This window comes from Streptomyces lincolnensis, assembly GCF_021173675.1.
In the GTDB taxonomy this organism is placed as follows: domain Bacteria; phylum Actinomycetota; class Actinomycetes; order Streptomycetales; family Streptomycetaceae; genus Streptomyces; species Streptomyces lincolnensis_B.
Map to the genome: position 1 here is coordinate 1 of NZ_JAIHON010000028.1, position 55,568 is coordinate 55,568.

The following is a 55,568-nucleotide window of genomic DNA, read 5'->3' on the forward strand; positions in this document are numbered from 1 at the left end:
CCGAACCGAGCATGGAGAGCGTCCAGACCGGCCGCCCACCGGTGCACCTCGTCAACCGTGACGTCCCCACCCATGCCCGGCTCAACGAACAGCCCAACCACCAGTCACACCAACTGCGGCTGCAGTACTAAGAGTTGTCCCGCAACACTGGGCTCACCCGTAGCGCCTGATGTGCTGCCGACCCTGCAATTTCCCGCTGGCGCCTACAGGGAAGGTGCATGGCGCGGCGGCGTGGGAGGCGCTCAGTCCAGCGCAGTGATCACTGCCTCTGACACCATCAACCCGGCCTCCTGGATCCGCTGACGCATGTCCCCCTCGTACAGCCGGGCGCAGGCCTCGATCGCCGGGGAGAGTTCGGCGAGGATCAACGCGGCACGCTTCGGTACATGGGTTGCCCCCGTCCACGCCGTCCCGCACCGATCGATCTCCTCCTGCAGCTGAAGGAGCGCCTGCTCATCGAACCCCTCGTTCATGCGCCGGGGGATCACGAAACGATCCGCCGCCTGCTCCAGACGACTGACCAGGTCGGTCTCCATGTGTGCCTCCGTCTCGCGCAGTTCGCAGCGTGGTGGGACGATCTTCTCGTAGCTGCGTGGTAGTGCCGACGGCGGCCTTCGCTCTGGACAGCTCCCACGCCTTGCGGTCGTTGCGGTTGCCGGGCAGAGGCTGGCCGACTGCGTTATCAGGGGCGCATGCGCGTGGGGTCCCCGTAGTCGTCTCGAAGTCAGACGACGGCAGGCGCGACACCTACGGTGCGCGCCTGCCGCATGGTGGTGGCCTTTCAGTCCCGCGGTGCGACGCGGATGCGGTTGCCGTCAGGGTCGGCTGCGAGGAAGGTCAGCCCGAACCCCTCGTCATGAGGCTCGTGGAGGATCGTGACGCCCTTGGACTGCCACTGCTTGAAGATCGCGTTGATCGCGTCGGGTCCGGCGTGGATGGCCAGGCAGATCTCGCTGGTGCGCGGGACGTCGGGTGACAGGTCCTCGAACTGGCCAGACCACAGAGCGAGGGCAGCGCCCGGCCCGAGGTCGAAGGTGATGTATCCAGGAGTCTCGAACGAGGGGCTCATGTCGAGGAGGTCGCCGTAGAAACGAGCGGCGGCGGGAGCGTCGTTCACATAGACGATGGACATGACGGATGTGGTCATGGTTGTTCCCTTTCGCAGGTCGTAGGTACGCGTCCATCAGCCTGACCGGGATATGCGCCGCATCGTGTCGCAATTCCTGGAAAACTTGGTGGGTGACCCCAGACCGCTTCTTCTCCCTGATGTTGCTCCTCGCATCGAGGGATGCCGTGACCACCCAGGAACTTGCCTCGGCGCTCGGGGTGTCCCTTCGCACCATCACCCGGGACCTGAACTGGCTCCGCGACGCCGGACTGCCGGTGACCGCGCAACGGGGCCGCCTGGGAGGCGTGACCATGCCGCCCGGGTCCGGGCTCGACCTCACGCGACTCACGCCGGGCGAGCGTGATCATCTGTCGCTCACTGGGCTGGACGAGAAGCAACGTGCGGAGCTCGACGCATCGGTCGAAAGTCGACGCGCGCTCTCCAAGATCATGGCCGCCCAGTCACGTCGAGTTCATGAGCTCCTGCCGCTCAGCGACGTAGTGCACGTGGACAGCCGTCCCTGGCTCCAAGTACGAGCTTCCGGCACAGCTCCGGCTTCGCTGATCGGCCCGGTGCGGCGTGGTCGCCGGCTACGGATCAAGTACGACAGCCCACGCGAATCTTGCCCGCACGACCTGGTCGTGGATCCCTATGGGCTGTTGGCCAAGGCCGGCATCTGGTATCTCGTCGCGGACTGCGCCCGAGTGCCGCGGATGTACCGACTTGAACGCATCACGACGTGGGAAGAAGTCGACCAGCCACGACAGATCCGCGAGAACCAGACCCTGGCCACCGTCGCTGCAGCGCTCGTTGATCAGTGGGAGCACCAGCACGCGATAGAGGTCAGCGCCACCATCGACCAGACCCAGATCGAGCGGGCGCACCGGATCTTTGGCCGGCGACTCGTCCGGGACGACGACCACCACGAATCCCCCACCGGCCACAAGGTGACGATCCGCTTCCTGCACCTGGAGGACGTGCGCGCACTCCTGCCGTTCGGGAGCGCCGTCACTGTGCACGGCCCCGCCGAAGCCAGGGCTCACCTCCGCGACCTCGCCACCAACCTTGCCCGCCACTATGCGCCGTCACCAACGTCCTGACCCGCGGCGCCTAGTCGGACGCCATCGGGGTGGGGGCCATGGACCTCGGCAGCACAGTGCCGTCGACGTACAGATCGACGTGCTCGTTGTAGAACGCGGTGAGTCCGGCGATGCGGTTGGCGTGGATGGTGGGGAAGTCGTAGGTCCAGGCGATGTCCTCGTGGGAGGCGGTGTCGCTGTCGAAGGACCAGTAGCTGCTCGTCGTCCCCTTGTAGGGGCATCGGGTCACCGTGTCCGAGTGCCGTAGCCGTGTCCAGTCGATGGTCGTGCGATCGAGGTATTGACATGCTCCTCGCCCTGAAGGGCGAGGATTCTGGCCTTCTCTACCGGTTGCCGTGCCGCTACGCGGCGCGGTTTCCGGTGGGGAATCCGTGGCTTCCTGTTTCTTCGCGCTGTGCCAGAACGGGTTCTGGTCTTACCGGCGCTCCGCAGGCTGTTACCGCCAGTCCGGCGGCCTGTTGGACATTGAGTGCGGCGTTGTGGTCCCGATCGTGGAGGGTGCCGCAAGCGGTGCAGGTCCATTCGCGGACGTGCAGGGGTTTGGGACCGTCCACGGTGCCGCAGGTGGAGCAGGTCTGGGAGGTCGGCTCGAACCGGCCGATCTTCACCAGAGTGCGCCCATGGCGCTGGGCTTTGTATTCCAGCATGTTCACGAATGCCGTCCAGCCCGCGTCGTGGACGGACTTGGCCAGCCTGGTACGCGCCAGTCCCGACACCGACAGACTCTCCACGGCGATTCCTTGGTTCTCGGAGATCAGCCGGGTGGAAAGCTGGTGGTGGAACTCTTTGCGGGCGTCGGTGACCTCGGCGTGGGCGCGGGCAACCTTCAAGCGTGCCTTCTCGCGGTTCTTCGACCCCTTCTGCTTGCGGGACAGCTCGCGCTGGGCGCGCTTGAGTTTCTTCTCCGCGCGGCGCAGGAACCGAGGTGAGTCGATCTTCTCGCCGGTGGACAGCACCGCGAAGTGGGTGAGGCCGAGGTCGATGCCGATGCTCTGGCCGATGGCGGGCATCCGGGCGGCGTCTTCGGCGGGGTCGGTGTCGATGACGAACGAGGCGAAGAACCGCCCGGCCGCGTCCTTGATCACGGTGACGGAGGTGGGGGTAGTGGGCAGGGTGCGGGACCACTTCACCTTCACGGCCCCGATCTTCGGCAGGTTCAGCCGGCCGGTGTCCGTGATGCTCCAGCGGGCGTTGGCGGTGAACCGGACCGACTGCCGGGCATCCTTGCGGGACTTGAACCGGGGCGCACCCGGCTTCGGGCCCTTGCGGGCGCCCTTGAGGGAGGCAAAGAAGTTCTTGTAGGCGGCCTCGGCATCCCGCAGCGACTGCTGCAGAACGACCGCGGAGACCTCGCTCAGCCAGGACCGCGAGGCGGACCGTTTCGCCTCGGTGATCAGACGGGTGGGCAGCTCCCCCGCCTTCGGGAAGGGCCTGCCCGCCCTACGGGCGTCCTCGCGGGCGCGTACCGCGTCGTTGAATACGACGCGGGCACACCCGAACGCCCGCGCCCACGCCCTCTGCTGACCGGCATCCGGGTACAGACGGAAGGCGTACCGAAGCTGCATACCGATCACACTAGACAGGTCGAACAAGCACCGTCACCGGGAACATGTGAGCGAACTTTCACCGTCACCGCGCACGTTCCGGCTCCGCCGGAACAACACCGCGACGCTCCGCACCGCAGGCACCAGATTCGCTTCCCCCCGAGGTGAACCCCGGAGCACTGCGAATGAATCCCGGTAGCGGGTCGGCCGTCCGGTCTCGAACAGCTTCACGCAGTCGGCGGCGTCCGCCAGCACGACGCCGTCCAGCTCCACTCGGACCGAGCTGCTGGAACGCAGAGCGTCCACACGGGAGTACGGGCTGCGCGGATGGACGAAGACCGGCTCGTCCTCCTCGAACCAGGAGTCCAGCGCCTCCCACTCGAAACGCACGGTGTCGTGCAGGGCTCGTGGGGCGCCTTCCCCCCAGACCCACGCCGCCCCCGCACGGACGTCCGGGCCGACGCGCAGGGTGTGACGGTGCGCGGGTCCGGCACCGAGCTGCTCGGTGTGCTTGTCGTCGTGGAGCACACCCTCCACCAGGTCCTCGATCGGGATGCTGAACTGCGGATATGCCTGCCATTCTCAGACGTACAGCGCGCGGCGGGTTTCGAAGGCGACCCGGCCGCCGATCATCCCGCGGATCCGGCGCGGAACGGGCTCCACGTGACCGATCGGGACGATGAGACTCGGGTGCAGGACACTTTCGGATGCCATGGTGTTCACCTTGTGTTCGGAGGTGCGGCGCTCTCCGCGCCCGGTGTCCGTGGGCGCGGGAGGACGGCACCGACTCGGGCCGACGGGCCCTGATCTACTCGTTCGATGGTAGCGGCGCCGGACGGCGTCCCCGGAAGTGGGCTACACACAGTGTGCACTCGAACGGTGTGATCAGCGAGGCGTTGTCACACAACGCGAGGGCTCACGGTCAATGAGCTGTCAGTGTTCCCACTTGAGGAGATACATCGTGGACGCGCGCATCGACTACTTCGGCAACGCCCTCGCCGGAAAGGTCATGAAGCACCTCAACTCGGCCGGCGCGGCCGTGCATGCCGCCATCCCGGTCACCACCCAGGAGCTGGTCAAGATCCGTGCCAGCCAGATCAACGGCTGCGGCTTCTGCACCGACATGCACACCAAGGACGCCAGCGCGGCGGGTGAGGACCAGCAGCGTCTGAACCTGGTGGCCGTGTGGCGCGAGGCCACGGTCTTCTCGGACGCCGAGCGCGCCGCGCTGGAGCTGACCGAGCAGGGCACGCGCATCGCGGACGCCTCGGGCGGTGTGTCGGACGAGGCGTGGGCGAACGCCGCGAAGCACTACGACGAGGACCAGCTCGCCACGCTGATCTCGCTCATCGCCGTCATCAACGCCTACAACCGCATCAACGTCATCAACCGGCAGCCGGCCGGCGGCTACAAGCCCGGCATGTTCGGCTGAGTCAGTCGCTCCGGCCCGGCCGGACACGAATCGTCCGTCGCCTGGTCGCCCCGACCACCGACCAGGCGACGGGCCGAGCCCGCCTCAGCCGGTCGACGGATGCCCACCCGGCGGGCCGTGGCATCCGTCGCGGGCCACGCATCCCAAGGACCCTCATGTCACAACACCACGCACTCGCCCCTCTGCGACGGGTCAGCACAGACGTGCTGGAAGTCGCCTACTACGAGACTGGTTCCGCGGACGGGGACACCGTGGTCCTCCTGCACGGTTTCCCCTACGACATCCACAGCTACGTAGACGTGGCCCCCCTGCTCGCGGACAGCGGGTTCCGGGTCGTCGTTCCGTATCTGCGGGGGCACGGCCCCACCAGATTCCTCCGCGGATCGGCTCCGCGCTCCGGTCAGCAGGCCGCCCTCGGCGCCGACGTCGTCGCTTTCATGGACGCCCTGGGCGTGGAGCGCGCCTACCTCGCCGGGTACGACTGGGGCGGGCGCGCGGCCAATGTCGCCGCCGCCCTGTGGCCCGAGCGCGTCCTCGCCCTGGTCTCGGTCAACGGCTACCTCATCCAGGACATCGGCGCGGCGGCGATCCCTCTCGCACCCGAACGGGAGGCGGGCCTCTGGTACTTCTACTACTTCCTCACCGAGCGGGGACGGGCCGGGCTGGCGAACGACCCCCGGGAGATCGCTCGGGTCATCTGGAAGCGGAACTCCCCGAAGTGGCCGTTCCGCGAGAGTGATCTGGATCGGGCGGCGGAGGCATTCACCAACCCCGACTACACCGACGTAGTGCTCCATTCGTACCGGCACCGGCTCGGTTTCGCGCCGGGCGCCGAGCAGTACGCGGAGTTGGAAGCGCGTCTGGCCGGGCTGCCGGCGATCACGGTGCCCGCCGTCACCCTGGACGGCACGGCCGACGGCAACTTCCCGGCCACGGACGGCTCTTCGTCCGCCCGTCACTTCACCGGGCCCCGGCTCCACCGCAAGGTGGCGCACGCCGGCCACAACCTTCCGCAGGAGTGCCCCGAGGCGTTCGCGGCGGCCGTACGCGATGTGCGCGACCTGTGGCAAGAGCAGCAGGCCGGCCGCGAACCCTTCGTCCGGGGACGCCAGGACGCGCCATGAACCAGGCCCCCACGCCGGAGGGCACCGCCGTCCTCCGCGTCGCCAGTGCCCGGGGCCGGTGGACCCTGCTGGCCACCGTCCTGGGATCCGGCGTCGTGCTGCTCGGCTCGACGGTCACCAATGTCGCGCTCCCCCACATCGGCGAGGACTTCGACGCCGACCTCGCCGTGCTCCAGTGGACGGTCAACGCGTACATGCTGACCCTGGCGGGGCTCATCCTGCTGGGCGGATCCCTGGGAGACCGTTTCGGGCGGCGCCGCGTCTTCGTCCTGGGCACCGTGTGGTTCGCGGTGGCCTCGTTGCTGTGCGGCCTGGCCCCGGACACCACCACACTGATCGCCGCCCGGGCACTCCAGGGCGTCGGCGGAGCGCTGCTCGCCCCCGGCTCACTGGCGATCATCGAGGCCTCGTTCCACCCGGACGACCGGCCGCGCGCGATCGGCCTGTGGTCGGGGTTCGGCGGCATCGGCGCCGCCCTCGGACCGTTCCTGGGCGGGTGGCTGGTCGACGGCCCCGGTTGGCGCTGGACCTTCCTGCTGAGCATCGTCCCGGCGCTGGTGTGCGTGCCCGTGGCGCTGCGTCATGTCCCGGAGTCCGTCGGCGCACCGCACAAGGAGGCGGCCCGCGCGGGAGGGTGGTGGCGGGCCGGTTTCGACATACCCGGTGCGGCTCTGGGCGCCCTGGCGCTCGCCCTGGTCACCTACGCGCTCACCGAGGCGCGTGACGGAGGTCCGGTCGCCGTCGCCGCGGCCGTCGGCGGCGTGCTGGCGGGGGCCACGTTCCTCCGCGTGGAGCGACACAGCGATGACCCGATGATGCCGCCGACGATCTTCGCCTCCCGGCAGTTCACCGCCGTCAATGTGATCACCTTGTGCGTGTACGCCGGTACCGGGGGCTTCTTCTTCCTGACGGCCCTGCACCTGCAGATCGTCGTCGGCTACTCGGCGCTGGCCGCCGGCGCGGCCATGCTGCCCAACACCGTGCTCATGCTGCTGTTCTCGTCCCACTCCGGGATGCTCGCCCAGCGGCTGGGGCCGCGGATGCCGCTCACCGTCGGCCCGTTGGTGTGCGGAGCGGGGATGGTGATGATGCTGCGGGTCGGGGCGGGCGCGTCCTACGTCTACGACATCCTCCCCGCCCTGCTGGTGATGGGCAGCGGCATGGTCGTCATGGTCGCTCCGCTGACGGTGACCCTGCTGGCCTCGGTGGACGCCTCGAACGCCGGTTTGGCCAGCGGCATCAACAACGCCGCCGCACGGGCGGCCGGTCTGGTGGCCGTGGCGGCGCTGCCGCTGCTGGTCGGGATGGGACCCGAGGCATACCGGTCGGACACGGCCTTCGACGCGGCGTTCGCCCGGGCCATGCCCCTGTGCGCGGCCCTGCTGGCCGTCGGCGCGGCGGTCTCCTTCGGCACGCTGCGGCAGACCGCCACCGCCCCGCGTCCGCCGCACGGGCGGACGCACGGGTGGCTGATGGAACCGCCGTTGGTGCCTCGCTTCATCCGTCACCAAGCCGTCGAATGAGTCGAATGCGTCGAATGACACGACCGGCGCGTCACTGCGCGCCGGCCCCACGAAAGGAACCAGACATGTCGTACCCGTACCCGGAACAGAAGTACTGGGGAGAGGACGGTGAGGTCAGCGCCGTCTTCCGGCCGGCCACCGCACCTCCGGACATCGGTGAGAGCGGTACCGGGAAGGACGCCCTCCACTATCTGGCCACCACCGGCACCACACGGGGTGAGTTCGGGCTGTACCACGTGGAGATGCGGCCCAGGGCAGGCGGCCCCAAGACCCACTACCACAAGCGGATCTCGGAGTCGTTCTACATCCTCGACGGCACGGTGCGTGTCTTCGACGGTGTGCGGTGGGTCGACGCCCGCAAGGGGGACTTCCTGCACGTTCCCCAGGGCGGGCTGCACGCCTTCCGCAACGACTCCGACGCCCCGGCCGACATGCTGCTGCTGTTCACCCCGGGCGCCCCGCGTGAGGAGTACTTCGAGCAGGCCTCCCAACTGGCGCACGCCTCCGAGGAGGAGCGTGCCGCGTTCTTCGACAGGCACGACTCGTACTTCGTGGAGTAGTGGAGTAGCTGAGTAGGAGCAGCGGTCAGCAGCGGAAGGGCCCCGTATCCGTGACCTCCCGGCGACGACCGGTGTCACGGGTACGGGGCCCCGCTGTGAGCGTCCGACCCCCAGGTCAGGCGGTGGGCCTCGGGGCGCGCAGGTGGGCGCGCTCCTTCAGCTCTGCCTCGTCGACCAATTCCAGCATGGGCTTGCCGGGAGCGCACATCATCGTGACGACGAACTCCGTGGTCTCATCGGCGAGGGCGTTGCCGTCCTGGTAGTGGATGACGTCGCCGCCCGGCTCCCAGAAGGTCCCGCCGGCCTCGACGATGCGCTCGGGCTCACCCTCCAGTTCGAAGCGAACGGCACCCTTGATGACGTATCCGAAGGCCGGGCCGGAGTGACGGTGCGGCGGGGTGCCGGGGTCACCGGGCTCCCACTGGACGTGGATGGTCATCGCCGAGGCACCCTCGGGAACCGTGATCGGCGAGGCATCCTGGAGCATCTTCGCCGCGCGGGTCCAGCCGGGGCCGTCCGCGCCGCCGTCTCCGTGACCGTGGCCGTGGCCGTGGCCGTGGTGATCGTGCTGTGAGTTCTCCGACACTGGGTCGCACCTTCCGTGGGTCCACCGTGCATGGGTAACACATCGTCCGATGACACGGTTCATGTCCGGTCGTAAGACCGCTCGATCCTTCTGACCGGGTGTCGGCCGGATCTGTGACAAGGGACGACAGTCGATTCGCGGCCCGCACCCCGGGAGGCTGAGCGCGGTGTCACAAGAAGCGAATGCGCACTGTCTAGGTCTGATGAGCACGGTGGCACGCACCAATGTCCGCCACTGTCTGCCACCGACATCCAGCGGGTTCACACATCCCCTGACGGAAGAGGCTCAGATGAAAGTCGTCGTCGCAGGTGCCACCGGCCTGATCGGTTTCCGGACCGTCGCCAGGCTCCGGGACCACGGGGTGGAGGTCGTGCCGATCTCACGCGGCGAAGGAGTCGACGTCAGCACCGGGGAAGGTCTCGCCCGGGCCCTGCGCACCGCCGAGGTGCTCGTGGACGTCACCGACGCGCCCTCCCGGGACCAACAGGTCAGCACGGACTTCTTCACCACCTCGACGAGCAACCTCCTCAAGGCGGCCGCCGCGGCGGGCGTGGAGCACTACGTGGCGCTGTCGGTGGTGGGCGCCGACCGGGTCGGCTCGGGCTGGTTCCGGGCGAAGGCCGCGCAGGAGGACCTGGTCAGGAACACCACCATCCCGTTTTCTGTGGTCCGTGCCACGCCGTTCCACGAGTCGGTGGCGGCCGCCGCCGTGGCCGGTACCCGGTCCGACGGTGTGCACGTGCCGCCCCTGCTGCTGCGGCCGCTCGCGGCGGACGACGTCGCCACGACGGTCGCCCATGTCGCGGTGGGGCTGCCGGAGTTCGGCGTGGTCGAGGCGGCCGGTCCCGAGGAGGTGCGCCTCGACGACGCCACGGCCGCGCTGCTGAGCACCCTGGGCCGGACCGACCCGGTCGTCGCCGACACGCGTGCTCCGTTCTTCGGCGCCATGGTCGAGGAGCGGGCGCTCCTCCCCGGGCCGGACGCCCACCTGGGCCACCACACCTTCGCCCAGTGGCTCAAGAGCCGCTGAGGTGAGGGCGGGCGGCATCGCCTCGTCGCCCGCGCAACCCACCAGATCGGCGCCCCCGACACCCACCGTGTCCGCGTCCGACATCGCCGGAGCTCACGCCGTGCAGAAAGGCTGCCCTGAATGAACCGTCCCGGCCGCGGCGCAGCCGGAGTTCGACGGTGACCTGGAGTTGGAGTCCAGGATCACCGCGCTCAACCGGTGGAACGCCGCGGCGATGGTCACCCGCGGTTCCCGGCTGGGACTGGGCGGCCACATCTCCACGTACGCCTCGCTCTACAAGATCGGGTTCAACCACTTCTTCCAGGGCAAGGACGGGGACGGCTCGGGGGACCAGCTCTTCCTGCAAGGGCACGCCTCCCCCGGCATCTACGCCCGGGTCTTCCTCGAAGGACGCCTGGGAGAGGCCCAATTGGACGCCTTTCGGCGGGAGACGGGCGGTCTGGGCCTGCCGTCCTACCCGCACCCCCGACGGCTTCCGTGGCTGTGGGAGTTCCCGACGGTGTCCATGGGGCTCGGCCCGCTCGGCGCCATCTACCAGGCCCGCTTCAACCGCTATCTGCACGCCCGCGGCATCAAGGACTCCTCGGCCTCACGAGTGTGGGCGTTCCTGGGCGACGGGGAGATGGACGAGCCGGAGTCGATGGCAGCCCTGACGCTGGCCTCCCGCTTGGGCCTGGACAGCCGGGCCGGTATGTGTCCGCGCGGGCGGACCTGCGGTCGATTGGGCGGGGTCGATTGGGCGGGGTCGATTGGGCGGGGTCGGTTCCGTTGGCCGGCCGGGCCGGTCGGGTGTGCCCTGCCGGATGGCGGTCGAGGGCCGGCGGTGTACCGCCGGCCCTCGATCTCCGGGTGCGGGGTCAGCGCACCGAGCGAGCGGCTTCCTCGATGACCTCGGTCACCGTGCCGGGCCGCGAGACGCTCACCGCGTGGGAGGCGCGGACCTCCGTGGTGTGGGCGCCGGCTCGCTCCGCCATGAACTCCTGGGCGGCGGGCGGGATGTTGAGGTCACCCGTGGCCACAAGCACCCAGGACGGGATGGTCTTCCAGGCCGGTTCGGCCGCGCCCTCGGCGAGCGCCGCCTCGGTGACCGGTCGCTGCGTGACGGCCATCAGCTCGGTCTTGTTGCGCGGCACATCGGCCGCGAACTGTTGGCGGAACTTGTCGTTCTGGATGTACAGATCGGTGCCTTGCGAACCGTCGGCGTTCGTGATCGGCACAGGGCGCAGCGCGGCCCCCAGGGTGCTGCCGGGGAACTTTCCCGACAGGTCGACGGCGCTCTCACCCTTCTCCGGGAGGAAGGCCGCGAGGTAGACCAGCGCCTTGACGTTGTCGTTGCCGGTGGCGGCATTGCTGATCACCGAACCGCCGTAGGAGTGACCCGCCAGCACGATGGGCCCGTCGATGTCGGCCAGGGTGTCCTTGAGGTAGGCCGAGTCGCCGCTCAGGGAGCGCAGCGGGTTGGCGACGGCGACGACCGGATAGCCGTCGTGCCGGAGCCTGCTGATGACACCGTTCCAGCTCGTGGAGTCGGCGAACGCGCCGTGGACCAGGACGACGGTGGGCTTGGGCTCCTGGTCGGAAGTGCCCTTGTCGGCGGAGGCCGGGGCGACCGTGACGGCGAGCAGACCGGCGGCGATGCCGGCGCCGGCCAGCGCGGTGAGCGCACTGCGGGCCCTGCTGGTGCGGGGGTTACGGATCATGTCGAGTGCCTTTCGGGCGGTGAAGGTGCGCTGAAAGCGGCGAACCGCGGGTGCACGGGGTGAGGCGGTGTGGGCGGTGCCGGTCTTGAGGAACGAAAGGGCCACACGTTGTGCCGCCTTTCGTTCCTCAAGACCGGGGAACGACGGAAGGTGTGACATGTCGCGATGTCGGATTCCGCCAGGCCGACACCGGTCAGGACCGGCGCCGACCGGTGACCTCCTTGTCCTCGGCCCCCGTGGGCTTGGAGACCTGTGTGCCGGTGCCGTAGAGGGCACGGCTGAGCCCGGCGCGCAGCCGCCGGGTACGGGTCGGCACAGCACCGTCCGTGTCCCGCACGGCTACGGCCGTCAGGGGCCGGTACTGCTCATGAGCGGTCAGCATGTGTAGTCGAGCCGGGGCGAGGGGCTCATGGATCTCCACGTACCCGCCGTCCGGAAGGCGTTTGATGACACCGCTCTCACGGCCGTGCAACACCTCCTCGCGGTCCCGGCGTTGCAGGCCCAGTGCCAGCCGTTTGGTGACGCCGAAGGCCAGGACCGGGACGACGAACAGGCCGACGCGCACGGTCCAGGTCACCGCGTTGACGGACAGGTTCAGCCGAGTGGCGATGATGTCGTTCGCCGCTCCTACGAGAGCCACGGCGTACACGCTGAGCCAGGCCACGCCCAGGGCGGTCCGTGCCCCGCAGCGAGGCGAGGATCAGGGTCAGGGCGAGTTCCGCCGTGCTCGGGGCGGGGACTCCGCGCGCGTTGCAGAGCGTCACCGGGCGAGGGAACCGGTCCAGAGCCGCCCGCAGTTCGTCGGTCCCCGCGCTGAGTGCCTGGACCATGCGCAGACGTGTCATCCGGTGCAGCGGCCGGCTGATGATGTATGTCCTGGGTCAGCGGCGGGGCGTAGAACTCGACCTTCGCGGGGTCCGAGGGGAAGTCCGAACGGCCGTCCCAGCGGTCGCTTCCACGAGACACCGGCCGGTCGTCGCAGGCGATCCGCCTGTCACCCGCCCGGCCCACACGCTGTCTTGCTGACATGCACCCTGTTGTCAGCCCACAAGCACCGCCCACCCGGCCGTACCCGGACTCCTATGCCGTCACCGCCGAGTTCTACGACATCTTGCAGGCCGCTCAGGACGAGGCCCGCGTCCGTCACCTCTACGGCAGTGAGGTCGCGAAGGCCCGTCGCGGTGTGCTGGACATCGGTGCCGGGACCGGGCGGGTCACCCTGATGAGCCTGGCCGAGTCCCGGGTCGAGGTGCACGCCGTCGAGCCCGCACGGGCCATGCGCACCTCGCTGCTGACCCGCCTCGCCGCCCTGCCCGCGCCCCAGCGGGAACGGGTGACCGTGCACCCGTGCACGCTGGACCGGGCGGGTCTGTACGCGGTCGCGGACGTGGCCGTGTGCCACAACACGGTCGCCTGTCTCCCCCCGGCCGCGCGGGATGTGCTCTGGCCCGCGGTCCGGGCGGCCCTGGTCCCCGGGGGGTCGCTGTTCCTGCAGCTCCCGCCCGCCGTGCTGCCCGCCCGTGACGTCGTACGCCTCCTGCCGGAGAAGCGGGTGGGCGGGCATGTGTACGGGGGACGCATGACGATGTCGACCGCCGGATACCGCATCCGCAACCGCGTCGAATACCGGGTGCGCGGGCCACAAGGTGTGCTGCGGGAGCACACGGAGACGTTCTGGATGTGGCCCGCCTCGCGCGCTCGCCTCATAGCCGACCTCGAACGGCACGGGTTCGTCCCGCTGCCGGGCCACGACGATCCCCGCGTCCTGGCCGTCACGCGGCCGAACCACACCTGAACCGGCCGCCGGAGCGGGCCCGAAACGCCCACGGTGGCCGCCCCGGCCCGCCCGCACAGCGCTGTCACAAACGGTGTCGCCGACCGGTCTGATGGATGACCGGACCACACGACTCCACACGACTCGCTCGGTGCGCCTCGCCAACGGGGACGGGGATCTCAGGTCAGCACCCGCCCCCACAACGCACAGTTCACCGGCGGCCCCGTCATCCGCACAGGACCGCACAGGACCGCACCAAGAAAGGCAGGACCCCAGATGACGTATGAGTCCCCCTCCGTTCTGGACGCCGGGCCCTCCGACGGCGTCGATCCGGACGAGTTCTTACGAGCGGCCATGCGCTGGCACTTCGACCCGGCGACCGGCTCCCGCTACTGGCTCGACCGGGCCGAGCGGCTCGCCTTCGATCCGCGACAGGACGTCAAGGGCGTGGCCGACCTGTCGCTCTTCCCCGACCTCACCGACGAGCTGCGGCACGTACCGGTGGCGGACCTGATCCCCCGAGGCTACGGCGGCGACGCCCGGCTGATCAACGTCTTCGACAGCGGCGGGACGACCGGGGCGCCCAAGCGGGTCGTCCAGCTCGACGACTGGATGCGGCACAGCACCGAGCAGGTCGACCGGCGTCTGCGCGAGCACGGCCTCCCGCTCGGCGCCCAGTGGCTGACCGTGGCGCCGACCGGTCCGCACCTGGTGGGGGACGTGCTGCAGCGGGCGGCGGCGGCGCTCGGCGGCCCGGCCCTGAGTATCGACATGGATCCCCGCTGGGTGAAGAAGCTGATCGCCGCGGGCCGCGGCGACGAGGTCGAGTCCTACACCGACCATCTCGTCGAACAGTGCCGCCGGATCCTGCTGACCCAGGACGTTGGTGTACTGGCCGCCACCACCGCGCTGCTGGAACGCTTCGCCCGCGAGGACGACCTCCTGGAGCGGATCAACGGTTCCGTCCGGGCGATCCTCTGGGGCGGCACCCACATGGACCCCGACACCCGGCACCTGCTGGCCACGGAGGTCTTTCCCGATGTGCCGCTCATCGGCATGTACGGCAACACCATGATGCTCACCGCACTGCTCGAACGCCCCGGACTCGACGCCTCCCAGCCCTGCGTCTTCGACCCGGTGTCGCCGTACGTGTTCCTGTCGGTCGTCGACCCCGCCACCGGGGAACGCGTCGAGGTGGGTGAGCGCGGCCAGGTGATCGTCAGTCACGTCAGCAAGTCCATGCTCATCCCCAACAACGCGGAACGCGACACTGCGGTCCGTGTGCGACCGGCCGGCGACCACGCGGGCGACGCCGTCGCGGACGTGGCACCCGTGGCCACGGTGAAGGGCGAGACCGTGATCGAGGGCGTGTACTGATGACGGTCGTGACGGCCGGGACGGTCGTGAAGGCCGACGGGCCGGTGTACCTGGACGCGCTGGGCCCGGGCGGCCCTTACCGGACGCGCGTACCGAGCGGCGTGACGGACGTGTCCGGTACCGATGTGGCGCGACTGAGCCTGGTACCGCCGGTCTACGTCCACCGCGCCCTGGCCGCGCTGCGCAAGGCCGAGGCCGTACCGACGGCCGGCCTGGACACGCTCCTGGAAACGGCCGCCGAGGAGTTCGCCACCGGCACCGTCGGCGGGCTGGGCGTCCGCGAGTACGAGCACCTGGTGAGCCGCACCTCCGGCAGCCCGCTGACGGTGGTGCGCACCGCGACACGGGACACCGCGAGATTCGTCGGCCTGGCCCGTTCGTCGGCCGACCGGGGCAGGCCGCGCGGGGCGGCCCGGCACAGTGGGGATCCGACCCTCGGATCCAGGCACGCCGTGTGGGCCCGCAGAGGCGAGGTGTTCGCCGTCAACGCTTCCGGCAACCACCCCGGTGTCCACCGGTTGTGGCTGGAGGCGCTGACGCTGGGCTACCGCGTCGCCGTACGTCCGTCCCGGCGGGAGCCGTTCACTCCGCACCGCCTGGTCGGAGCCCTGCACAGGGCGGGCGTCCGGGAGGACCAGCTCGTGCTGCTGCCCACGGACCACCAGGCCGCCGGGGCGTTGATCCGCGGTGCGGACCGCGCGGTGGTGTACGGCGGTGACGACGTGGTCGCCCGGTACGCGCACGATGCCCGCGTGCTGCCGCAGGGGCCCGGCCGGACCAAGATCCTCGTCACCGCGGACACGGACTGGCGGGGGTACCTCGACACCATCGTCGCTTCCGTCGCCGACGAGGGCGGCACCGCGTGCGTCAACGCGACCGCCGTCCTCGTCGAGGGCGATCCGGCGCCGCTCGCCGAGGCCGTCGCGGACCGCCTGTCCCGGCTGCCCGGTCTGCCGCCCCAGGACGCCCGGGCGGTCCTCCCGGTGTACCCGCTGGACCGGGCCCGCGCCCTCGACTCCTATCTGCGGAAGGTGGCGGCGGGAACCCGCGCCTGGCTCGGCGGTGACGGCATCGTCGACGACCTCGGAGACGGAAGTGCCGTACTGCGTCCGGCGGTCCACCAGGTCGACCACGCGGGAGCCCCGCAACCGCGGGCCGAACTCCCCTTTCCCTGCGTGTGGATCGCGCCGTGGACCCGCTCGGACGGAATCGCTCCGCTGCGCGACACCCTCGTCCTCTCGCTCCTCTCGCGCGACCACGCCCTGCTGGCCACCCTGCTGGCGGAGCCCACCATCGCCAATGTGTACGCCGGTGACCGGCCGACCTACTGGATGGCTCCGGGCGTGCCGCACGACAGTTACCTGTCGGACTTCCTGATGCGCAGCAAGGCCGTCGTCGGCTTCGAGTGAACGGCGGTCAGTGGGGCAGGACCAGCATCACGGCCGTCCCCAACGCCATCGCCCCGTCGCGGACGTGCCCGTACGGGTCCGCCGCGGCGGCGCGGTGCGCGGTGCCCGCGGCGGTCCGCAGCGTGGGCATGGAGCGCAGCAACGACCGTACGGCGTAGCCGAGGAGACAGAGCGTCAGCGCGGCGGTGACCAGGTCCGCCGTCATCGAGCCGCTCGCCGCGGCGCCTTGGGCCGCGGTGTGGTGGGCGACCGGAACACCTCCGGCCAGGGTCTCGTGGGCGGGGGCGGCCCCACCGTGGGGCATCCGCGACATCCAGGCCATCGCCGCCATGCCCGCGGCCGACGGCAGCCGCCCGGCGATCGCCGCCACCCTGCCGGTCGTACGGCGGTACAGCGCGGTCAGCGGGAACCACAGCGTGGCCGCCGCGCAGAGCAGCATCGTGGTCCGCCCGGTCAGTGACCGGCCGAGGCTCCAGGGCATGATCGCCATGGCCGCCGCCATGGCGAAGTGCAGCAGGTGGTCCACCCGGTCACGGCCGTCCGCTCCCGGTGACCGGACCCCGCGCCGCAGTACATGCAGGGCCACGATGACGAAGAGTAGCGTCAGCATGCAGTGCACGATGAGGGCTGCTGGCGTCTTGTCCGACACTGGGTGCGCCTCCTGGTCCATGACGGTTCTCAGTCCTGACCAGGTGTGCGATCGATCCGTGACAGCGACGACAGCTGTCCGGAGTGCGCGAGTGACACGGTGTGCCAAGGTGATGACGCCGGGACGGCGGAACACCGGCTCGGGCCTTCGCGGGCATTGAGGGGCCGGGCGTCACAGTTCCGGCCGCGTGTCGGTCATTCAGTAGTCCCGGATCTTTGCCGGACCTCTGCCGGACCGGACCTCTGCTGGGACTGCGCCCTTCGACGACAACGGAGTCATGTCGTGACCGACCCAATCCAGTTGCCCACCCTGTCGACCGAGAAGGACTACGACGGAGAGGAGTTCTCGCCCATCTATACGACCACCGTGACCGTCCACGGCGGTGTGGCCTCCCACGGTCGGGCCTCCGGCCGGGCACGCTCGTCCGACGGCTCTCTCGACCTCGACCTGCGGATGCCGGCCGAGTTGGGCGGTGACGGCCGGGGAACCAACCCCGAGCAGCTCTTCGCGGCGGGTTTCGCGGCCTGTTTCCACGGCGCTCTGAGCCTGCTGGCACGTCAGGAAGGCCTCGATCCGGCGGCGATCTCGGTCGAGGCGACCGTCGCCTTCGGGCGCGACCCGGAGGACGGCGGCTATCTGCTGTACGTCGATCTGGTGGCGCGGTGGCCCGGAGTCGCTCCCGAGACAGCCGGCGACCTGATCGAGAAGGCCGACGCGTTGTGTCCGTACGCACGCATGGCCTGGCGGGGAACACCGACCACCATCACGCTGGCCCCCTGACCGGCACGCCCGGCGACTGTCAGGACGGGAACCACAGGTCCGCGTCGGCGGCTTCTTCCTTGCGAGCGACGAGAGGGTGGTCCCCCACCTCCGGAGCCGCCGCGGTGAAGTACTCGGCGTTGACGGCGAGTCCTCGTAGATGCAGTCCACAGGGCATTCGGTCACACAGGCCCGGTCCTTGATGTCGACGCAGGGCTGCGCGATGACGTACGTCATCCCTCTCCTCCTCGAACGTCGAACGCGTCGCGGCGCCGGCTCGCAGGTCGTCGGGCTCGTCTGTATGACCAAGGACGCCGTCACGTTGTGACACGGCTCTGCCGCTGACGCGAACCGACCTCGCCCACGCCTTCGGCTTGAAGTCGGCCGCCAGAGAAACGCTTCACGCACAGCTCCCGTGTCACAGAAAACGTTCGCGCTCGGTCTCTCCCAGTGCGGACGACACCGCACCTCTCGAAAGGATCGTCACCATGAAGGTTGTAGTCATCGGCGGTACCGGACTGATCGGCTCGAAGGTGGTGGCCAAGCTCAATGAGCACGGTCACGAGGCGGTACCGGCCGCCCCGAACACCGGCGTCAACACGCTCACGGGCGAGGGGCTCGCCGAGGTCCTGACCGGTGCGTCGGTCGTGATCGACGTGTCCAACTCGCCGTCCTTCGAGAACGACGCCGTGATGGAGTTCTTCCGGACTTCGACCACCAACCTCCTCAAGGCGGAGGCGGACGCAGGGGTGACCCACCACGTGGCGCTCTCCGTGGTCGGCACGGAGCGGCTGCAGGAGAGCGGCTACTTCCGCGCCAAGCAGGCGCAGGAGACCCTGATCAAGGAGTCCGGCATCGCCTACTCCATCGTTCACGCCACGCAGTTCTTCGAGTTCATGAAGGGCATCGCCGAGGCGGCGACCGACGGTGACACCGTCCGGCTGGCCCCGGTCAGGATCCGTCCGGTCTTCTCCGACGACGTGGCCGCCACGGTCGGCCGCACCGCGGTCGGCGGACCCGTCAACGGGGTCGTGGAGATCGCCGGCCCCGACGAGTTCCAGCTCGACGAGCTGATCCGCAAGGGCCTGGCCGCCAAGAAGGACCCGCGCAAGGTCGTGGCCGACGTGCACGCCCCGTACTTCGGTGCGGAGCTGCAAGAGACCACGCTGCTCCCCGGTCCGGACGCGAACATCGGCGCGACCCGGTTCGCCGACTGGCTCGCCCAGCAGGGCTGAGTCGGCGGGTGGCGGGCCCTCGTTGGCCCGCCCACCGGATGGGAGGGGGCCTGTCGTCCGCACTGCGGCACGGCAGGCCCCCTCCCTCGTGACAAGACCGCTTCGCCGGTCGGTGCCCAGCCCGAGAGCCCGCCCCGCCCACCCACATCCGCCATGGATCCCGCTCTCAGGCTGCGCTCTTCACGGCCTGCTCGCGCACCGACCGCCGTCGCATCGCCCGGCGCTCCCCTTCCGTGGTTCCTCCCCAGATCCCCTCGACCGGACCCGTCTCGACGGCCCAGGCCAGACACTGCCGGGTCACGGGGCAACGGCGGCAGACGGATTTGGCCTCGTCCGCCTGCAGCGTCGCCGGACCGCTGTTGACACTGCCGACGGGGAAGAAGAGGTCAGGGTCCTCGCTCAGGCAGAGTCCCCTTACGCGCCAATCCATGGAATGCCTCCTGTGTGCGGAACGGATACCGGTTCGGGGGGGGAGGTCGCTCTGTGTGTGGGGAGCTGGCGAAAAGCGCGTGCCGCGCAGGACCGCTCTCCACTTGACAGACCGAACTGTCGGCGCGCGTGTGACATCCGCCCGTCGCAGCGCCCGCCACCGCGAGGCCCGCTCCGACGGCGCGGCAGCACTGCCCGCCTCTCGAAAACCCGGTCTCGGAAACCCGGCAAAAAACTCTCCGCGAAAGTGTCACGAAGCATCCGCGCCCGCGGTCACTTCGTGCGGAGGCGAACACAGCGCCCTGCCGGATCCCTCAGTGCGCCGGGCCGCCACCGCGGCGGTCCTCGACAGAGAGGCCGATCGCCTTCGCCGACGCACCCGTGACACAGAAACGGAGACTGAAGGATCATGCATCCAGAGGCGCCCCCGACGGACAGTGACCTGAGCGAGGCCGTTTCCGTGTTCGTGGAACTCCGGCCACGCCTCTTCGGCATCGCCTATCGCCTGCTGGGCAGTGCGGTGGAGGCCGAGGACGTCGTCCAGGAGGTGTGGCTGCGTTGGCAGCGCACCGACCGCGCGATCGTGCTCAGCCCCGTCGCGTTCCTGTCCACCACCACGACACGGCTGGCCCTCAACGTGGCTCAGTCGGCCCGTCTGCGCCGCGAGAGCTACATCGGTCCGTGGCTGCCCGAGCCCGTCGACACCAGCAACGACCCGGAGGTCGGCGCCGAACGGGCCGAAGCACTCGAACTCGCCCTCCTGCTGGTGCTGGAGAAACTCCCTCCGACCGAGCGCGCCGCGTACGTGCTCAGAGAAGCCTTCGACTACGACTATCCCGAGATCGCGCGCGTCCTGGGGCTCAGCCCCGTCAACGTGCGGAAGATCGTGAGCCGGGCGCGCAAGCACCTCGCCGACGACCAGCGGGACAGCGTCGACGCCGCCGAGCACCGCAGGTTGCTCGACGCCTTCGTCGGCGCCGCCCGGCGGGGCGACGTCGGCAGGCTGGAGGAGCTGCTGACGCCGAACGCGGTCAGCCTGTCCGACGGGAACGGTATCCGGGGAGCGGCCCGGATCCCCGTCCTGGGCCGTGCCCGCGTGGCGAACCTGTCCACCGCGCACCGCCGCTTCTGGCCGACGGTCGAGGTCCAACCGGTCGAGGCCAACGGGCGCGGCGCCATCCTGCTCCACAGGGACGGCCGGCCCGCCACCTTCATGACGATCGCCGCCACACACCGTGGCATTCGCCAGGTGATGTGGGTCTTCAACCCGGCAAAGATCGCCGCGTTCCTGGACTCCCGCTCCCGTGTCCACTGGCCGGTCGTCTGCGAGGTCTGAGTTCGCCCCCGGTCGCCCTCGGTCGCCCGCCGTGCCGGCACGGCGGGCGACGGGCCGGTTGTCACAGCGCTCCTCACTGTTCGGTCAATGCGGTGTCGACGGCTTGCGGCGTTGCCCGCCCGAGTCCCGCAGCGAAGGAGCAGGAACATGGAAGTGCGTGAAGCTCGTGACACAGGCTTCTCAGAAACGGTGGTGGCTCGCACGCATCGGATGTCCGATCCGGCTGCCGCCGCCGCGGCCCTGGCGGCGGAGGCCGCTCTGCTCGAAGGACGGCTGAGCGTGCTCCGAGAGGCGATCGAAACAGTGGACGCCCGTATCCACGCGGTCTCCGAGACTCTGCGGCGACTGCGCCTCTCCGCTGCAGGGTCCCCCGACAACGAAGCGCCCGCGGGCCGGGAAGGCGGCGCCCGCATCGCCCCTTCGACGCCCGGTCCTACCTGACGCAGAGCGCGGACGGGTACCGGCGGACCGTCGCGGTGGACGCGGTGGACGCGGTGTGGGCCGCCACTCCCGTCGGCCGCGCTCTGCGGTCGGCGGGGGCACTCGATCAATGCCCGCTACCATCCCCGATACCATGCCCCCGATGCCGGGCCGCGTGACGGAGCCCGCACAACGGGCGGCCCCGCCGGAACAAGGGGTGCGAACGAGAGGAACCCATGGTCTCCGTGACCCCCACGGCCCGCGACATCGAGATCACCGCCGAGGGCCTCCAGGCGGACCTGGCCCGCCTGGAGCTGCAGAAGCAGGCACTGGAGAGGGAACTGGCCGCGGTCACCGCGCACCTCGGCTCCGTACAGCGGGCCCTCGGCGCCCTTCGGCCCCTCATGCCGGGGGCCGCCGCGTCGTCCGCGACACACCGTTTCGTGGCCGCGGATGCGGATGCGGATGCGGAGGCGCCGGTGACGGTGGCATCGGTGCCCACGCGGCCCGCGCCGGTCGCGGCCCCGGCCCCGGTCGAGGAGGGTGCCGGGAGCCGGGCGACGGCCGACCGTGCCGAGAGTGACACCGATGGTGTGAGGACGTACGGCAAACTCACCGAACAGATCCTGGCCTACTTCGCACAGGCCGGCGATGTCGACGTCCGGGCCCGGGATGTGGCCGACGCCCTCGGCCGGGCCACCGACAGTGGCAGCATCAACGCCATCCGGAGCACGCTCGACCGTCTCGTCGGCTCCTCGCGCGTGCGCCGGGTCGGCCGCGGTCTGTACCGCGCGGCCAAGCCCTGAGCAACGCCCGGCAGTTGCCGGCAGTCCCGGCAGCGGACGCGCTCAGTGTGACTCCTGCAGCCGGGGCTCACCGTTGGAGACGAAGGCGTCCCTCGGGTGCTGGACCGAGGCGAGAGAGACGATGTCACGGCCGTAGAGGGTGGCGGTCGCCCACACGGCGAACACCCGCGCTTTGCGCTCCCAGCTCGGCACGGCCAGGACGTGATAGCCGCGGTGCATCAGCCAGGCCGGGAAACCCTTGATGACCAGGCGTCGGTACTGAAAGATGCCACGGCCCAGGCCGAGCGTGGCCACCACCCCGAGGCTGTGGTGCACGTAGTTCCTGGTCGGTCGACCGCGCAGGGACGCCAGGAGGTTCTTCGCGAGGCGCTTGCCCTGACGCACCGCGTGCTGGGCGTTGGGCACCGTGCGGGCGTCCGGTCGGCCTACGGCGAGATCGGGCACCGAGGCGTCGTCACCGGCCGCCCAGACGTCCGGCACCACCTCGGTCTCCGTGCCCACCCGGAGATCCGCGCGCACCCTCAACAGGCCGCGCTCGTCGACCGGGAGGTCGGTGTGATTGTGCACGATCGGGTTGGAGGCGTTGCCCGCCGTCCACACCAGCAGGCCCGAGTCGTACTCCGTTCCGTCCGACAGCACGACACGTCCGTTCTCGGCGGAGAGGAGCTGGGTGTTCAGATGGACGCGCGCGCCCCGCTTCTCCAGTGAGCGCACCACCCACTCTCCGGGCCGGTCGGTGACCTCGGGCAGTATGCGGCCCCGTGCCTCGACCAGGTGGAAGGCGAGTTCGTCCGCCTTGATCTCCGGATAGTGCTTGAGCAACGCGGAGGCCAGGCTGAGCAGTTCACCGAAGCCCTCCACTCCGGAGAAGCCGCCACCGACGACGGTGGCAGTGAGCAGCCTGCGCCGTTCCGACCCGTCCGGCAGCGTCGCCGCGCGGTCGAACGACGTGAGCAGCCGGTCGCGGATCGCCACGGCCTCCTCGACGTGTTTGAGTCCGTACGCCTGCTCGCGCAGCCCCGGAATCGGGAAGGTGCGGGTGACGGCTCCCGCCGTCACCACCAGCGTGTCGTAGCGCAGGTCGAACTCCGGCCCGGACTGCGGCCGGACCGTGACGGTGTGCGCGGCGTTGCGGATCTCCGTCACCGCACCCGCGATCAGACGGGTCCGGTGCAGATGCCGCCGCAGCGACACCGCGGCATGACGCGCCTCCACCGACCCCGCGACCACCTCGGGCAGGAACGGCTGATACGTCATGTAGGGACGCGGGTCGACGACGGTGACCCGTGCCTCGCCGCGTCGCAACTTCTTCTCAAGACCCCACGCGGTGTAGAAACCCGCGTAGCCGCCGCCCACGATCAAGATCTCACGCACGGTGTCCTCTGTTCTCCTCGGCTTCGACTCTTTAGACCGGTCGTCGCCGTCCCGTGTGACACAAGCGGCACCGGTCCGGGCGCATACGGGTTCGCCGATGCCGTCCGCTCGGCCGGTCTCCCCGACCGTCGTGCCGGTCAGGCGCCGGAGTGCGCGTTCCAGTGCTTCTCCAGGATCTCGGCGACCTCCGCGGGCCGTTGGAGCGGCGGCCAGTGATTGCAGTCCATCTCGATCACTTCGGAAGCGCGCAGGGAGTCACCGAGCCTGTGCCCGAACTCGATCTGGCAGGCGGGGTCCCGCGCTCCCCAGAAGACCACGCAGGGTGCGGTCACGTCGGCGAGCGCCGGTTCCCATTCCGCGCCCATGGTGACCGCCGAGCGGTACAGCTTTAGGACCGCGTCCTTCATCGTGTCGTCCACCCGGCTCGCCATCTCCTTGGCCAGCGGCAGTGGTACGTCGAAGCCGACCGACACCTCCTGCGCGAACGGCTCCGCGCGCAGTTCGGACATGTAGCGGTCGCCCTCGACCTGGTCCTGCCAGATCCTGGCCAGCGGGTGCCAGACGTACTCCGCGCTGATCGGTCCGTTGCCTCCTGCCCAGGTACGGACGAGGTCGGGGCGTAGGGAGGCCACGCGAAGGGTGAGGATGCATCCCCAGTCGTGACCGACCAGGTCCACCGGCTCGCCGATCCGCTCCAGTCGCTCGATGAGCCAGTCCGCGTACTCCTCCTTGGTGGAACCGAAGCCGGCCGGTCGTTCGGCCCCGAAGCCGGGCAGGTTCCAGGCTTGCACGTCGGCCCTGGTCAGGTGTCGGCGCACACCGTCCCATACGTGCTGGGTGTCCGGGACGCCGTGGACGAGAATTGCGGGCATGGGTGTACCCCTTTGCGTGGATGCCGTCTCGTGCATGAAATGACAACTCATGGTGTCACACTGTTATTACCTCACTGTGGCCCAGTGTTCTGTGGTCACACCCGACGATGCCCCGGGGAAGGACGCTCTGACAACAACAGTGTTATCCCGAGGTCGAGGTGAGTCCGGCGAGGGCGGGCTTCAGCTCGGTGCGTCGCTTGATACCGAGTTTCGCGAAGACCTTGCGCAGGTGGTACTCGACAGTGTGCGCGCTGATGAACAGGCGGGCGCCGATCTCCCGGTTCGTCAGTCCTTCGCGCGCCAGGCGGGCCACGTTGAGTTCCTGCTCGGTGAGCTGCGCCTCCGATCCCCGTTCACGCACTCGCAGGGGTTCACCGCTCGCGCGCAGCTCGTCCGCGGCGCGCTGGGCGAAGCCGTTCAGGCCACAGGCCGTCAGCACCTCGTGCGCGGCGCGGAGTTGCTCCCGCGCGTCGGCGTGCCGGCCCTGGCGGTTGAGCGCCTCGCCGTACAGCAGGCGGCAGCGCCCCACCCAGATCGGGATCCGCTCGTGCTCGAAGCGTTTGATCGCATCCCGGTAGAGGTTCTCCGCCTCCTCCCCCTCACGCAGTTGCGCCTCCGCCATCCCCAGCACGGCCAGCGCGTAGGAGGTGCCCACCGGCCGTGTGACACCGGCCAACTGCCTGAGCGCCGTCTCGGCGAGCTCGTACTCACCGGTGTGCGCGGCCGCTTCCACCAGTTCGACCAGCGTGCGCATCGCGAGGTTCAGTTCATGGGTGTACGGCAGTTCGCGACGACCACAGGCGACCGCCTCGGCGAAGCGGCCGAGGCCGTTGTAGAGGACCGCCTGGGAGAAGTTGGCCGCGCTCAGCGCGTATCCCTCGCCGCGTGCCTGTCCGTCGGCCCGGATGCGCTCCGCCCAGCGTTCGACGTCGTCGGCCTGTCCTCGGTATGACGCGAGGAGGAGCCGTCCGTAGCGCGGGAGCGGATTGCCGGTGGCTTCCTTGATGGCGTCGATCTCGTCGCAGGAGGCCTCGGCCGCGTCCAGGTCGCCGTCGATCATCTGCACGAGCAGCAGCAGGCTGAGGGCGATCGGCAGCACGGTGACGACGCCTTCGGCGCGGGCGAGTTCGACCTGCCGGTCGGCGAGGGCGCGCAGTCCGGCCGGGTCCCACAGGTCCTGGGCGGCACGGGAGGCGAACCACATCCAGTGCAGTTCGAGGAAGTCCGGCGCCTGTTCGAGGTAGGCGCGCTGGGCCCGGCGCAGGGTGGCGATCGCGGCCTCCTGCCCCTCGGCGGCGAGCAGCGCCTGGCCACGCAGAATGAGGTCGCCCGCCCGGTCGGACTCCTCTGCGGCGGGCGTAGCCGCGAGGATCGCGTTCGCGACGGCGGTCACCTGTTCGGCGTCGCCGAGCCGGCCGCCGTAGGTCGCTGCGGCCAGCACCTCGATGTAGGTGTCGCGGGCGAGCACCGGGGCGAGCTCTTCCAGTCCCTGCGCCGCGGCGAGCAGCTGCTGCACCCCGCTGCGATCACGCCGCAGCGCGTATCCGGCCCGGGCGTGCAGCCGCGCGACGAGCGCCTCCTGCAACGTGGTGAGCGGGAGGGCGCGGGCGGACTCCAGCAGACGGAGGGCGGCGCCCGGCGCGCCCGCGTCGTGCTTGGCCTCGGCGGCCGCGATCAGCCGCTGTCCGCGGTGGAACGGCGAGGGGGTGAGTTCCGCCGCCCTCTCCAGGAACGCGCCCGCCGCAGCCGGGCCGCCGCGTGTGCGCGCACGTGCCGCGGACCGCTCGAGATCGGCGGCGACCTCCTCGTCCGGATGCAGGGTGGCACTGGCCCGGTGCCAGGCCCGGCGGTCCGGGTCGTGCTCGGCGCTGGTGACGTCCGCCAGGGCGGCGTGGACGCGGCGCCGGTCCGCCGGCGACGCCGCCCGGTACACGGCCGAGCGCACCAGCGGATGCCGGAAGCCGACGCGTGTGCCGACGACGAGCGCCTCGGCGTCCTTGGCCGCGTCGAAGGCGTCCGGCCCCAGTCCCAGTACCGCGCTCGCCCGCCACAGCAGTCCGGGATCACCGGTGGGCTCGGCGGCCGCCAGCAGCAGCAGAAGCCGTGCCGGTGCGGGCAGCGAGGCGAGCTGCACGACCAGGCTCTGTTCGATGCGGTTCTCCAGCGGCAGGGTGCTGCTCAGGGTCAGGCCGCTGGCGATCTGGGCCGGGTTCAGGGCCCGGGGCAGCTCCCGCAGCGCGAGCGGGTTGCCGCGCGCCTCCGCGATGAGCTGGTCGCGAACCCGCTGGTCGAGACCGCCGGGCACCGCCAGGCGCAGGATCTCGCGCGCGTCCTCGTGACTCAGCCCTTCCACGACCAGGTGCGCCAGGCCGGCGAACACCTCGTCCGGCCGGCGCATGACGAGCACCAGGGCGACGCCTTCCGCGTCCAGCCGCCGGGCGGCGAACGCGAGGGCGCGCGCCGAGGCCTGGTCGAGCCACTGTGCGTCGTCGACGACGCACAGCAGTCCGCGGTCCTCAGCGGCCTCGGTGAGCAGCCCCAGCAACGCCAGCCCCACCAGGAACGGGCTCGGCGCTGCGGCGCTGCGCAGCCCGAACGCCGCTTCGATGGCCTCCTGTTGCGGGGCCGGCAGCCGGGCGGCCGAACCCATCATGTTCCCGCAGAGCTGCTGGAGGCCGGCGTAGGCGAGTTCCATCTCGGACTGCGAGGCGACGATGCGCTCGGTGCGGACGGTTGTCCCGGCCTCCGCGATGACGTGGTCCAGGAGCGCCGTCTTGCCGACACCGGCCTCGCCGCAGACGACCAGTGCCCCACTGTGGCCGACGCGGGCACGGCGTACCAGAGCTTCCAGTTCCGCCAGCTCGTCGCGTCGCCCCCGCAACGGCGCGATATCAGGCATTAAATCCGCCTTTGCCGCAAGTATCGCTCCGCCATGTCTTTGTCCGTGCATCTTATCCGAGTCGGCCGAACCCACTCGTCATTCGCCGAGACCACCCCTGGCCCCACGTCGTCGCGGCCGGTGAAGGGCACCCGCCATGGCGACGGCGGTGAGCAGGCACAGCAGTACCCAGGCCGGTGTGAAGCCGCCGGTGACGTCGACCAGCAGGCCGAGCACGGGCGGCACCGTGATGATGGCGACCTGGTTGGCGGACATGGCCAGCCCCAGGGCGAAACCGGTTCTGCCCGGTGGGGCCGCCTCGGTGACGTAGGCGACCCACGGGCCGTACCAGCCGAAGCCGAAGAACCCGAGCCAGATGAAGACGCCGGAGGCGACGACCGGTGTCCGCCCGGCCGGCGTCATCAACACACACAGCCCAGCGATCACGGCGGCCATGCAGACCAGCACGATGACATAGCGCCCGGACCTGCTCCGGTCGCTCCAGGCCGCCAGGCAGATCCGGCCCGCAACGCCGGCGCCCTGGGACGCCGTCAGAATCAGGGCCGCCGTCCCGGCATCGACCGATGCCAGGCGGTGGAGGTGGAGCACCGCCAGAATGCTCACGCCGTACTGCACCGAGATCAGGCTGCTCCCCGACAGCATGATCTTCACCGTCGACGGTTCACGGAGCATGCGCAGTCGGGCGCGGAGCTGAGCGGCGAGCGGGTCCGACGGTTTTCTGTCCCCCGGGACGGACTCTGCGGGCGGCCGGCGGTAGCAGCCCATGAAGAGCCCGGCTCCGAGCAACGCGACGCAGCCGCCGGTCAGCAGGGTCGCCCGCCAGCCGAACTCCTCAGCGACGAGCGGGAGCGCGGCCGAGGCGAGCGCCGCCCCCAGTGGCAGCCCGGCCTGCCGGATGCCCATCGCGAAGCCCCGCTGTGACACGTCGAACCAGGACGCCACCGACTTGCTCCCACCCGGTTGGATGGTGCTGTACCCCGCGCCGACCACCAGCAACGCGACCAGCAGGGCCGTGTATCCCGGTGCCAGGCTCCCCGCGCACAGAGCCACCGCGACCACGCAGGCCCCGATCCCGACCACCCAGCGCTCGCTGTAGCGGTCCAGTAATTCGCCGGCCACCAACAGCCCGGCCAACGGCACGAGTTGAGCCGCCGAGACCAGCAGGCCCAACTGTGCGGTGCTCAGGTCCAGCGCGCGTTGCAGGTGGACGCCGAGCGCTCCCAGGCCGCCCACGAAGAAGCCGGACGCAGCCTGGGTGAAGGTGGCGACGCCCAGCACGATCCAGCGATGGCGCCACGGGTCACGGGCCCGGGCTCCGGCGCGTCCGACGGTTTCTTGTGCCATGGCGACCACACTGCTGTAATGGGCTTATGCAGCTCAACCCTTACGGCGAGGACGCGGTGAACCTGGCCGCGGACCTGGCCAACCGCCCGCCTCGGAGTGCGGATGAGCTGGCCGACCGCTGCCGCGCCGCCGGGCTCATGCTGGAGCGACCGGTCACAGCGGGCGACCTCGACCGCACGCAGGCCGCGCTCCATGCCTGGGAGAGGATCGTCGACGCCGCCGGGGAACAGGAGCGCGCCGATCTGCTGAACCGGATGCTGGCCGAAGCCGCCGCCTATCCACGGCTGACCTGCCACGCCGACACCGGCTGGCATCTGCACTACCGGGACGCGGAACAGCCGCTCGGCGCCGTACTGTTGACGCTCTTCGCGGTCGGCACCGCACTGCATCTGGCGGGACGCGGAATGCACCGGCTGCGGCGCTGCGCGGTGACCGAGTGCGACCACGCCTTCGCCGACACCTCGCGCACCGGCCGGCAGCGCTACTGCTCGCAGCGCTGCGCCAACCGTGACGCCGTCCGCAGGCACCGAGCGCGAACCGCAGCCATCTGACCGATCTACGGCCCGGACACCGACCGACGACTGTCTCCGAACCCGGCCCAGGAGCACAGCTTCGGGCGCGCGGGCGGGGATTCCGACCGATGAATATGACTCCTCCGGGTGCGCACTCTCGGTGCCGTTCGAGGCCAAGTGCCGGAGGTCAAGGAGGGTCCCGCGTTCGTCGGCCTTGACCCCGGTCGGGGCGAAGGCGAACTTGGACACCCTCGTTCTCGTCTCCGCAGGCACACCTTGGACCACACCACCAGGAGGAACCGGTGTCATACCCGCAACCGCGCACCCCCGAGGAGAAACTCGCCGACGCGAAGAAGCAGTTGGGCCTCCCGCGTATCGTCGCGATCTGCGGCTCCACCCGCTTCATGACCGAGATGAACGTGCTCGTTGTGAATGTGCGCTTGAGTTCCCCATCGCCCCGCTCCCCGCGAGCGGGGCCCCCGGTCCTGCGGAGTGCGTCGACGGTCCTCCGTCACCCTCAAGGGTGAACAGCGAGGAAGTCTCAGAATTCATGAGCTTCTATCCGGCAGCCTGAGATTCCGCTAGGTATGGCGAAGTTGAGGGGGCGGGATGTCGCTCGCTGTCGTTGCACCAATCCGATCTCGACCGCTGTTGGAGTCACCGCAGGACATAGCGGACTTCGAGCAGGACCTGCTGTCTGCGTTCGTGCTTGCCCGGGCGGCGGCCGGAATCGCCGACGAGACGATCTCCGGCGACGTGGATGCGCTGATGGAGGTGCGCGGCTGGTGCGGCCGCCCACTCTGGGAGCTGATCCCGACTGACCTCGACCGGTTCTTCGGCGAGGACCAGCGACGGCTGGCCACGCTGACCAAGGTCCGCAAGGCGCACGCCCTGGCGACGTACTTCGAGTTCCTGGAGGTGCGGCATCAGGCCGATATCCACGCGGCGACCGGCGTGCTGGTGCAATGCCCGGTCGATGAGATCAACCGCCCACGAGGCAAGACCAACATGCGGGTGCGGATCCCGCCGCCGGCCGCGGACGTCGATCGGCTCTTCGCCGGATGGCGCGACGATCTACATTCGGCTCGGAAGTACGCACCGAGTGTCCGTAACTACACCGCATGCCGCCTGGCCAGCCTCATCGGCCCGCGGGTCTCGGAACTGTGTCTGCTCGAAGTCCACGACATCCGCTGGGACCTGGGCACCTTCGGCAAGGTGCTGCTGCGCGGCAAGGGCAGCCGCGGTCAGAAGAAGGAGCGCCTGGTCCCGCTCATCAACGGCTCTCGTGAACTCCTCGAATGGTGGCTCCAGGGCCCGCGGTGGGAGTTCGACGGGCACCTCGATGAGCCCGGTGCACCGCTGTTCCCCTCCGAGCGCCGCGATCCCGGTGGCCGCTGCAAGCGCGTGAGCACCAGCGCGATCCGGGGCGCGATGGCGGAGCGCCACCTGCCTCGCTGGTCCGGCCGTGCTACCCCGCACGCGCTCCGGCACTTCGCTGCGTCCGATCTGTATGCACAGGGCATGAACGTCGTCGCTATCCAGGAGCTGCTCGGTCATCGCTGGATCAACACCACGATGATCTACGTGCACGTCAACAAGACCCACATCGAGGACGCCTGGACTTCCGCCGGCCAGCGGGCCGCGTCTCGGTTCACCGGATAGCCCAGGGCAGGAGCCGTCATGAAGTGGAACCTGCGGCTGGCCGCCGCGCAGCGCGACATCTGGAAGTCCTCACAGCTGCAGTCGATGCTCGCCGACGCGGGCCTGACGATCAGCGCGGGGAAGATGTCCAATCTGTGGTCCGGGCAGCCGGTCACCATCCGTCTGGACGACCTCGACATCATCTGCGAGGTCCTGGGCTGCCAACCCAACGACCTTCTGGCCCCGGAGCCCGAGAAGGCCCGCGCTCGGCGTCCCGCAAGCACTTCCGCCCCGGCGGCGGTCGCGGGCGAGCACCCCAGGATCGAACGTCGGGCCGGTCGGACGGAACCACCGCTGTGAACCTGCGGCCCCGGCCGTGCAAGCAGTGCAGCGACAAGGTCGCGGAGTACGGCCGGCTCCGCTGCTTCAGCTGTCTGCATCCCGACCTTCCGCAGCCGACCTGCAAAGCATGCGGCAGCGACGCCCACTACGTCGGCGGCTACTGCCGTCGCTGTCATCCCGGCGTGCCGTACGCGGACAGCTGCAGCGACTGCCTCGCCTGGGGCACCTGGCACCGCCACGGCCGCTGTGCAGCCTGCACCTCCTTACGCAACCGCAGCCACGAGACCGGCGCTTGCGCGACCTGCCGCCGCACCGTGCCGCTCCTCAAGCACGGGGTATGCAGGCTGTGCCGCTGCCAGGCCCAAGCCGTTCCACGGACCTGGCAGCGACCAGACCTCACCACCGCGGCCACCACCGGGCAGCAGCTGTTCATCGCCGATCTGGTCCGGCGGGTCCACCTCGCCGCCCGACCGCGGGAGCACGGCTCACCCGAAGCGCACCAGCTCCTCGGCGGCTCATTCTGGGCGATGCCTCAGTGGCGCCAGGAGCCGCTGTTCATCGCCGAGCGGGACATGTCGCGCGTCACCGTTCACGATGTCGAGCCCATCGATCCCGCCTTCACCGCCTACGTCTCCGCGCGGGCCGAGGCAAGCGCCGAGGCCCAAGGCTGGTCACCGGCCTTGCGCGAGCGGGTGCTGCGAAGCCTCTACCTGCTGACCGCCGTCCACGGTCCGCACGAACGCATCAAGGCCAGCACCGTCGCCACTCTGCCGCGCCAGCGAGCCACACGCGCCATTACCCGGGTTACCGAGGTCCTCGCTCACCTCGACCTTCTCGACGACGACCGCATTGACCCTCTCGACGCGTGGATCCACCGTCGGCTCAGCAACGTGCACCTGGAGATCCGTGCAGAAGCCCTCGTGTGGATCCGCATCGTCCGATACGGCGGGCCCCGTCGCCGTCCCCGCTCGACCAACACCGTCCGCAACCAGGTTGACGCCTCGGCCCCATTCCTCCTCGATTGCTCGAAGCGCTACCGCACCCTTCGCCAGGTCACGCGCGCCGACCTCACGGAGTGGCTCGCCCATTGCGCATCACCGCACAACGACGCCGTCGCGCTGCGCAACATGTTCAAGACCCTCAAGAGCCAACGGTTGCTGTTCGTCAATCCCGCACGCGGTCTGCGCTTGGGGCCGAAGCCCACCTCGGTGCCCACGCCACTGAGCGCCGAGGCGATCCAAATTCTCGCCGCGGCCGCCGACATCGACCCCGCTCTCAAACTGTTGATCGCCCTCATCGGCATTCATGCGCTCTATCCCCACCAGGCCCGAGCACTGCCCTTGGCTGCCATCGACTTCACCGGCGGCCGGCTCTCGTTTGGTGACATCGACCATCCGCTGGATGCCTTCACTCGCCAGGCCGCCGCCGACTACATCCACCTCCGGAACGCACGCTGGCCACACACCCGCAACCCCCACCTGTTCATCAGCTCGCAGACCGCGCACTCTCGCACGCCGGTCACCATCGGCTGGATGCAGCCCCTGCTCAAGGATCTCCCCGTCACTGCACGACGACTTCGCGAGGACCGAATCCTCGAAGAGGCCGCCGTCACCGGCGCCGACCCGCAACACCTTTGCGCGGTATTCAACATCACCCCCGACACCGGACTGCGCTACACCAGGCCATTCCACCTGTAGGTCCCAGGGCTGCGTTAACAGTCTCGGTCAATCTCTAGCAGTCGGCTAGCAATCTTCCGACGCGCGTTAGCAACGCCTGGCGAGGTGCGGCCTGGGCGCTCGGGTCACGGCTGGGGTGGTCGCAAGGCGCCGGCGATGACGGTGGTCACCATCTTGCGGACGGCGGCGGTCTGCGGCGGGGCGCTTGTCCGGTCGGCGAACAGCAGGTGCCCGGCCCCGACGAGGGTGGGGGCGAGTGTGTCGATGTCTGCGTCACCGGCCAGGCGCCCCAACTCCCGCTCATCGGTGAGGTATGCGGCGATCATGGCAGTGCCTTGCACGGCCAGCGGGATACCGGTCAGACCGGCCTCGCGCAGCCGGGCGCGGAGGCCGTCGCGGAAGGCGATGAGCGCCACGATCGCCACCGTGACCGGCCCGAACAGGTCCTGCAGCGCGTCGGCGAGGTTGTCCACCACGCTCCCGGTCCCGGCGGCCGCGCGCAGAATCCTGGTCCGGTCCTCGATGCCGCGGACGCGATCGAGGACCAGTTCCGCCAGGAAAGCGTCGAAGTCGGCGAAGTGCCGGTGCAGCACACCCTTGGCACAGTTCGCCTCCTCCGTGACCGCCCGGCTGGTCAACGCGTCGGGTCCGTCCCGAAGCAGGACGCGCTCGGCGGCTTCGAACAACTGGCCGCGCACGTTGTGGATGTGCACCCCTGACGGCATTGTCTCCCTTTCCGCGCCGCCCTGCCCTTAACGAGTGGGCAACCGCCCATTAGTGTGGGCGCATGCCCACTTTATCGCAGGGACAGCCGGACACGTCCGGCCCCGAGCCCCACCGCCACCGGCAGACAGCCGAGTCGTTCGGCGTGGACGCCGAACGCTACGACCGCGCCCGACCGCCGTATCCCCAGGCCCTGGTGGACAGGATCGTCGTGGCAAGCCCCGGCCGGCACGTCCTCGACGTCGGAGCCGGGACCGGCATCGAGGCCCGGCAGTTCCAGGCGGCCGGCTGCACGGTGCTCGGTGTCGAGCCCGACCAGCGGATGGCCGCCTTCGCGCGACGCAGCCGTGTCGAAGTCGAGGTCGCCCGGTTCGAGGACTGGCAGCCGGCCGGACGACAGTTCGACGCGGTCATCGCCGGCACCGCCTGGCACTGGGTGGACCCCCTCGCCGGCGCGGCAAAGGCGGCCCAGGTGCTCCGGCCAGGCGGCCGACTCGCTCCCTTCCACCACGTCCCCCAACTCCCGGCCGAGGTGATCGACGCCCTCGCCGAAGCACTCCATCGGGTCGCCCCCGATTCCCCGTTCAACCCCGGCCTGCTGAGAGGCTCGGCCGTGGACGCCTACCAACCACTGTTCACGAAAATCGCCGACGGCATCCGCCAGACCGGCAACTTCAGCGAGCCCGAACAATGGCGCTTCGCCTGGGAGCGCACCTACTCCCGAGAAGAGTGGCTCGACCAGCTCCCCACCTTCGGCGGCCTCACCCAACTCCCCTCAGACAAAATGGCCGAGGTCCTGGACAGCGCCGGGACCGCGATCGACAAGCTCGGCGGCCACGCCACCATGCCCTACACATCCGTCGTGATCACCGCGACCCGCTCCCATACGGCCTGACCACTGCAAACGCCGGGTGTCGCCGAGCGTGAGGAGACTGATGAGCTCGGCGACACCCGCCGGGGAGCGGGGAAAGTTCTCCGGCTTGTTGGACCGGACCTCAGCCCAACGGTCCGTCCCTGCGGGCCACACGATTGCTAAAGATCAGCCGATCGGCCCACTGCTAACGCAACATGGAATCCGGAGTTTCAGCAGGACCCACTGCTAACGGAGCGGCTCAACCTACACCACCCCGACCCCTTCGACCTCGAATCCGTCGGAACCGAGCCGCACACAGCCGAGGATCCCGGATGGCAGGGGCCAAGTTCGTGAGGCCGGCGCCTCAGAAATCGCGAACTCAGGCGCTTTGGTGGGCGACTACATCGGAGACAGCACCCGGGCCGAAATCACCTACGCCCGGTCGCTGGGCAAGCCCGTGCGGTTCACGCACCCCGAAGTCGACCCTGACGCCTGACCGCCCACCGCCGCGCGGGACCCGTCATGCGGAGGAGCGGGGGTGGTTCTGGTCGCGCCAAGCCCGAGGGGAGATTCCGTATGCCTGCTTGAACAGCTTGCTGAAGTGGGTGGCGTCCACGAAGCCCCACTTTCGTCCGGTCGCCGCGATGGTCCGCAGTCGGCCGTGCGGGCCGGCCAGCTCTCGTCTGCATTCGGCCAGGCGATGGGTGCGGATCCACTCGCCGAGGCTGATGCCGGAGCGGGACAGCACCGCGTAGAGATGCCGTACGGAGATGTCGTGGGCGGCGGCGATCCGTGCCGCCGAGAGATCGGGATCGGCCAGGTGCGCCCGGAGGTACTGAGTGATCCGCAGGCTGAGGGTGGCTTCCAACGGTGCTCGGGCCAGGCGGGTGTTGCCGTGCTGGGTCGTCAGGACGGCGCGGAGCAGCTCGATGCTGGGTTCCACGACGGCGTCGGCGTGCACGCCCTGGTGCAGCGCGTCGGTGACGGCCAGTTGGGAGAAGTACGTGAAGGCGAGGCGCGCGACGGGGTTGTCGGATCCCAGCGGGACCGCGGTGATGTCGCGGAGCAGCCGGTCGGGGAGCGCGAGTGCCGCGCGGGGGAAACGGATGAAGCGGTAGTCGACTCCCTCGTCGAAGAGGTGTGTGTAGGGAGCGATCGATTCGTAGACGGCGAACTCCCCCGGCCTCAGCAGGCACTCACGACCGTTCTGCACCACCACACTGCTGCCCGTCATCTGCACACCGAGGGTGACGGCCGGCTCCTCGTCCTTGCGGGCCAGCCGCTCCGTGCGGCGGAGGGTGACCGCGGTCGCCCGCGCCGAGCAGATCCTGATCGGCCCGGCGGCGCCGAGCCCGATGCGGACGGAGATGTCCTCAGCCGCCGGACGGTGGTCGATATCGACCGCCACCATGGATGTCCACACCGCGTTGCGGACCACCTCCTCCCGGTCCCGCGGCCGTATGAACGCGGTGTCCAGGACCGGGCTCATAACGCAGACCTTCGTCTGCAACGGTCGCGGAGCCCACCTGGAAGTACCTCGGCCCGTTCCCCCACAAGTCCCCCTCGACACGGACGGTTCCCGACATCAGTCTGGTCGGATTCTCTCTCGCCGCGCAACGGATTCGACGGGCACGGCACACACAGGACCCTCGCCCGACGCGGGGTCACCTTGACGTGGTGCACAACTGACAAAGTCCCGTGCACGGATGACAAAGTCCGAAGCTCACGACGCCCCTAGGGTCCATGAGCGAGGTCGGAGCCGCAGTCTCGCCGCGGCACCGGCCGGTGCGATCGGTTCCGTTCAATCGCACGTCAACGGAGGGGAACAGCATGCGAGCTCTCACGAAGGCACTCGTCAGTGTCACCGCAGCGGTCGGGATCGCCGCCGGCGGCCTGGCCACCGCGGGCACGGCCATAGCGGCTCCCGCCTCCGCGCAGCAGCAGCAGGCGGCGAGCGCCGACGTCGCGCCGCTCGCGGTGGTGAACCTGGGGCTGACCACCACCCGGGCCAAGCACTGGCAGTGCTACCTGCGCAACGTGGACGCCAAGTACGACCCCGGCACGATCGACGGACAGCTGGGCACGAACAGCTGGAAGGCGGCGCAGAGACTGTTCCGGGACCTCGGCTACTACGACGATTCCATCGACGGAATCGTCGGACCCAACACGATCAAGGGGCTGCAGCGCTTCCTGAACTGGATCGACCAGTACACCGGCGACAACTACAACCTCGTCGTCGACGGGCAGGCCGGACCGGCGACCAAGGACACGTTCTGGGACTTCAACGGCCGGAACTTCTGCGCCTGAGCGAACGCGCCCCGGCCCGTCCCCTCCACGGAGAGGGGGCGGGCCGGGGCTTTTCTTCGGGTGTCTCATCGCCGGCCCCCGCGGGGCAGGACGCTCTTCAGTCCCACCCCACCCCTCAGCCCCATGAACACCTATGCCATACTCGGGCGCCGATCGTGGCAAGAAACGACCGGGGGGCCGTGTGAACGCCGTCTCTCTGGACGCCCCCTATCTGGACACGGATGCGGATCAACTCTGCTTCTCGCTGGACCTGACGGAGCGTCCGGCGCTGGCAGAACGTGCAGTACCGCTCGGCGGGCTGGACGTGCGGCTGCGGCTGCTCGGGGCCTCGCATCAGGTGTTCGCCGGTCCCGTGCGGGAGACCGTGGCCTGTCTGCAAGGCGCGGTGAGGGGGCTGCCGAAGAGCTGCACCCGTCATCTCCCGGGCTGGGTCTACCGCTTCGGCGCCACCACCCGCCGACTGCCTCCCGAGGAGTTCAGCGCCGAGGTGGCGCAGGTTCTCGGCCAGGCCGCCGGCGCCGCGCACAGCCTGTGCGGGGTCTTCCCCGGTTCACCGGAGGCGGTCACCGCGGTGGTCGTCGAGACGTTCGACGGACGAGAGGGCGCCGGGCTCGTCTGGCGCACCTGGCACACGTATCCGCAAAACGGCCATATCGTATCGACGCACAGTCGGCTGGAGGCCCGATGAACAGCGCCCGACTCCTCCGCGCGGCGGGGGCGGCCGTGTTGGCCGCGACCCTGCTCACCGCCTGCTCCGACGACGGCGGCAGCGACGCGGTCCCGCGCGACTGGATCAGGAAGACCTACACCCCGACCGGAGCGGACTGGCTCGACGCGAACAGCAGCCCGCGCGAGGTCGCCAAAGCGATCCACAGCAAACGCGCGGCCCTGGACCGTGCCTCCGGCGGCAGCGCGGAGTTCCTGCGCTACGGCGACGACATGGTCACCGTCTCACCGCACCGGGGCGGCAGCCTGATCGAGATCGAGGACTACCGCAACGGCTACCACCGCCACCAGCGGCACCTGACCTACTGGCCGAACCCGGACAGCGCGAGCTTCCGCGGCGGCGGCCCCGGCGAAGGCAAGTAGCGCCGCGGGCCGGACGGGTCAGCACCCGACCCGTCCCCACGCTCCTCCCGCACAGCACCTGATCGCACCCCGACCCCGCCCCCAGGAAAGGCAACGCAGTGACCGAGATCTTCGAGTCGACCGGCCAGGCCCTGCTCTACGGAATCGTGGGCCTGGTCGTGATGGCCGTCGGCTTCATCGCGCTCGACCTCGTCACGCCCGGCAAGCTGTACCACGTGGTGTGGACCGACCGGAACCGCGGCGCGGCCGTCCTGCTGGGCAGCCAGTCCGTCGCCGTGGGCCTGGTCATCATGAAGGCCATCGAGGCGAGCGAGTCCGAGCAGGGCCTCGGCTACGGCCTGGTCAGCACGCTGCTGTACGGCCTGGCCGGCGTGCTGGTGATGACCGTCGTCGGCATCGTGATCGGCGTGTTCACGCCGGGCCAGATGGGCGCGGTCGTCCTCGCCGACGAGGACAGCCGTCCGCACCCCGCCGCCTGGGTCCAGGCCGGCATGTACCTGGGCACCGGGTTCATGGTCGGCGCGGCGATCTCGTAACGACGCCCCAGCATGAGCGCCACCACCGTGCAAGGCCGCGACACCACCGCGACACCCTCCCGCCCCCCGGCCGTCCGCCACACCCGGGGGGCCCGCTTCCTGCTGCTGTTCGCGGTCTTCCTCTGCGCGGCCTGCGGTCTCGTCTACGAGCTGGCGCTGACCGCACTGGGCAGCTACCTCATCGGCAACTCGGTGCTCCAGACGTCCGTGGTGATCTCCGTGATGGTGTGCGCCATGGGGCTCGGCTCCCTCGCCGCCAAGCCGCTGCGCCGCCGCGCGGTGGGCGCGTTCGCGCTCGTCGAGGGCGTGCTGGCGCTGGTCGGCGGGCTGTCGGTGCTGGTGCTGTACGCGGCGTTCGCCTGGCTCCAGCTGTACACCCCGGCGATGATCGTGGTCGCGGTGGCCGTCGGCCTGCTGATCGGGGCCGAGATCCCGTTGCTGATGACCCTGCTCCAGCGCATCCGACGGCAGGAGGCGGGCAGCGCGGTCGCCGACATGTTCGCCGTCGACTACATCGGAGCCCTGGTCGGCGGCCTGGGCTTCCCGCTGTGGCTCCTGCCGACGTTCGGCCAGCTGAAGGGCACGCTGGTGGTCGGCGTGGTCAACGCGGTCGCCGGCGTCATCGTGGTGGTGTTCATCTTCCGCCGGCAGATCCGGCGCTGGGTGCGCAACGCCCTGCTGGCCGGGGTCGCCGCCGTCCTGGCCGTGCTCGGTACGACGTATGTGCTCGCGGACGACCTGGAGATGACCGCGCGCCAGCAGATGTACCGGGACCCGATCGTCCACGCCGAGACGACGCCGTACCAGGAGATCGTCGTCACCCGCTCCACCGCCTTCACCGGCGCACCGGACATCCGGCTCTTCCTCAACGGCGACCTGCAGTTCAGCTCCGTCGACGAGTACCGCTACCACGAGTCCCTGGTCCACCCCGCGCTCGCCGGCTCCCGCGCCAACGTGCTGATCATGGGCGGTGGCGACGGGCTCGCCCTGCGCGAGGTGCTGCGCTACGACGACGTACAGCACGTCACCCTCGTGGAACTGGACCCGGCGATGACCCGGCTCGCCCGCGACTTCCCGCCCCTGCGCGACCTCAACGACAAGGCATTGGACGACCCGAGGGTCACGGTGGTCAACGCCGACGCCTTCAACTGGCTGCGCGGCGGTGTCCGCCAGCGCTACGACGCGGTCGTCATCGACTTCCCCGATCCGGACACGGCGGCGCTGGCCAAGCTGTACTCGGTGGAGTTCTACCACCTGCTCGGTCAGGTCCTCACGCCGCAGAGCAGGGTGATGGTGCAGAGCGGGTCGCCGTTCTTCGCGCCGAAGACGTACTGGTCGATCGCGAAGACGATCGAGACGGCCGGCTATTCGACCTCCCAGTTCCAGGTGGACGTACCGAGCTTCGGCAACTGGGGTTTCGTTCTCGCCTCCCCCGGCCGCACGACATCCCCGCCCCTGCGCCTGGCCCCGAACGCCCCGCGCCTGCGCTACCTGGACCAGGCGGTCCTGAAGGCCGCTTCGGTGTTCCCTGTGGACCGCCGCCCCCAGGAGGTACGGCCGAGCACACTGATGGACCCGGCCGTGCTGGACTACGTCCTGGACGAGTGGGAGAACTACTGACCGCCCGGCCGACATGCCGGACGGCGGACTCCTCGTCCCGTCCTTCGTTGCGGGTCACTGCGATCCGACGGCCGCCAGCGTCGCGCTGATCGGTTCGAGATCGGCGATCAGCGCGTCGAGTTCGGCGGGAGACAGGGCGTCGTACGGTGGGGCGGCGAGTTCGTCGGTGAGCGCTTCGATGTGTTGCTTGGTCTCGCGGCCGGCGTCGGTGAGCCGGCCCTCGGTGTCGACCAGTCCGCGCTCGCGCAAGCCGTTCATCACTGCGGCCAGCCGCTTCTTCGGCAGGTGATGGATGCGCCCGAACGACTCCGGCGGGTGGATGCCCATGTCCAACGCGGACAGCACGTGGGCCTCGGTGCCGCCGATGCGCGCCCCGACGAGAGCCGCGACATGCCCGTCACCGCGGTACTCGCGCAACATGGTCGCGGAATGCCACAGCCGGGCGACCGGGTCGCTCGGCAGCGGAAGGGTGCGCATCCCGGCGTACATCACCCGGCCTTCCATGGGCGCGCTCGTCGCGGCTCTGGTGGTCAGTTCGGCGGCGCGCACCAGACCCGGGGAACCGGCCAGTTCCTCGCCGAGGATCCGCCGTAAGGAGGCCGCGCTGCCCCGCTCCCGCGCGGCGACGGACGCTTCGGGCGGGATCGTCTCCCAGGCGCTCGGGATGTGCCGTGCTGCCTCCCCGTCGGCGAAGCTGTAGAAGGCCGCGTGCACGACGTGCGCCGGCACCCGCCCGAGTGGCGCGGCGCGGCTGGCGAAGTAGCCGTCCCAGTAGGTGCGGTGGCCCAGCGCGGCCAGCTCCTCGTTGCACTCGTCGGCGAAGTACGTGACCAGGCAGATCGGTTCCAGGAGCTCGTGCATGCGGCGCGCGGTGTCAGTCATGGCGCACATCATGCCCGCGCTCACCCCGCCAGGGCGCGACGGAGGAGTCGGACGCGTCGAAAGTGGTCCAAGGGCTTGACCGTGGTGAGTGGCGTCGTTAGCTTTCGTCAGGTCTGCCACTTGGACACTGTTCACGATCTCGAACATCGTTGGTGTCCTGCCGAGCCGCTGAGCGGCGACCGGGGCGGCACAGCGCACAGCGGCAACCTCCCGTCGAACCAGCACGCATGTGGCCGCACCCGCTCATGGGAGCGCTCCCAAAGGCGGGTGCGGAAGAAGAACGGCAGCCAGGAGGAGGAGTCATGACACAACGTCGGAACGAGCCCGAGAGCGGGAGCGGGAGAGCGCCGAGCCGGAGGGCGGTCCTGGCGACGATGGGGGCCCTGCCCATCCTCACCTCCACGGCGTCGGTGGCGAGAGCCTCCGACAGTGCGGCCGTGACGGTCGCGGCCACGGCGGTCATCGACCCGTCGGCCACGCGGCAGACCATCCGCGGCTTCGGCGGCATGACCCACACGGCCTGGATCGGCGATCTCACGGCGGCCCAGCGGGACATGGCCTTCGGCACCGGCGACGGTCAGTTGGGGTTCTCCCTCCTCAGGATCCCCGTGCCCGAGGACCGGGCCGCCTGGAGCCGCGATCTGGCGACGGCGAAGCGCGCGGCCGACCTCGGGGTGGCCGTCATCGCGTCACCGTGGAATCCGCCCGCCTCCATGGTCGAGACCTTCGTCCGCGGCAGCCAGACCGACGCGCGGCGTCTCAGGTACGACATGTACGGAGCCTACGCCCAGCACCTGAACGACTTCACCACGCACCTGCGGAACAACGGCGTGAACCTGTACGGCATTTCGGTGCAGAACGAACCCGACTACGCGCACGACTGGACCTGGTGGACCCCCGCCGAAATGCTGCGGTTCCTGCGGGAGAACGCCGGCTCGATCGGCACGAGGGTCATCGCGCCGGAGTCCTTCCAGTACCTGAAGAACATGTCGGACCCGATCCTCAACGACCCGGTCGCCCTCGCCAACGTGGACATCATCGGGGCCCACCTCTACGGCACGTCGTTCGCGAACTTCCCTTATCCCCTCTTCAAGCAGAAGGGCGCGGGCAAGGAGCTCTGGATGACGGAGGTCTACTACCCCAACAGCTCGGACTCGGCGGATCTCTGGCCGCAGGCGCTCGATGTGGGCGAGCACATGCACCGGGCCATGGTGGACGCCGAGTTCCAGGCCTACATCTGGTGGTACATCCGGCGCGGCTACGGCCCCATGCGCGAGGACGGCCGGATCAGCAAGCGCGGTGCCGCCATGGCGCACTTCGCCAGGTTCGTGCGACCGGGATACGTCCGGATCGGGGCGACGGCGAATCCGGCGACGAACGTCTACGTCTCGGCGTATCGCGGCGGTGGCTCCACCGTCGTGGTCGCCGTCAACAAGGCGGCCGCGGCGGTCAGTCAGCAGTTCACCCTGGCGAACGGCGCCGGATCCAGCGTCGCTTCGTGGCTGACCGACGCGAGCCGGAACGTCGCGTCCCAGGGTACGACCGGCGTGTCGAACGGCTCCTTCACCGTCACGCTGCCGGCGCGCAGCGCGATGACGTTCGTGATCCGCTGAACCGGACGTACGCGACGCCCCGGGGCTCATGCCCCGGGGCGTCGACCGGTACGGTCCGCCGACAGTGGATCGGCGCCGTTCCTCACACGAACGCGCTCTGTCCGGTGATCGACTTGCCCACGATCAGGGTGTTCATCTCGCGGGTGCCCTCGAAGGAGTAGATCGCCTCGGCGTCGGCGAAGAACCGGAAGATGTCGTGGTCCAGGAGGATGCCGTTGCCGCCGAAGATCTCCCGGCTCCAGGCCACGACCTCCCGCATCCGCGAGGTCACGAACGCCTTGGCCAGGGAGGAGTGTTCGTCGCGGAAGATCCCGGCGTCCTGGAGCCGGGCGAGCTGTACGAGCATGGCCCAGGAGGCGGTGACATTGCCGAGGCTCTTGACCAGGAGGTCCTGCACGAGCTGGAAGCCACCGATGGGGCGGCCGAACTGCTCACGCTCACGGGCGTAGTCCAGGGCCAGTTCGTAGGCCCCGACCATGACGCCGAGCGCCTGCCAGGCCACCCCGGCGCGGGTCGCGCGCAGGATCTCGGCGACGTCGCGGAAGGAGTTGATGCGCTGGAGACGGTTGGCCTCCGGGACCCGGACGTCGGTCAGGGTGATCTCGGCGTTCTCGACGATGCGGAAGGCGACCTTGTTCTGGATCTTCTCCGGCGCGAATCCCGGGGTGCCCTTCTCGACGACGAATCCCTTGACGTGGTTGTCGTCGACGTCCCGCGCCCATACGACGACGTAGTCGGCGAAGGTGGCGTTGCCGATCCACTTCTTCGCGCCGTTCAGGATCCAGCCGTCGCCCTCGCGGCGGGCGGTGGTGCGCATGCCGCCGGCGACGTCGGAGCCGCCGAGGGGCTCGGTCATCGCGAAGGCGCCGATCTTGTCCATCGCGGCCATCGCCGGCAGCCAGCGGTCGCGCTGTTCCTGGCCCCCGCCGGAGTGGACGGAGTACATCGCCAGGCCGTTGTGGACGCCGAAGAAGGTCGACACCGAGGCGTCGGTGCGGGCCATCTCCAGGGCGAGCATGCCGGACAGGAGGTTGCTCACGGCGGGCTTGTGCTCGCCGTAGCCCTCGTAGGGCAGGCCGGCCAGGCCGCTGTCGCGGAACAGGCCGATGAGCTCCCGGGGGAACTCGCCCTTGGCCCAGTTGTCGCTCACCAGCGGCTTGACCTGGTCGCGCATGAGGGCGCGGGCCTTGAGGAGGATCTTGCGCTCCTCGTCCGGGAGCAGCGACTCGTAGTGGTAGAAGTCGGCGGTCAGTTCGTCGGCGAGGGGGCCGATCGTCGGGGTGGTCATCTCAGTTCTCCTCCTTTGCGTGGTCCGTGCCGGTCGCGCGGTCCAGCGCGTCCAGAACGGCCAGTTGCTTGCGGTCGCGCGTCTCGGTGAGTTCCGAGTACGTGGAGGAGCCGTAAGCCTTCTCCACGGCTTCGATGAGCCGTTCCTGTTGGGCGGGGGTCTGTGCGGGGCGGCCGGGGCCGTCTTCCAGGGCCTGCATCGAGGCGCCGATGTGTGCGACCAGGTGCCGGTAGCCGCCGGGGCCCCCGCCCAGATGGGAGCCGAGGAACGGGCCGACCGTGGCCCAGCGCGGGCCCAGCGAGTTGGTCACGACCCGGTCGAGGTCCTCGGGGGTGACCACGCCCTCCTCGACGAGGTGGACGGCCTCGCGGCTGAGCGCGTTCTGCAGGCGGTTGCCGACGAACCCGGGGATCTCCTTGCGTTCGACGACCGGGGTGCGGCCCACCGAGGTGTAGAAGTCCAGCGCGGCCTGTACAGCGTCCTCGCCGGTGCGTTCGCCGGGGACGACCTCGACCAGGGGCAGCAGGTGCGGGGGGTTGAAGGGGTGGCCGATCAGGACGCGGGCGGCATCCTCGTCGGACAGGTCACCCGTGAAGGCCGTGGCGGGGATCGCGGACGAGGAGCTGAGCAGCAGCGCGTGTGCGGGGGCCTCGCGGGCGAGGGTGGCGAACAGGTCCCTCTTGAACTCGACGCGTTCGGGGCCGTTCTCCTGGACGACGTCCGCGTCCCGGACCGCCTCGGTCAGGTCGGCCGCCGGGTGCACCAGGTCTGCGAGGCCGCTCACGTCCAGGCCGCGGGCGGCCAAGTGCGGGGCGTACTGCTCCAGGGCGTCGGAGACCGCCTCGGCGAGGTCCTCGCGCGGGTCGCTCACCCGTACGGTCAGGCCGTGCGCGGCGAACAGGGCCGTCCAGGACAGTCCGATGGTTCCGGCGCCGATGACGGCGGCCGTCCGGAAGGCGGGGGCGCGGAAGGCGGGGGCGGGGGTCATGACGCGACTCCCTTCAGGTAGTCGTGGACCGGCTCGACGCCGTTCAGCGTCAGGTCGGTGAGGATGTGGGTGGCGGAGACGACCTCCAGGACCGGCAGGTCCGCCAGCGGGGCGAGGACGTGCGCGAACAGCTGGAGCCGGGCGGGGCCGGTCCAGGCCTCCTTGACGGTGAGGTCGGTGATGCGGGTGCGGACGAGTTCCTGCACGCGCGGCAGCCCGTCGTAGCCGGGGACGGTCTTCAGCATGAACGTGGGCACGGAGATCTGCGCCTCGGCCTCGCGCCGGTCCAGCTCGTGGTGCTTGTAGCCCATGGTGGCGGTGGCGACCCGTAGTGAGCCGTGATCGAGGGTGCCGACGAGCGCGCCGGAGTCCACGTACAGCGACGGGGAGCCGATGACCTTCGGGTAGGCGGCGACCTCGCGGCCGGAGGCGGTCGCCGGGAAGTTGTCGAGGTACATGGCGTGCAGGTATTCGCCGTGCTCGCCGTCGAAGCGGACGGGGATCGCCTGGCCGGCCTCGGTGTAGGGGCCGTAGCCGCTGACGTCGCCCATCTTCATGACCTCGAACCGGACCAGCGGCTCGTCGATCCGCAGCGGTTCGGGGACGACGGCCCGCAGCGCGTCGGGGTCGGTGCGGTAGACGACGTTGAGGTACTCGCGGTCGGTGAACCGGGGGGCCGTCGGCGCGAACGCCGGGCTGGTGAGCGGAGTGGTCAGGTGCTGTCGCACGTCCTCGGCACGCATGCCGCTCACCGTCCCGTCCAGCGCGGCGGGCGGCGCTCGGCGAAGGCGGTCATGCCCTCGCGTACGTCGTCCGAGGCCATCAGGGTCTTCATGGCGCCGCGCTGGAAGGCGAAGGCCTCGGCGTCGGGGGTGCCGTCGGCGGCGCGGACGACCCGCTTGACGGCGGCCAGTGCGAGGGGGGCGTTGTCCGCGAGCCGTTCGGCGAACCGGAGGGCCTCGGCGACGGCCTGCCCCTTGGCGACGACCCGGTTGGCCAGGCCTAGTTCGCCGGCGCGGCGGCCGTCGACGGGCTCGCCCGTCAGGAGCAGTTCCATGGCCAGGTGGTGCGGGATGCGCTTGGGCAGCCGGATCACGCCGCCGCCCGCGGCGATCAGGCCGCGCCTGACCTCGGGCAGGCCGAACCGGGCGTCCTCGGCGGCGACGATCAGGTCGCAGGCCAGGGCGAGTTCGAAGCCCCCGCCCATGGCGAAGCCCTCCACGGCGGCGATCAGGGGCTTGGTGGGCTCGGCCTCGGTCAGGCCGCCGAAACCGCGGCCCTCGATCTCGGGCGACTCGCCGCGCAGGGCGGCCTTGAGGTCCATGCCGGCGCTGAACGTACCGCCCTCGCCGGTCAGGACGCCGGCCCGCGCGGTGGGGTCGGCCTCCAACTCGTCGAGAGCGGCGGTCAGTTCGGTGGCGACGGCCGCGTTGACGGCGTTGCGGGACTCGGGGCGGTCGAGGGTGATGAGGAGGGTGGAGCCGATGCGTTCGGTGCGGACGACGGGGGTGACAGGGGTGCTCATGGGGGGTCTCCTGTGCCGGTCAGCGGATGGGGGGCCTGGCTGGTCAGCGGGTGGCTGAGAGTTCGGCGAGGATGTCCTCGGTGTCCTGGCCCGCGACCGGGGCCAGACAGCGGATCGAGCCGGGGGTGGCGGAGAAGCGCACCGGGATGCCGATGGTGCGGACCGTCCCTTCGGTGGGGTGCTCGACGCTGTCCAGCAGGTGGCCGTCCTGGACGTACGGGTCTTCGTGGGCGCGGTCCAGCTCCAGTACCGGGGCCATCGGGATGCTGTGCTTGGCGCACACCTCCGCCCACTCCTCGGTGGTGAGCTCCGGGGCGCACGCGGCGACCAGCTCGGCCAGGTCCTCGTGGTCGACGCCGTCGATGGTCTCCCCGGCCACACGCGGGTCCTCGGCGAGGTCCGGGCGTCCGGCGGCGGTGAAGAAGTCCCGGTAGTTCCGCGGGTTGTAGGGGATGACGCAGGCCAGACCGTCCTTGGTGCGCACCGCCTTGTGCCCCTTGAGCATCGACAGGTGGAAGCCGGTGGGGCCCATCTCGGGCACGTAGGTGTGGCCCGCCAGGTGTTCGACCATGTTGAACGCGATCATCGTGTCCGTCATCGGGATCTCGACGAGCTGTCCCCGGCCGGTCCTGTCGCGGTGCAGCAGGGCGGCGAGGACGCTGTAGGCGATGGTCAGGGAGGAGACCTTGTCGGCGATGATCGTCGGCAGGTAGACGGGCTCGCCCAGTGCCCGGTCGGCGATGTCGACCAGGCCGGACGCCGCTTGCACGCTCTCGTCGTAGGCGGCGTCGCCGGCCCGGTCCGAGTCGCTGCGGAAGCCCTGGGCGTGCGCGTAGACGAGGCCGGGGCTGCGGGTGGCGATGTCGTCGTAGGACAGACCGAGGCGGTGCAGGGCGCCGGGCCGCATGTTGGTGATCAGCACGTCCGCGGTGTCGATCAGCCGGAGCGCCCGCTCGCGGTCCGTGTCGTCCTTGAGGTTGAGGGAGACGCTGCGCTTGTTGCGGTTGACGTTGAGGTTCAGCGGGGTCATGCCCGGGGTGGTGCGGTACTGGCCGGCGCGGACCGTGTCGGAGGGCGATTCGATCTTGATCACGTCGGCGCCGAGGTCTCCGAGGATCTGGGCGGCGTAGGGGCCCATCACCACGGTCGACAGGTCGATCACGCGGATGCCCGCCAGGGGGCCGGTGACGGTGTCTTCGAGGTCCGTCATGGTTTTTCCTCACTTCTCGCTTCACGACTTCCGTGCATCTGGCAACCAAGTTACAGCGGAAAGCGCGTGAGGCGAAGCCGAGGAAATGACCGAATGGCGAAAAGCGGTATGACCGCAGCGGTCATACCGCTTTTCGAAGGGGATTTCCTGCGTTTATGAACGGAGCGGTTCGGCGAACACCTCGCGGACTGCTGTCACGAGTTCTTGCAGGTCACCGCCCTCACCGCGATCCTTGCGCCAGAGCAGTCCGGTCTCCATCTGGGGATTGAAATCGGAGAACGGAAGGAGGGTGACATTGTCGAGATGGAAATTATTGACCGGACTCTTGTGATCCAGCATGGAAATGGAGAAAGCCAGCCCGCTGGACACTATCTCGGAGATTCCATCGAATGTGGTACTGCTGATTTCGATGCGCTTTTTGATACCGAGTTCGTTCAGCTGTTGTTCGAGCCCACGGAAGTACGCGGTGGTCACTCCCAGGGGGGAGACCACGTAGGAGAGCTCGGCCAGTTCCGTCAGGGCGACGGACTCGCGCCCGGCGAACCGGTCCCGGGGAACGACCGCGCCGAGCCGTTCGGACATCACCGGCAGCAGTTCCAGCGCGGGGTCGCCACCTGCCGGGAGACGGGCCAGGGTCAGCGCGAGCCTGCCGTCGCAGACGGCATCGACGAGACGGTCGTTGCCGCCCGGCCAGCGCTTGATCTCGAACCGCTCTCCGACCCGCTCGGCCAGGGCGTCCATCCGCTCCCGCAGATCCGGATGGATGCCGCTGGGCACACCGACCAGCAGGGTGGTCCGCTGCGGCCGGGCCGTCTCGTCCAGCCGCCACCGGATGGAGTCGACCTGTTCCAGTACGCCTCGCGCGATCGGCAGCAGTGCGGTGCCGGCCTGTGTGAGGGCCACATGGTGGGTGTCGCGGTCGAAGAGGCGGTGCCCGAGTTCCTTTTCGAGGTCCTTGATCCGTCTGCTCAACGGGGAGGCCGCCATGTGCAGCTTGCGGGCCGCGGTGGAGAAGTTCAGTTCCTGGGCGACAGCGACGAAGTAACGCAGATGCAGGAGTTCCACGGTGCCACCGTAGAGGGCCACGCGAAGGGCGTGATCAAGGGCCTCGACGGAGCGTCCGAGTATGCCCGCCTGCCGTTGTCCGTCCGGGCCGCCGTCATCACGCTCGCGGGCGCGGCGGATCGGAGGGTGGGGTGGGCGCAGGGACGGAGGCGGGGGCGGAGACAGGGCGCAGGATGGCGCGGGCCCGAGCGGTGTGACGGTAGTGCACGTGCCGTCCGGCGCGTTGGCGTTGGACCAGGTCGGCGGCCAGGAGGCGGGAGAGGTGGAAGGAGACCGTCGCCGGTGCGAGGTGGTGCAGCGCGGCCAGCGCCGCGGTGGTGCGCGGCTCGGCCAGGCTGTGCAGGATCGCCAGCCGGGTCGCGCCGAGGACCGGGGCGATCTGGGCAACGGCGTCGCCCGAGGCGGCGATCGGGATGGCGAGTTGGGCTTCGCCGGGGCGAAGAGGTGCGTGCAGGCCGACGCGGTCCAGGAAGAGGGTGGGGATGAGGGTGACCGGGTGCTCCCCGCCCACCTCCCCGTCGAAGCCGGAGGCGACTTTCAGGGCACCTTCCTGCCAGCGCAGGGAGGAGTGCAGGGCCGCCAGGGCGTTGCCGAGCCCTTCACGGGCCGCGACCGCGCCGTGCCGTTCCACGAATCCCTCGAAGCCCGCGGTGATCTGCGGCCAGTGCGGTGCCATCGCCTTCGACCAGAGCCAGTGCAGTTCGCTCGCGAGCCGCTCCCTCAGGTCGCTCTCACCGACCTCGATACGGGACCGCACCTGTTCGTCAGCGGGGGCGAGCTCTCCGTCCCGCAGCCATGGGCAGCGGCTGCTGCGTGCCTGTCCTCCGGTGAGGAAGGCGGTGAACTGGGTGCCCACCGTGCCGGTTGGTGTCGTGGCGACGGCGTGCAACTGGTCCTCGACCGTCGGCAGGAAGGCACGAGGTGCCGGAGTCAGGAGTTCCGGCAGGTAGGTGGTGTATCCGCGGGTGACGGCCGCGAGGGTCGGCAGTCGGCCGGAGGACAGCAGTGCCCGGACGTGGCGGTGCCTGCGCGATGCATTGGGTGCCTCCGAGACGCCGACCAGGGCCGCGGCCAACTCCCCCACGGGCGAGATGGCCCAGCGCAGTCCGGCCAGTCGCCCGGCCGGCATGTGCACGTCGATCACGGATTCGCCCCTCCTGAGCATCACTTCGTCGCGCGGGCCCCTGACAGGCCACGATTCGAGCCTGCTCGAATCAACGCCTGCGACCGCGTCCCGGTTCCTAGGCTCCAGGGGCCGTAGGCGGTGCGTGTGACACGCCTGCCCGGTTATTCACCTGTTCACCGTTGCATCCGAAGGAAAGGCACCACCTCGTGCACCAGCAGATGATCTTTGTGAACCTCGCCGTTCATGACCTCGACGCATCGAAGAAGTTCTTCGGCGCGCTGGGATTCCGCGCCGACGACCAGTTCAGCGACGACACGACGGCCGCCATTCCTCTCAGCGACACCATCAACGTCATGCTGCACACCCACAAGAAATACGCCGAGTTCACGAAGAAGCAGATCGTCGATTCGAGAACGTCGAGCGAGGTGCTCCTCGCCCTGAGCGCCCCCAGCCGCCAGGGCGTCGACGACCTGGTCGACAAGGCGATAGCCGCGGGAGGCTCCCCCACCGGCGAGCCTCAGGACCACGGCTTCATGTACGGCCGTGCCTTCGACGACCTCGACGGACACACCTGGGAGGTCATGTGGATGGACCCGACAGCAGCACAGGGATGAGCCGCTTGCGGCGCTGATCGAAGCCCGGCGACCGCGCCTAACCCGACGCGGTCGCCGGGCCTCCCCCACCGCGACCGCCGTCGCCTCCAGCCGGGAGATCAGAAGCGAGTTCACGCCTGCGGGCCGCGAAGACTGAACCGCAGCGCAGCATCAGCGTTGGCAAGATCCATGCGCGCGTCATCAAGACGACGGTCCTGACAATTCTCAGGTACCGCCGGCTCCCCGTCCTTTCCATAGTTCGAGTTGTCCTCCAAGCCCCGGCCTCATCACGGGGTTCCTTCCACAGACAGGAAGAGACGACTCTCATGCGCCTGTTCCGTTCCACCCTCGCCACGGTCGCGGCACTGTGCACGGTCGCCACCGGTATCGTCCTCGCCCAGCCTCCGCAGCCCGCCACGGCCGCGGCCTCCGACTGCGTGGGAGGCAAGCGCGGCTTCCGCGACCACCCGGACAACGCCTCGGGCGATTACAAGAAGCCGCGGGAGTTCTGGGTCGGCAACGTCCACTTCACGCTCGAGAAGGGCGTCTACGGCACCATGCAGATCGGCTTCGGCAAGATCAGCGGTCAGACCCGGCCCGGCGACAAGGTCTGGATGGACTGGCGGGCAAACGGCTGGGACAACGCCGACTCCATGTCCCCCTGGCTCCAGTGCGGTCCCTTCACCGTCCGGTCCGCGGGGCAGAGCCTGACCACGCCCTTCCGGCGGACCAGCACCGACCCCGCGTACCAGTTCCGGGTCTGCGGCTCACTGGTCACGGACCCGCCGGCCAAGTGCTCCGCCTGGTGGTAGACCACGCCCAGACCGTCACCTTCACCGGGCAGTTCCACATGAGCACCCTGGACTGCGGAGGCCGGCCGTTCAGTGGCCGTGTGCCGGGAGGTTGGTCAGGCCGGTGTCGAGCATGATGCGGTCGATCGTCTCGGTGAGGGTGCTGGACGCGTCGATGACGGTCTCCAGGACGCCGGGCAGGAGGTCGAGGTTCCGGTACCAGGCACGCAGCTCCGTCGCACCGTATTCGTCGGCCTGAGGTTTGGTGGCGTGGCGGGCCAGGGTCTCGTCGAAGGGCACGTGCAGGTAGTACCCGTGGGTCGGGCCACGGTGGTCGGCGGCCAGTCGGGTCAGCATGTCGCCGTAGTGGTCGGCGTACAGCATGCCCTCGACCACGACGTGGAAGCCCGCGTCCAGCGCGTAGCGGGCGGTCAGGTCGATGAGGCCGATGTTCGCCGCGCCGGGCCGGTCCCGCTCGCGCAGCACGATCCGGCGGAGGTTGTCCTGGCCGACCAGAGCCAGGCCTCTGCCGAAACGCTCGCGCAGGCCGGCCGCGACGCTCGACTTCCCCGAGGCCGAGTTGCCGCGCAGCACGATCAGCCGGGTGCTCTCCGATCCCACCGTCACGGCGGCCACCCTATCGGCGCGTGCCACACGTATGTCGGGACCTGCCGCTGCGGCGGACCCCGACGTGCACGTCTCACTCAGTCGTAAGTCGTCGGCGGTCTTGGGACCCGTCACCCCTGCTCGGTGATCATTTTGATCAGGGCCTGGGCCGTGTTGCCGTCGGAGTCCATGCCTTGCATCTCCGCGCCCTCGAACGTGGCGACCTCGGCGCTGCGGGGGAACATGACCTGCTCGTACTCGGTGAGCGCGGCCTCGATGTCGTCGGGGTGGGCGGCGAGGGCAGCCCCGAGGTCGGCGCCGTCGAGCATGGCGAGGTTGGCGCCTTCGCCGTTCGGGGCCGCGAGGTGGGCGGCGTCGCCGAGCAGGGTCACCCCGGGCGCCCGGTCCCACCGGTGCCCGGTGGGCAGTTGGTAGTGGGAACGCAGGACCGGCGCGGTGTCGGCGTCGGTGATCAGCGCGGTGAGTTCCGGTGCCCAGCCCTCGAACTCCGCCGCGAGCCGCGCGGTGGCCGCGGCGGCGTCGGTGAAGTCGATGGCGGCGAACCAGCCGAGCGGCCTGGACAGTCCCACGTAGGCGTGCAGGGTCGCATCCTTCTCGCGGTGGGCGAAGAGGTCCGCACCCGGCGAGGGAGCGATCAGCATCCCACCGCCGACCGCCTTCGCGGCGGCCGGGTGCCGGGTGTCGGCGTCGAACAGGTAGGTCTCCACGGACGACGTGCCGGCGTACTCGGGTGTGGCGGTGGAGAGCAGCGGCCGGACCCGTGACCAGGCGCCGTCCGCGCCGACCAGCAGGCTGGTGACGACGGTGGTGCCGTCGGCGAACGTCACCTCGTGGCGGCCCCCGCCGAGGGCCCGCGTGCCGCCGGCCTTGCGCCCCCAGCGGACGGTGCCGGCCGGGAGCGAGTCGAGCAGGATCTGCCGCAGGTCGGCGCGCTGCACCTCGGGGCGGCCGCCAGTGCCGTCGTCCGGCTTGTCCAACAGGACGGTGCCGTCCCGGTCGAGGACCCGCATCGCCTGGCGGCCCTCCAGGACGATGGCGTGGAACTCGTCCATCAGACCGGCTGCCTTGAGGGCGAGCTGGCCGTTGTAGTCGTGGATGTCGAGCAGCCCGCCCTGCGCGCGGGCCGTCGGGGAGGACTCCGCCTCGTAGACCGTGGCCGGTATGCCGTGCAGGTGCAGGACGCGGGCCAGGGTGAGGCCGCCGAGTCCGGCTCCGATGATCGTGACGGGAGTGCGCATCGTGGCTCCTTCGGGATCGGGCCGTCCGGGGACTCCGGACGGCCGCCTCCGGAAACCTGTCAGGCCCCGCCCACGCGGGACCGACAACCGACCGACAGCGCCCGACAGGTGACCGACACCCTGTGTCGCCGCCGCCCGCCTGCCGCCCGCCCGATCGCCGCACAGCGCACGGAGACGCCACCGCCCGCCCCCTGACCGGAGGCGGGCGGTGGGCCGTGGCACAGTCGGCTCACGGAGCGAGGCGGTACGCGTTGGTGATCGTCTCGCGGACGGTGTTGCCGGCCTTGTCCTTCAGGTCCACCCGGAAGGAGACGGCCTCGGCGGTGGCCGGGTGCTTGACCGTCACCGAGCGGGCGCCCTGCGCGTCGGTCGTGACCGTGAGCGGCTTCCAGGTCCGGCCGTCGTCGTAGGAGATGTGCACGGTCAGGGTGGCGACCTGCCCGGCCGCGGCGGCCGCGCCGCTGAGCTTCAGGGGGACCGTGAGGGTGCTGCCCGCCGGAGCCGTGCCGCGCAGGCTGAGCTCGGGAGCCAGCCGTACCGTCGACAGCGGCAGCCTGGTCGTGCCGTCCGAGGCCGGCCGGGCCGAGGTGAAGGTCCACACCCCTGCCACCCGCGTGCTGGTGGAGGTGTCCTCCGCGGCGCGGTTCGCCTGGACCGTGAGGCGGTACGGGGCGGAGGCGGCGGGGACTTCGGCGGTCAGCCAGTCGCTGGCCGGGCCCTCGCCGAGGATCCGCCCGCCGGATTCCAGCCGGGCGAAGCCGCCGGTGACGGCGGAGTCTCCCTGGTTGCCGCTGCCGTCGTTGAACAGCGGGATCCTGGCGCTGATGTGGTCACCGGTCCGTTCGGCGCCCTGCTGCTCCGGGCTCCCCGCGGCGAGATCGGGGCCGACCACACCGGTGTTGAACCGCAGCGTGTGGCTGGAGCCGGGCTTGTAGCTCACCCACTCCTTCGTGTAGGTCATGCGCGCCTCGCCGTCGGCGTTGAGTTGCGCGGCCTGCCAGGACCAGCGCACGCCGGTGGTGGTGAGGTAGTGGGTGGTGGCATACGGCAGGTTCCGCAGCGGTGGTTCGTGGATGTTGACGGTGAATCCGTCCTCGTCCATCGGCGTGATGTGGACCTGGCCCTCGGCCCCGGTGACGGAGGCCCCGAAGCCGAGCTTCACCTCGGCGAGTTCGGCCCGGGTGAGGGTGCGGTCCAGGCCGGTGAAGAAGCTTCCCTCGCGGTTGAAGGCGAGCCGGTAGTCGACGTTCTTGCCGGGTGTCTTCCAGACGCCGTTGAACTGGGCCCGCATGGTGTCGGACGCCGGGCCGAGGGCGGCGGTGCGGATCGGCGGAACACCGCTGGTGGACCAGGAGTTGGAGGCGCCGGAGGCCTGGTCGCCGTAGCCGACGACGGAGGTGACGAGCTGCGCGGCCGGGTCGGGGACCCGCACGACGAACGGCTTCGCCTTGCGGGAGTCGAGGGTGACCATGACGTTCTTGGTCACGTCCAGAACGGGTTGGACGAAGAAGCCCAGCTCGTTGTCCTTGCCGAAGACCAGGCCCTCCAGTTGGTAGGAGCCCTTGGGCATCCGCTGGACCACGGTGCCGTCCTCGGTCTCCGGGAGCTCGACGCTCTTCCCGCTCCCGTCGGCGGGCCTGATCGTGGTCGCGTAGGTGCCCGGGACGGCGCCGTCGGTGCCGATGTGCCGCACCGTGACGTCGTAGGACTCCACCTCCCGGTCGACCACGAGACCGGTGCGTACCTGCTGGCCGTCTCCCGACGCGAGCACGCTGCCGCCGAAGACGCCGTCGACGGTGCCCTGGCGGGTGTCGGCGGTGACGGTGGTCTGTGCGGTGCCGCCGGCCGGAACGGTGAGCCGGGCGTCCTTGACGGTGAACATGCCGGCCGGGGCGGGATGGCCGGAGGAGTCGGTGCCGGACGCGCTCAGGCTCAGGGTGACGGCCTTGGTTCCGTGGTTGCGGTAGGTGAGGGTCTTGGAGACCGGTGTGTCGTCGGTGTGCGGCCAGGCCTGCGTGCCGAAGCCGAGGGAGCCGGGCTCGGAGACGACCACGGCGGTGGCCGCGCGCTCCAGGTCCACCCGGCCGGCGCCCTGCTGATGGGCGTTCAGCAGCGGGTTGGGCTCGGCCGCACCGGTCAGGAGCGCCTTCACCCGGGCCCCGTCGAAGTCCGGGTGCTGCTGGAGCACCAGGGCGGCGGCGCCCGCGACGTGCGGGGTGGCCATCGATGTGCCGGAGAGCGGTACGTAGTCCTCGCCCGGGGGCTGGTGGCTCTGCGTGGTCCGGGCGGCGGTGATGTCGACGCCGGGGCCGGTGATGTCGGGCTTGGGTGTGCCGTCGAGGTTCGGGCCGCGGCTGGAGAAGTCGGCGATCGCCTCCTCCTTGTCCACGGCTCCTACGGTGAGCGCCTCGGGGGCGCTGCCGGGCGACCAGATGGTGCGGGCCCCGTCGCCCGCGTTGCCCGCGGCCACGACGAACAGGGCCTTGCTGGAGAGCCGGGCGAGGGCCGCCTCCTTGGGGTCGGTGCCCGGGGTGTCCAGGGAGCCCAGGCTCATGTTGACGACCTGCGCGCCCTGGTCGACGGCCCACTGCATGCCGGCGATGATGTTCGAGGCCAGTCCGGTGTTGTCGTCGTCCAGGACCTTGGCGTCGAGCAGTTGCACGTCGGGGGCGACGCCCTTGTAGCGGCCGCCGGACTTCGCGCCGCTGCCGGCGATGATGGAGGCCACGTGCGTGCCGTGCCCGTAGCGGTCCTCCTCGTCGGGTGACTCGCTGAAGTTCTTCTGCGCCACTTCGGCGCCCTGGAGGTCCGGGTGGGTCTGGTCCACGCCCGTGTCCAGGACCGCCACCTTGACGCCCTTGCCGGTGTGGCCCGCCTTCCACATGGTCGGCGCGCCGATCTGCGGCACGCTCTCGGCCAGGGCGCCCCGGACC

General features: G+C 70.0%; 53 protein-coding genes and 5 pseudogenes (1 of these 58 running past the window's edge). 28 read left to right on the forward strand and 30 right to left on the reverse strand.

Translation table 11 applies throughout. The features are described from left to right. Window positions 1-242 precede the first annotated feature (242 nt). From K4B79_RS46050 to K4B79_RS46060, 3 genes and pseudogenes are all read right to left on the reverse strand, one after another. Entirely contained in the window at window positions 243-536 is a 294-nt protein-coding gene (locus K4B79_RS46050; RefSeq protein WP_232033511.1) for a hypothetical protein, read from the reverse strand. 43 nt (window positions 537-579) lie between these two features. Beyond that, window positions 580-678 (reverse strand): annotated as a pseudogene (locus K4B79_RS46055) (IS5/IS1182 family transposase); the annotation flags it as partial. 103 nt (window positions 679-781) lie between these two features. Continuing rightward, a complete protein-coding gene (locus K4B79_RS46060; RefSeq protein ID WP_232033454.1) occupies window positions 782-1,147 on the reverse strand; it encodes a VOC family protein in 366 nt (121 codons plus the stop codon). A 92-nt stretch (window positions 1,148-1,239) separates the two neighbouring features. On the opposite strand from K4B79_RS46060, the gene K4B79_RS46065 reads away from it, so the two are divergent. Then, window positions 1,240-2,208, forward strand: a complete 969-nt coding sequence (locus K4B79_RS46065) for a helix-turn-helix transcriptional regulator (RefSeq protein ID WP_232033455.1) — start codon at window positions 1,240-1,242, stop codon at window positions 2,206-2,208. A 10-nt stretch (window positions 2,209-2,218) separates the two neighbouring features. Here K4B79_RS46065 and K4B79_RS46070 read toward each other — a convergent pair. The 3 genes and pseudogenes from K4B79_RS46070 to K4B79_RS46080 form a co-directional block, all read right to left on the reverse strand. After that, window positions 2,219-2,488 (reverse strand): annotated as a pseudogene (locus tag K4B79_RS46070) (DUF427 domain-containing protein); the annotation flags it as partial. A 61-nt stretch (window positions 2,489-2,549) separates the two neighbouring features. Further along, the gene (locus K4B79_RS46075; protein WP_232033456.1) at window positions 2,550-3,773 is read right to left on the reverse strand and encodes an RNA-guided endonuclease InsQ/TnpB family protein; all 1,224 of its coding nucleotides are present in this window, start codon (window positions 3,771-3,773) and stop codon (window positions 2,550-2,552) included. A gap of 174 nt (window positions 3,774-3,947) precedes the next feature. Further along, window positions 3,948-4,466: pseudogene (locus tag K4B79_RS46080) on the reverse strand (DUF427 domain-containing protein); the annotation flags it as partial. 247 nt (window positions 4,467-4,713) lie between these two features. Here K4B79_RS46080 and K4B79_RS46085 point away from each other — a divergent pair. From K4B79_RS46085 to K4B79_RS46100, 4 genes are all read left to right on the forward strand, one after another. Continuing rightward, on the forward strand, window positions 4,714-5,184 hold the full coding sequence (locus K4B79_RS46085) for a carboxymuconolactone decarboxylase family protein (protein WP_232033457.1): 471 nt from the start codon (window positions 4,714-4,716) through the stop codon (window positions 5,182-5,184). A 155-nt stretch (window positions 5,185-5,339) separates the two neighbouring features. Next, entirely contained in the window at window positions 5,340-6,308 is a 969-nt protein-coding gene (locus K4B79_RS46090; protein ID WP_232033458.1) for an alpha/beta fold hydrolase, read from the forward strand. Then, a complete protein-coding gene (locus K4B79_RS46095; RefSeq protein ID WP_232033459.1) occupies window positions 6,305-7,831 on the forward strand; it encodes an MFS transporter in 1,527 nt (508 codons plus the stop codon). Before K4B79_RS46090 ends, K4B79_RS46095 begins: the two co-directional genes overlap by 4 nt. Before the next feature lie 65 nt (window positions 7,832-7,896). After that, complete coding sequence (locus tag K4B79_RS46100; protein ID WP_232033460.1) at window positions 7,897-8,391, forward strand: cupin domain-containing protein; 495 nt, start codon at window positions 7,897-7,899, stop codon at window positions 8,389-8,391. A gap of 115 nt (window positions 8,392-8,506) precedes the next feature. Here K4B79_RS46100 and K4B79_RS46105 read toward each other — a convergent pair whose 3' ends face one another. Next, on the reverse strand, window positions 8,507-8,977 hold the full coding sequence (locus K4B79_RS46105) for a cupin domain-containing protein (RefSeq protein ID WP_374208595.1): 471 nt from the start codon (window positions 8,975-8,977) through the stop codon (window positions 8,507-8,509). A gap of 289 nt (window positions 8,978-9,266) precedes the next feature. On the opposite strand from K4B79_RS46105, the gene K4B79_RS46110 reads away from it, so the two are divergent. Further along, entirely contained in the window at window positions 9,267-10,007 is a 741-nt protein-coding gene (locus K4B79_RS46110; RefSeq protein WP_232033461.1) for an SDR family oxidoreductase, read from the forward strand. A gap of 124 nt (window positions 10,008-10,131) precedes the next feature. Further along, window positions 10,132-10,689 (forward strand): annotated as a pseudogene (locus K4B79_RS46115) (pyruvate dehydrogenase (acetyl-transferring), homodimeric type); the annotation flags it as partial. A gap of 175 nt (window positions 10,690-10,864) precedes the next feature. Here the strand turns inward: K4B79_RS46115 and K4B79_RS46120 are convergent. Both K4B79_RS46120 and K4B79_RS46125 read right to left on the reverse strand, forming a co-directional pair. Next, on the reverse strand, window positions 10,865-11,707 hold the full coding sequence (locus K4B79_RS46120) for an alpha/beta fold hydrolase (RefSeq protein ID WP_232033462.1): 843 nt from the start codon (window positions 11,705-11,707) through the stop codon (window positions 10,865-10,867). 193 nt (window positions 11,708-11,900) lie between these two features. Further along, window positions 11,901-12,347 carry a hypothetical protein gene (locus K4B79_RS46125; protein WP_445276271.1) on the reverse strand — a complete coding sequence of 149 codons (447 nt, stop codon included), beginning with the start codon at window positions 12,345-12,347 and terminating at the stop codon, window positions 11,901-11,903. A gap of 387 nt (window positions 12,348-12,734) precedes the next feature. On the opposite strand from K4B79_RS46125, the gene K4B79_RS46130 reads away from it, so the two are divergent. The 3 genes from K4B79_RS46130 (at window position 12,735) to K4B79_RS46140 (ending at window position 16,267) form a co-directional block, all read left to right on the forward strand. Next, window positions 12,735-13,502 carry a class I SAM-dependent methyltransferase gene (locus tag K4B79_RS46130; RefSeq protein WP_232033463.1) on the forward strand — a complete coding sequence of 256 codons (768 nt, stop codon included), beginning with the start codon at window positions 12,735-12,737 and terminating at the stop codon, window positions 13,500-13,502. A gap of 255 nt (window positions 13,503-13,757) precedes the next feature. Next, complete coding sequence (locus K4B79_RS46135) at window positions 13,758-14,858, forward strand: phenazine antibiotic biosynthesis protein (protein WP_232033464.1); 1,101 nt, start codon at window positions 13,758-13,760, stop codon at window positions 14,856-14,858. Next, window positions 14,858-16,267, forward strand: a complete 1,410-nt coding sequence (locus K4B79_RS46140) for an aldehyde dehydrogenase family protein (protein ID WP_232033465.1) — start codon at window positions 14,858-14,860, stop codon at window positions 16,265-16,267. The genes K4B79_RS46135 and K4B79_RS46140 overlap by 1 nt, the downstream gene beginning before the upstream one ends. Window positions 16,268-16,274: 7 nt before the next feature. On the opposite strand, the gene K4B79_RS46145 is transcribed toward K4B79_RS46140, so the two are convergent. Beyond that, a complete protein-coding gene (locus K4B79_RS46145; RefSeq protein WP_232033466.1) occupies window positions 16,275-16,877 on the reverse strand; it encodes a DUF5134 domain-containing protein in 603 nt (200 codons plus the stop codon). A gap of 321 nt (window positions 16,878-17,198) precedes the next feature. Here K4B79_RS46145 and K4B79_RS46150 point away from each other — a divergent pair, with 321 nt between their 5' ends. Then, window positions 17,199-17,696, forward strand: a complete 498-nt coding sequence (locus tag K4B79_RS46150) for an Ohr family peroxiredoxin (protein WP_308280643.1) — start codon at window positions 17,199-17,201, stop codon at window positions 17,694-17,696. 19 nt (window positions 17,697-17,715) lie between these two features. Here K4B79_RS46150 and K4B79_RS46155 read toward each other — a convergent pair whose 3' ends face one another. Together K4B79_RS46155 and K4B79_RS46160 are read right to left on the reverse strand one after the other, a co-directional pair. Beyond that, window positions 17,716-17,853, reverse strand: coding sequence for a hypothetical protein (locus K4B79_RS46155; protein ID WP_232033467.1), 138 nt, complete (start codon window positions 17,851-17,853; stop codon window positions 17,716-17,718). After that, window positions 17,817-17,912, reverse strand: a pseudogene (locus K4B79_RS46160) (ferredoxin); the annotation flags it as partial. The gene K4B79_RS46155 and the pseudogene K4B79_RS46160, both read right to left, overlap by 37 nt. Window positions 17,913-18,163: 251 nt before the next feature. Here K4B79_RS46160 and K4B79_RS46165 point away from each other — a divergent pair. After that, the gene (locus tag K4B79_RS46165; protein WP_232033468.1) at window positions 18,164-18,910 is read left to right on the forward strand and encodes an SDR family oxidoreductase; all 747 of its coding nucleotides are present in this window, start codon (window positions 18,164-18,166) and stop codon (window positions 18,908-18,910) included. Window positions 18,911-19,076: 166 nt separating this feature from the next. Here the strand turns inward: K4B79_RS46165 and K4B79_RS46170 are convergent, their stop codons facing one another. Further along, complete coding sequence (locus K4B79_RS46170; RefSeq protein WP_232033469.1) at window positions 19,077-19,340, reverse strand: WhiB family transcriptional regulator; 264 nt, start codon at window positions 19,338-19,340, stop codon at window positions 19,077-19,079. Window positions 19,341-19,748: 408 nt separating this feature from the next. Here K4B79_RS46170 and K4B79_RS46175 point away from each other — a divergent pair, with 408 nt between their 5' ends. From K4B79_RS46175 to K4B79_RS46185, 3 genes are all read left to right on the forward strand, one after another. Further along, window positions 19,749-20,675: an RNA polymerase sigma-70 factor gene (locus tag K4B79_RS46175; protein WP_232033470.1), complete on the forward strand. Its 927-nt coding sequence runs from the start codon at window positions 19,749-19,751 to the stop codon at window positions 20,673-20,675. Between the two features lie 147 nt (window positions 20,676-20,822). Next, window positions 20,823-21,116, forward strand: coding sequence for a hypothetical protein (locus K4B79_RS46180; RefSeq protein ID WP_232033471.1), 294 nt, complete (start codon window positions 20,823-20,825; stop codon window positions 21,114-21,116). 215 nt (window positions 21,117-21,331) lie between these two features. Next, a complete protein-coding gene (locus tag K4B79_RS46185; protein ID WP_232033472.1) occupies window positions 21,332-21,901 on the forward strand; it encodes a hypothetical protein in 570 nt (189 codons plus the stop codon). 42 nt (window positions 21,902-21,943) lie between these two features. Here the strand turns inward: K4B79_RS46185 and K4B79_RS46190 are convergent, their stop codons facing one another. From K4B79_RS46190 to K4B79_RS46210, 4 genes are all read right to left on the reverse strand, one after another. Then, a complete protein-coding gene (locus K4B79_RS46190; protein ID WP_232033473.1) occupies window positions 21,944-23,275 on the reverse strand; it encodes an NAD(P)/FAD-dependent oxidoreductase in 1,332 nt (443 codons plus the stop codon). A 137-nt stretch (window positions 23,276-23,412) separates the two neighbouring features. Next, window positions 23,413-24,147 (reverse strand): alpha/beta fold hydrolase, encoded by a 735-nt coding sequence (locus tag K4B79_RS46195; protein WP_232033474.1) that lies wholly within the window; start codon window positions 24,145-24,147, stop codon window positions 23,413-23,415. A 142-nt stretch (window positions 24,148-24,289) separates the two neighbouring features. Continuing rightward, the gene (locus tag K4B79_RS48160; RefSeq protein ID WP_269464782.1) at window positions 24,290-27,046 is read right to left on the reverse strand and encodes a helix-turn-helix transcriptional regulator; all 2,757 of its coding nucleotides are present in this window, start codon (window positions 27,044-27,046) and stop codon (window positions 24,290-24,292) included. A gap of 78 nt (window positions 27,047-27,124) precedes the next feature. Then, window positions 27,125-28,390 (reverse strand): MFS transporter, encoded by a 1,266-nt coding sequence (locus K4B79_RS46210; RefSeq protein WP_232033475.1) that lies wholly within the window; start codon window positions 28,388-28,390, stop codon window positions 27,125-27,127. Window positions 28,391-28,416: 26 nt separating this feature from the next. Between K4B79_RS46210 and K4B79_RS46215 the strand changes: the two genes are divergently transcribed. The 4 genes from K4B79_RS46215 (at window position 28,417) to K4B79_RS46230 (ending at window position 32,582) form a co-directional block, all read left to right on the forward strand. Next, entirely contained in the window at window positions 28,417-28,941 is a 525-nt protein-coding gene (locus tag K4B79_RS46215; RefSeq protein WP_232033476.1) for a CGNR zinc finger domain-containing protein, read from the forward strand. A gap of 570 nt (window positions 28,942-29,511) precedes the next feature. Then, window positions 29,512-30,564, forward strand: coding sequence for a tyrosine-type recombinase/integrase (locus K4B79_RS46220; protein ID WP_232033477.1), 1,053 nt, complete (start codon window positions 29,512-29,514; stop codon window positions 30,562-30,564). Window positions 30,565-30,582: 18 nt separating this feature from the next. Further along, the gene (locus K4B79_RS46225) at window positions 30,583-30,903 is read left to right on the forward strand and encodes a helix-turn-helix domain-containing protein (RefSeq protein ID WP_232033478.1); all 321 of its coding nucleotides are present in this window, start codon (window positions 30,583-30,585) and stop codon (window positions 30,901-30,903) included. Next, the gene (locus K4B79_RS46230) at window positions 30,900-32,582 is read left to right on the forward strand and encodes a hypothetical protein (RefSeq protein ID WP_232033479.1); all 1,683 of its coding nucleotides are present in this window, start codon (window positions 30,900-30,902) and stop codon (window positions 32,580-32,582) included. The genes K4B79_RS46225 and K4B79_RS46230 overlap by 4 nt, the downstream gene beginning before the upstream one ends. A 104-nt stretch (window positions 32,583-32,686) precedes the next feature. On the opposite strand, the gene K4B79_RS46235 is transcribed toward K4B79_RS46230, so the two are convergent. Next, a complete protein-coding gene (locus K4B79_RS46235) occupies window positions 32,687-33,286 on the reverse strand; it encodes a TetR/AcrR family transcriptional regulator (protein WP_232033480.1) in 600 nt (199 codons plus the stop codon). 62 nt (window positions 33,287-33,348) lie between these two features. Here K4B79_RS46235 and K4B79_RS46240 point away from each other — a divergent pair, with 62 nt between their 5' ends. After that, on the forward strand, window positions 33,349-34,179 hold the full coding sequence (locus K4B79_RS46240; protein ID WP_232033481.1) for a class I SAM-dependent methyltransferase: 831 nt from the start codon (window positions 33,349-33,351) through the stop codon (window positions 34,177-34,179). Window positions 34,180-34,657: 478 nt separating this feature from the next. On the opposite strand, the gene K4B79_RS46245 is transcribed toward K4B79_RS46240, so the two are convergent. Beyond that, window positions 34,658-35,626 (reverse strand): AraC-like ligand-binding domain-containing protein, encoded by a 969-nt coding sequence (locus K4B79_RS46245; protein WP_232033482.1) that lies wholly within the window; start codon window positions 35,624-35,626, stop codon window positions 34,658-34,660. A 341-nt stretch (window positions 35,627-35,967) separates the two neighbouring features. On the opposite strand from K4B79_RS46245, the gene K4B79_RS46250 reads away from it, so the two are divergent. The 5 genes from K4B79_RS46250 to K4B79_RS46270 all read left to right on the forward strand — a co-directional run bounded on the left by K4B79_RS46250 (window position 35,968) and on the right by K4B79_RS46270 (window position 39,689). Next, window positions 35,968-36,444, forward strand: a complete 477-nt coding sequence (locus tag K4B79_RS46250; RefSeq protein WP_232033483.1) for a peptidoglycan-binding domain-containing protein — start codon at window positions 35,968-35,970, stop codon at window positions 36,442-36,444. A 181-nt stretch (window positions 36,445-36,625) separates the two neighbouring features. Continuing rightward, the gene (locus K4B79_RS46255; protein WP_232033484.1) at window positions 36,626-37,132 is read left to right on the forward strand and encodes a DUF2617 family protein; all 507 of its coding nucleotides are present in this window, start codon (window positions 36,626-36,628) and stop codon (window positions 37,130-37,132) included. Then, a complete protein-coding gene (locus tag K4B79_RS46260) occupies window positions 37,129-37,533 on the forward strand; it encodes a DUF4247 domain-containing protein (RefSeq protein ID WP_232033485.1) in 405 nt (134 codons plus the stop codon). The genes K4B79_RS46255 and K4B79_RS46260 overlap by 4 nt, the downstream gene beginning before the upstream one ends. Window positions 37,534-37,631: 98 nt before the next feature. After that, window positions 37,632-38,069 (forward strand): DUF350 domain-containing protein, encoded by a 438-nt coding sequence (locus K4B79_RS46265; RefSeq protein ID WP_232033486.1) that lies wholly within the window; start codon window positions 37,632-37,634, stop codon window positions 38,067-38,069. A 12-nt stretch (window positions 38,070-38,081) separates the two neighbouring features. Beyond that, the gene (locus K4B79_RS46270) at window positions 38,082-39,689 is read left to right on the forward strand and encodes a polyamine aminopropyltransferase (protein ID WP_232033487.1); all 1,608 of its coding nucleotides are present in this window, start codon (window positions 38,082-38,084) and stop codon (window positions 39,687-39,689) included. Between the two features lie 54 nt (window positions 39,690-39,743). Here the strand turns inward: K4B79_RS46270 and K4B79_RS46275 are convergent, their stop codons facing one another. Next, window positions 39,744-40,571: an SCO6745 family protein gene (locus tag K4B79_RS46275; protein ID WP_232033488.1), complete on the reverse strand. Its 828-nt coding sequence runs from the start codon at window positions 40,569-40,571 to the stop codon at window positions 39,744-39,746. Window positions 40,572-40,873: 302 nt separating this feature from the next. On the opposite strand from K4B79_RS46275, the gene K4B79_RS46280 reads away from it, so the two are divergent. Continuing rightward, window positions 40,874-42,184 (forward strand): glycoside hydrolase family 30 beta sandwich domain-containing protein, encoded by a 1,311-nt coding sequence (locus K4B79_RS46280; RefSeq protein ID WP_269464784.1) that lies wholly within the window; start codon window positions 40,874-40,876, stop codon window positions 42,182-42,184. Window positions 42,185-42,266: 82 nt separating this feature from the next. Here the strand turns inward: K4B79_RS46280 and K4B79_RS46285 are convergent, their stop codons facing one another. From K4B79_RS46285 to K4B79_RS48470, 7 genes are all read right to left on the reverse strand, one after another. Beyond that, window positions 42,267-43,472 (reverse strand): acyl-CoA dehydrogenase family protein, encoded by a 1,206-nt coding sequence (locus K4B79_RS46285; RefSeq protein WP_232033489.1) that lies wholly within the window; start codon window positions 43,470-43,472, stop codon window positions 42,267-42,269. A gap of 1 nt (window position 43,473) precedes the next feature. After that, entirely contained in the window at window positions 43,474-44,460 is a 987-nt protein-coding gene (locus K4B79_RS46290) for a 3-hydroxyacyl-CoA dehydrogenase NAD-binding domain-containing protein (protein WP_232033490.1), read from the reverse strand. Next, window positions 44,457-45,203, reverse strand: a complete 747-nt coding sequence (locus K4B79_RS46295) for an acetoacetate decarboxylase (protein ID WP_232033491.1) — start codon at window positions 45,201-45,203, stop codon at window positions 44,457-44,459. Before K4B79_RS46295 ends, K4B79_RS46290 begins: the two co-directional genes overlap by 4 nt. Before the next feature lie 5 nt (window positions 45,204-45,208). Beyond that, window positions 45,209-45,985 (reverse strand): crotonase/enoyl-CoA hydratase family protein, encoded by a 777-nt coding sequence (locus tag K4B79_RS46300; RefSeq protein WP_232033492.1) that lies wholly within the window; start codon window positions 45,983-45,985, stop codon window positions 45,209-45,211. A 43-nt stretch (window positions 45,986-46,028) separates the two neighbouring features. After that, the gene (locus tag K4B79_RS46305) at window positions 46,029-47,195 is read right to left on the reverse strand and encodes a CaiB/BaiF CoA transferase family protein (protein WP_232033493.1); all 1,167 of its coding nucleotides are present in this window, start codon (window positions 47,193-47,195) and stop codon (window positions 46,029-46,031) included. Between the two features lie 153 nt (window positions 47,196-47,348). Continuing rightward, a complete protein-coding gene (locus K4B79_RS46310; RefSeq protein ID WP_232033494.1) occupies window positions 47,349-48,260 on the reverse strand; it encodes a LysR family transcriptional regulator in 912 nt (303 codons plus the stop codon). Between the two features lie 97 nt (window positions 48,261-48,357). Then, window positions 48,358-49,404, reverse strand: a complete 1,047-nt coding sequence (locus tag K4B79_RS48470) for an ArsR/SmtB family transcription factor (RefSeq protein ID WP_232033495.1) — start codon at window positions 49,402-49,404, stop codon at window positions 48,358-48,360. A 188-nt stretch (window positions 49,405-49,592) separates the two neighbouring features. Between K4B79_RS48470 and K4B79_RS46320 the strand changes: the two genes are divergently transcribed. Next, complete coding sequence (locus tag K4B79_RS46320; RefSeq protein WP_232033496.1) at window positions 49,593-50,000, forward strand: VOC family protein; 408 nt, start codon at window positions 49,593-49,595, stop codon at window positions 49,998-50,000. A gap of 305 nt (window positions 50,001-50,305) precedes the next feature. Next, window positions 50,306-50,791: a hypothetical protein gene (locus tag K4B79_RS46325; protein ID WP_232033497.1), complete on the forward strand. Its 486-nt coding sequence runs from the start codon at window positions 50,306-50,308 to the stop codon at window positions 50,789-50,791. A gap of 69 nt (window positions 50,792-50,860) precedes the next feature. Here the strand turns inward: K4B79_RS46325 and K4B79_RS46330 are convergent, their stop codons facing one another. The 3 genes from K4B79_RS46330 to K4B79_RS46340 all read right to left on the reverse strand — a co-directional run. Then, entirely contained in the window at window positions 50,861-51,406 is a 546-nt protein-coding gene (locus K4B79_RS46330) for an AAA family ATPase (protein WP_232033510.1), read from the reverse strand. Between the two features lie 101 nt (window positions 51,407-51,507). Beyond that, window positions 51,508-52,635: an FAD-dependent oxidoreductase gene (locus tag K4B79_RS46335; RefSeq protein ID WP_232033498.1), complete on the reverse strand. Its 1,128-nt coding sequence runs from the start codon at window positions 52,633-52,635 to the stop codon at window positions 51,508-51,510. 229 nt (window positions 52,636-52,864) lie between these two features. Next, window positions 52,865-55,568: the 3' portion of a S8 family peptidase gene (locus K4B79_RS46340; RefSeq protein WP_232033499.1), read on the reverse strand. The gene runs 722 nt beyond the window's last position; 2,704 of the gene's 3,426 nt are visible here — the last part of the coding sequence; its start codon lies beyond the right edge, outside the window; the stop codon is at window positions 52,865-52,867.

Coding starts and splice junctions, on each gene's coding strand:
- K4B79_RS46240 (WP_232033481.1), top strand. CDS start 33,349: ATGCCCACTTTATCGCAGGGACAGCCGGACACGTCCGGCCCCGAGCCC.
- K4B79_RS46175 (WP_232033470.1), top strand. CDS start 19,749: ATGCATCCAGAGGCGCCCCCGACGGACAGTGACCTGAGCGAGGCCGTT.
- K4B79_RS46165 (WP_232033468.1), top strand. CDS start 18,164: ATGAAGGTTGTAGTCATCGGCGGTACCGGACTGATCGGCTCGAAGGTG.
- K4B79_RS46090 (WP_232033458.1), top strand. CDS start 5,340: ATGTCACAACACCACGCACTCGCCCCTCTGCGACGGGTCAGCACAGAC.
- K4B79_RS46195 (WP_232033474.1), bottom strand. CDS start 24,147: ATGCCCGCAATTCTCGTCCACGGCGTCCCGGACACCCAGCACGTATGG.
- K4B79_RS46110 (WP_232033461.1), top strand. CDS start 9,267: ATGAAAGTCGTCGTCGCAGGTGCCACCGGCCTGATCGGTTTCCGGACC.
- K4B79_RS46250 (WP_232033483.1), top strand. CDS start 35,968: ATGCGAGCTCTCACGAAGGCACTCGTCAGTGTCACCGCAGCGGTCGGG.
- K4B79_RS46215 (WP_232033476.1), top strand. CDS start 28,417: ATGCAGCTCAACCCTTACGGCGAGGACGCGGTGAACCTGGCCGCGGAC.
- K4B79_RS46305 (WP_232033493.1), bottom strand. CDS start 47,195: ATGACGGACCTCGAAGACACCGTCACCGGCCCCCTGGCGGGCATCCGC.
- K4B79_RS46260 (WP_232033485.1), top strand. CDS start 37,129: ATGAACAGCGCCCGACTCCTCCGCGCGGCGGGGGCGGCCGTGTTGGCC.
- K4B79_RS46290 (WP_232033490.1), bottom strand. CDS start 44,460: ATGACCCCCGCCCCCGCCTTCCGCGCCCCCGCCTTCCGGACGGCCGCC.
- K4B79_RS48160 (WP_269464782.1), bottom strand. CDS start 27,046: ATGCCTGATATCGCGCCGTTGCGGGGGCGACGCGACGAGCTGGCGGAA.
- K4B79_RS46325 (WP_232033497.1), top strand. CDS start 50,306: ATGCGCCTGTTCCGTTCCACCCTCGCCACGGTCGCGGCACTGTGCACG.
- K4B79_RS46185 (WP_232033472.1), top strand. CDS start 21,332: ATGGTCTCCGTGACCCCCACGGCCCGCGACATCGAGATCACCGCCGAG.
- K4B79_RS46275 (WP_232033488.1), bottom strand. CDS start 40,571: ATGACTGACACCGCGCGCCGCATGCACGAGCTCCTGGAACCGATCTGC.
- K4B79_RS46235 (WP_232033480.1), bottom strand. CDS start 33,286: ATGCCGTCAGGGGTGCACATCCACAACGTGCGCGGCCAGTTGTTCGAA.
- K4B79_RS46170 (WP_232033469.1), bottom strand. CDS start 19,340: ATGGATTGGCGCGTAAGGGGACTCTGCCTGAGCGAGGACCCTGACCTC.
- K4B79_RS46300 (WP_232033492.1), bottom strand. CDS start 45,985: ATGAGCACCCCTGTCACCCCCGTCGTCCGCACCGAACGCATCGGCTCC.
- K4B79_RS46335 (WP_232033498.1), bottom strand. CDS start 52,635: ATGCGCACTCCCGTCACGATCATCGGAGCCGGACTCGGCGGCCTCACC.
- K4B79_RS46095 (WP_232033459.1), top strand. CDS start 6,305: ATGAACCAGGCCCCCACGCCGGAGGGCACCGCCGTCCTCCGCGTCGCC.
- K4B79_RS46210 (WP_232033475.1), bottom strand. CDS start 28,390: ATGGCACAAGAAACCGTCGGACGCGCCGGAGCCCGGGCCCGTGACCCG.
- K4B79_RS46145 (WP_232033466.1), bottom strand. CDS start 16,877: ATGCTGACGCTACTCTTCGTCATCGTGGCCCTGCATGTACTGCGGCGC.
- K4B79_RS46100 (WP_232033460.1), top strand. CDS start 7,897: ATGTCGTACCCGTACCCGGAACAGAAGTACTGGGGAGAGGACGGTGAG.
- K4B79_RS46280 (WP_269464784.1), top strand. CDS start 40,874: ATGACACAACGTCGGAACGAGCCCGAGAGCGGGAGCGGGAGAGCGCCG.
- K4B79_RS46060 (WP_232033454.1), bottom strand. CDS start 1,147: ATGACCACATCCGTCATGTCCATCGTCTATGTGAACGACGCTCCCGCC.
- K4B79_RS46270 (WP_232033487.1), top strand. CDS start 38,082: ATGAGCGCCACCACCGTGCAAGGCCGCGACACCACCGCGACACCCTCC.
- K4B79_RS46285 (WP_232033489.1), bottom strand. CDS start 43,472: ATGACCACCCCGACGATCGGCCCCCTCGCCGACGAACTGACCGCCGAC.
- K4B79_RS46050 (WP_232033511.1), bottom strand. CDS start 536: ATGGAGACCGACCTGGTCAGTCGTCTGGAGCAGGCGGCGGATCGTTTC.
- K4B79_RS46130 (WP_232033463.1), top strand. CDS start 12,735: ATGCACCCTGTTGTCAGCCCACAAGCACCGCCCACCCGGCCGTACCCG.
- K4B79_RS46155 (WP_232033467.1), bottom strand. CDS start 17,853: ATGCCCTGTGGACTGCATCTACGAGGACTCGCCGTCAACGCCGAGTAC.
- K4B79_RS46120 (WP_232033462.1), bottom strand. CDS start 11,707: ATGATCCGTAACCCCCGCACCAGCAGGGCCCGCAGTGCGCTCACCGCG.
- K4B79_RS46245 (WP_232033482.1), bottom strand. CDS start 35,626: ATGAGCCCGGTCCTGGACACCGCGTTCATACGGCCGCGGGACCGGGAG.
- K4B79_RS46220 (WP_232033477.1), top strand. CDS start 29,512: ATGTCGCTCGCTGTCGTTGCACCAATCCGATCTCGACCGCTGTTGGAG.
- K4B79_RS46140 (WP_232033465.1), top strand. CDS start 14,858: ATGACGGTCGTGACGGCCGGGACGGTCGTGAAGGCCGACGGGCCGGTG.
- K4B79_RS46295 (WP_232033491.1), bottom strand. CDS start 45,203: ATGCGTGCCGAGGACGTGCGACAGCACCTGACCACTCCGCTCACCAGC.
- K4B79_RS46225 (WP_232033478.1), top strand. CDS start 30,583: ATGAAGTGGAACCTGCGGCTGGCCGCCGCGCAGCGCGACATCTGGAAG.
- K4B79_RS46075 (WP_232033456.1), bottom strand. CDS start 3,773: ATGCAGCTTCGGTACGCCTTCCGTCTGTACCCGGATGCCGGTCAGCAG.
- K4B79_RS46180 (WP_232033471.1), top strand. CDS start 20,823: ATGGAAGTGCGTGAAGCTCGTGACACAGGCTTCTCAGAAACGGTGGTG.
- K4B79_RS46135 (WP_232033464.1), top strand. CDS start 13,758: ATGACGTATGAGTCCCCCTCCGTTCTGGACGCCGGGCCCTCCGACGGC.